The organism is Pseudomonas sp. NPDC087690 (assembly GCF_044743175.1).
GTDB lineage: Bacteria > Pseudomonadota > Gammaproteobacteria > Pseudomonadales > Pseudomonadaceae > Aquipseudomonas.
This window is the reverse complement of record NZ_JBIUVX010000038.1, coordinates 1,904-46,412: the sequence shown is the minus strand read 5'-3', so window position 1 is coordinate 46,412 and position 44,509 is coordinate 1,904. Positions and strand designations below refer to the sequence as shown.

Genomic DNA, 44,509 nt, shown 5'->3' with positions numbered 1-44,509 from the left:
GGTATCTGACGCCGGATCCCATCAAGTTGGCCGGTGGGTTGAATCAGTACCAGTACGTGCCGAATCCGACGGGGTGGGTGGATCCGTTGGGGTTGGCTTGTAATCCATGTCCGGGAGCAATACAAGCTGATGGGCCCTATAGTGAGATAGTGCCGGGGGGTGGACTGAGGGCAAATGATTCTCGGGGCGGGCATGTTTACAAAAAACATGTTGAACGCTCTGAGGCGCAGTTAAGAGATAGGTTAAAAGCAGAGCCAAACATACCCATTGCCTCCACATTTCTCACTAGGACCGAAGCCGAATCCGCCATATCACGCGTGATCAAAAACAATCAGAACAAGATAGATAGCTTTCTCAAAGGTAAAGGAAAAAAGTTTGTTATCAATGAACCTACAACTGCCCCGGCAGGCGTAGGTGTTATTCGGCAGAGCGGAAAATTGGAACCGCTATTCAGCATTAGATTGATAATCCAGCGTGAAGAAAAAACACCACTCGGCTATTTTATTTTGACAGGATTCGTAAATGACAAATGATGACCTCCCTGAGCTTTTCCAATTCCTCGGCGCATATTTTCATGAAGATTGGATGTGTGAGTCCGCACTGGCAGACGATATTATCAAGTCGTTCATAGCAGATTCCGAGAAGGCGACACTACTCAATGTAGTAAAAGAAATTGAAGCATTATTGGCATTAAACCTTACGGAAAATGACTTACGAAACTTTCTACTGAAAGAAATAGGGTGTTGTTATTGCTACTGGCACGAATGGCCAAATGGGAACGAATGGCTGGAGCACGTTAAGTTTTTACTGGAAAAACAGGAGTAACCGGTTGATCGTTAGCTTCTGTAGGTCCATTCCGACTAAACAACTTTCGAATCACCACTAATTTCTCAAGGGCCTGAAAAACACAGGCCCAGTAGTGGTCGGTTCAGGTCATCAACAGACGTGACCTGAAAGGCATCTGTTCACTGCTCATCCTCATCCTCTTCATACTCCATATCCGCCTCATCCGAATCATTCAACGGCACCGTCGCATCATCCATCAACGACCCCGGATCCTCATTCCCCGGATCATTGATAAACGGCAGCCCACTCGGGCCTTTTTCTTCCTTGCCTTCGGTTTCGGGAGTCATGGCATACCTCATCATTTCGGGGGAGTGTATGAAGTTCGAAAAGTCCTACGGCCAATCGTTCCTGAGTCTGACCGGCAAAAACGAAAAACCCGGCACGAGGCCGGGTTTCTGCTGAACCGCTTATCAATGATGGCGGTTCTTGTGTTTGTTCTTGTGCTTGTGGCCGCCCGAATGAGATCCGCCATCGTCACCCAGGTTATTGCCGACCGCACCACCCGCCGCGCCGCCCAATCCTGCACCGACCGCCGAACCGGTTGATCCGCCCAAGCTATTGCCGACCACTGAGCCACCTGCGGCGCCGAGGCCACCGCCAATGGCGGCTTCGGTGCGATTATGTTTATTCGCCCCGACCGCACTGCCAGCCGCGCCACCCACCCCGGCACCGACCGCCGCGCCGGTGCTACCGCCCAACTGTCCGCCGACCACGTTGCCCAGCACGCCGCCGAGTCCACCTCCGACGGCTGCCGAGCCATCTCCGGCAGCCATTGCGCCTTGCGCCACCAGCAATCCGAAAAACAGTGCAGATAATGACAATCGCATATGAACCTCACAGTTCCCGAATCGGGACAGTCCGCCCAAACAAGGGCCTATGTGAGATTGGAGGCACCTTTGGGAAAAACGTTCAGCAACGAAAAAGCCCGGCATCGAGCCGGGCTGTTTCTGCGAGACGATCAGTCTCAGTGACGCTTGTGGCCTTTGGACAGGTTGCTGCCGACTGCGCCGCCGGCTGCACCGCCGAGGCCAGCACCAATGGTCGCGCCGGTCTTGCCGCCGAGGCTGTTGCCAATCACCGAACCGCCCGCCGCACCGACACCACCGCCGATGGCCGCTTTGGTACGGCTTCCCTTGCGCGCCGCCAGTGCGCTGCCCGCCGCGCCCGCGACGCCGGCACCCACTGCGGCACCGGTGCTGCCGCCCATTTTCTGACCGAGCACATTACCCAACGCGCCACCCAGGCCACCGCCCAGCGCAGCCGTGCCATCGCCGGCAGCCAATGCACCTTGAGCAACCAGAAGCCCTAGAACCAGAGCAGGCAGAGTTAAACGCATGACAAAAACCTCAAAAAATGGGATGACAAAATGGGCCGGGATTTAATGCGCTCGGCGCACAAAAGTCCAGACGCAAGCACAGGCTCGCGCGCACTCGGCGCCGATTGGACAGCGATTCTGCGAAAGGTTTTATGACAGGCAAAAAAAAGCCCGCTGGGGAGACGGGCTGGAGACTTGCTTTCTAACGGATGGCTTCACCCTACTTTGCCCGACGTGAAAAGTTTGTGAAAAAAACCCAGCAACAACTCGATCACCTGTAGGACGCTTCCCAATCCATTCGTCAGACACAAAAAACCCCGCTCAAAGACGGGGTTGTTCGCAAAATGCTTACTTTCTGGCTCTCACGGTAACCTTGGGCAGAAATTTCGCTTTCGGTCCCTTCGGTGGCGTCGATTTGATCTTGCCGGTCAGCACTGGATCCTCGCCAAAGCCTGCCTGGTATTCGGTCTGGCCGCACCGCACGCAATTGTTGAAGGAAAATTCAGCGCCATCGTCTTCGATATACGGATCAGTCATACCTTCGCCTCTTCGCCACAGGTCGACACCGGCAAAACCTTTCTGCCTGAAAAATATCGACCTCCCAGGCTTTTGAGACTAGTCGGTCATTCCTGGACTTGTTATTCAGATCCGCTGATGCCCGACGAATGGCCTAGGAAAATTAAACACGGACATGGGCCATTGATCCCACAGGGCTAAAGAATTCCACCGACAGGCCGTTGCCCTTTTTCACACAAATGAATCTCAAGGAGAGAACATGCAAATCAACGGATTTTCAAACCTGCCCGTCGTAAAGCTCACGGACGAACAAATCGCAGCCGGCAAAGCCGGGGCGGAAAAACTCAAGGACAAGATTGCTTCCGGTGAAATAACCATCAAACAACCAGGTCCGGATACGCCGGTTCTACAGCCTGGCGTCATTTACCATCCGAGCCAGCCGGTGCAGCCGGTGCAGCCGGGTCAACCCTCCGACACGCCTGCGCTTGTCGCTATCGACACACCGCTGACCTATGACAATAAAGGGCTGGTGATCCTCAAGCCGCAGGGCTGAGCGCCAACCAAAACAGCCCATTCGATTCTGAATGGGCTCACAGGCCTGATAGCAAATTAGCGCAACTTCACCGCCGTGCCGGTCGCAAATACCACAACCATTCCGCCTTTGCCGCCAGGCATGCTGATCTCGAAATCCACCCCGACCACCGCATCTGCCTGCAGAGCCTGGGCTCGCTCGCGGAGTTCTTCCGTCGCCTGAACGCGAGCTTCCTTTAAAGCCCGCTCCAGGGTCTGCGAACGGCCACCGAAAAAGTCGCGCATACCGGCGAACATATCGCGAATCACATTGACGCCCTGCACCGATTCCGCGCTGACGATGTCCAGGTACGCAGTGATCTGACGGCCTTCAATCGCGTGAGTGGTGGAAATGATCATGGCATGTCGTCCCTTTACTGAAAAATAAGCCCGCGATTGTAATCGGTCACAGCAGACATCACTGCGCAGCCAATAAAATCCAGACGCCAGAAACCACAAAACCCCTGACTTCTTTCGAAATCAGGGGTTTTGTGTACTGAATGTGGCGGTGAAGGAGAGATTCGAACTCTCGATACAGTTTCCTGTATACACACTTTCCAGGCGTGCTCCTTAAGCCACTCGGACACTTCACCGCATCTCTTCAAACATGTTCTGTCTGTCGAGGCGCGCTAATGTAGTCGAAAGCTTTTCCGATGGCAAACTTTTTTTCAGAATTTTCATGCGGTTAAGCGAAAAAGTGGTTTTGGCCGCGGACGGGCCATGGCAAACCGGCCAATCTTTGGTAATGGCGCCTCTTCTATATAGAAGGAGAATGGCGTGCTGCGCCGGGCGGGGCTGAAAACGGTGACTGGCGGGTCAGTCACGGCGCTTTACCTGGCTGGCGTCGGTGGGTAACGTCTGCCCATCTTTCTTACAAGGAATAGCGTCATGAGTGAGTTGATTTCCTACCACCTCGAAGACGGTATCGCGACCCTGACCCTGAGCAATGGCAAGGTCAATGCCATTTCCCCGGACGTGATTGCGGCGTTTAACGCGGCGCTGGATCAGGCGGTGACTGATCGTGCCATCGTGATCATTACCGGTCAGCCGGGAATTCTGTCCGGCGGCTATGACCTGAAAGTGATGACCGCCGGCCCTAAAGAAGCGGTGGCGCTGGTGACTGCCGGTTCGACTCTGGCGCGTCGCCTGCTCTCTCACCCGTTCCCGGTAATTGTCGCTTGCCCGGGCCATGCCGTGGCCAAAGGCGCTTTCATCCTGCTGTCCGCCGATTACCGCATCGGCGTCGATGGCCCGTTCAGCATCGGTCTGAACGAAGTGCAGATCGGCATGACCATGCACCACGCCGGTATTGAGCTGGCCCGTGATCGTCTGCGTCGTTCGGCGTTTCACCGCTCGGTGATCAACGGCGAGATGTTCGATCCGCAAAGCGCCGTGGATGCCGGCTTCCTTGACAAGGTGGTTTCCGCCGAGGAGTTGCAAGGCGCCGCTCTGGCTGCCGCACGTCAGCTGAAGAAGATCAACATGCTCGCGCACAAGAACACCAAGCTGAAGGTGCGCAAAGCGCTGCTGGAAACCCTGGACAATGCGATCGTTCAGGATCAGGAGCATCTGGGTTAATCCCCAAAACTCTGCGGCGAAGAACAGCCCGACCATCGTGTCGGGCTTTTTCTTGCACGCTCGATTGAAAATCGCTGTAGCGGCTCTAGGACGGCACTGACGAGCCGCTTGGAAACATGCGCTTAAACATCGCCTATCTCCGCACTCTATAGCGGCAATTGCCGAAAACAGTGCACATCCGTACACTGCGCCACCTTTTGTCCCGGTGGGGCCTGAAAATGCTGTTCGTGTTTCGTATGTTATTGATGGGCCTGCACTTTATTCTGGCAGGCGTACTCGGGGTGATCCTCGGGATCTGCCGCCCGTTCAATCCGGACAACAGCCGTTTGTGCGCCCGCCTCTACGCATTGCCAGCCATGTGCATTTTGCGCCTGCGGGTGAAAACGGATGTCAGCGGCCTGATGAACAAGCCTGACAGCTGCGTGATCATCGCCAACCATCAGTCCAACTACGATCTGTTCGTGTTCGGCAACGTCGTGCCCCGTCGTACTGTGTGTATCGGCAAGAAGAGCCTGAAGTGGGTGCCTCTGTTCGGCCAACTGTTCTGGCTGGCGGGCAATGTGTTGATCGACCGGGGTAATGCGCAAAAGGCACGGCAGTCCATGCTCACGACAACCAACACTCTGCAGAACGAAGACACCTCGATCTGGGTGTTCCCCGAAGGCACACGCAATCTCGGCGAAGAGCTGTTGCCGTTCAAGAAAGGCGCGTTCCAGATGGCGATTGCCGCTGGCGTGCCGATCGTTCCGGTATGTGTCAGCAGCTACATCAAACATATGCACTTGAATCGCTGGCGCAGTGGGAAAATCCTCATACGCTCGCTGCCGGCCATTCCTACCGCCGGATTGACGATGGACGACATGCCCATGCTCATCGATCAGTGCCGCGAGCAGATGCGCGAGTGCATCGAATCGATGGATCGGCAGTTGCAAGCTGCCTGAAAATGAAACCCGCCCTGTGCGGGTTTTCTTTTGCCCGCTGAACTGTGCAGATTTCACTGACTCTCAAGCAGCGACACGGCTAAGCTGAAGCCTTGCATTCCCTGCCATCTGCCAAGAAGAAGTGAATCACCACCATGGGTCGAGTTGTTGCTGCTGCGGTGTACAGCGAAGGTAAGAAAGTCACCAATATTTCCCTTGATGAAGGCGCGGCCTGGGCCGCAAAAACCGGCCACTTTGTCTGGATCGGCCTGGAAGAGCCCGACGCGCGCGAGCTGTCCAACCTGCAACGTCAGTTCAACTTGCACGAACTGGCCATCGAGGATGCGCTGGAAAAACACAGTCGGCCAAAGCTGGAAACCTTTGGCGACGCTTTGTTTATCGTCACCTACTCGCCCATCCGTGAAAACGGCGTCCTGCAGTTCATTGAAACGCACATCTTCGCTGGCAAGGGCTACATCATTACGGCGCGCAATGGCCACTCGGCGTCCTACGCCCATGTCCGCCAACGGTGTGAGGCGCGTCCGCTGTTGCTGGAGCATGGGGAAGATTTCGTACTGTATGCGCTGCTGGATTTCGTTATCGAGAATTATCAGCCGGTCGGTGAAGCGATCCATGCCGAGATTGATGAGCTGGAGCGTAACGTGCTGTGTAGCGCATTAAACGAGCGTGACATTCAGAAGCTGCACGGTTTGCGCCGCGACGTTGTGCGCCTGCGCCGGTACGCGGCACCGATGGTGGAGATTGGCGAGGAATTGCAGAAGCTGAGCTTCCCGTTTATCGACAAGAACATGCGCCCGTACTTTCGCGACGTGCAGATCCACGTGACACGGCAGATGGAAGACCTGAGCACCTTGGCCGACATTGCCAGCCAGACCATCGAAATTGGTGTGCTGCTTGAGGCGTCACGCCAGAGCGTGGTGCAGCGCAAGTTCGCTGCCTGGGCGGCGATTCTGGCGTTTCCGACGGCGGTGGCGGGGATTTACGGGATGAACTTCCAGAACATGCCGGAGCTGAGTTGGCATTACGGCTATTTCGGTGTGCTGGGGTTTATTACGGTGGGGTGTGTGAGTTTGTGGGCGAGTTTCAAGAAGTCGGGGTGGTTGTAGAAAAGCAAAAAGATCGCAGCCTTCGGCAGCTCCTACAGGGTTTCGGTGTAGGAGCTGCCGAAGGCTGCGATCTTTTGATCTGCTATTAAGCGACCTCAGGCTTATGCGCCACAAAGCGCATCATCCACTCTGCAACCGTGGCGCCGTGATGCTCCTGCTCCAGGCTCGCGACACCTTTGCTGTAAATCTGCGAACCCAGCGCTTCCTGACGCAAATCCAGCAAGGCCCGGGAGTAATCGTGGATGAATTCCGGGTGCCCCTGAAAGCACAGCACCTGATCGTTGATGTGATACGCCGCAAACGGGCAGAAATCGCTCGAAGCAATGACCGTAGCGTTTTCCGGCAGCGCAGTGACCTGATCCTGATGGCTGATCAACAGCGTCAGTTCTTCACGCACCGGGTTCATCCACGGCGCCTTGGCAGCCAGTTTGTAATTGTGAGTGCCGACGCCCCAGCCCTGAGTCGCACGCTCGCTCTTGCCACCCAGCAGCAATGCCAGCAATTGATGACCGAAGCACACGCCGAGCAGCTTGTCGCCGCGCTCGTAACGGTTCAGCAGGTATTCCTTGAGGGTCTGGATCCACGGATCGGTGCCAAACGAATCGGCCTTGCTGCCGGTGACCAGGTACGCATCGAAGGTTTGATCGTCGCTCGGGTATTCGCCTTGCATCACGTTGTAGACAGTGAACTCGGAGGCGATCGGCTGCTGCGAGAACAGGCGCTGAAACATCTGCCCGTAACCCTGATATTGATCGACCAGTTCCGGACGCAGGATGTCGGTTTCCAGAATGCAGATGCGTAGCGACATAAAAAATACCTGACACGTGATGGGAATAATGAACACCCCAGAGCCTGCCTTGAAACACCCTGGCAAGGCAAGCCCCGAAGTGCTCGCTCCCCGCTCCCCTTAGAACATTTCACCTTTTGCGGCTTTATCCAGCAGCAGCGCCGGCGGTGTGAAGCGCTCGCCATACTGCTCGGCCAGATACTGCGCCCGGGCGACGAAATCCTTCACCCCATACTGATTGATGAATTGCAGCGCACCGCCAGTCCACGCGGCGAAACCGATACCGAAGATTGAGCCGACGTTGGCGTCCGCCGTCGAGGTCAACACGCCCTCCTCCACGCAGCGCACGGTTTCGATGGCTTGTATAAACAGCAAACGATCACGCACATCCTTCGGCGAGATTTGCCCGTCGGCCCTCTCGAAACGCGCCCTCAGTTCCGGCCACAAATGCTTCTGGCCTCCCGCCGGATAATCGTAGAAACCGCCACCCGCGGCCTTGCCCGGACGCTTGTATTCGTTGAGCAGCAAGTCAATCACGGCGAAAGCCGGGTGCTCAATCAGCGGTTTCCCTTCCGCTTGTAGGTCCTTGGCCGTTTGCTTGCGGATATGGCTCATCAGACTGAGGGAAACTTCGTCAGAGATCGCCAGAGGCCCGACCGGCATCCCGGCCTTGCGCGCTTCGGTCTCGATCATCGGCGCGCTCACGCCTTCGCCAAGCATCGCGATGCCTTCATTGGTGAAAGTGCCGAATACGCGTGAGGTAAAGAAACCGCGACTGTCGTTGACCACGATCGGGGTCTTTTTGATTTGCAGGACGAAATCGAAGCCGCGCGCGAGGGTTTCATCGCTGGTCTGCGCGCCTTTGATGATTTCCACCAGGGGCATTTTTTCCACTGGGCTGAAGAAGTGCAGACCGATGAATTTGCTTTGATCCGGCACAGCAGTCGCCAATCCAGTGATCGGCAGTGTCGAGGTGTTTGAAGCGATGACCGCTTGCGCGCCGACAACCTGCTGGGCAGCAGAAGAAACCTTGGCCTTGAGTTCGCGATCCTCAAACACCGCTTCGATGATCAGATCGCATCCAGCCAGATCCGCATCGTTCTCGCAGGGTTTGATCCGTGCCAGCACAGTCTCACGCTGTGAGACTGTCATCTGGCCGCGAGCGACTTTCTTGTCCAGCAACGCCGCCGAATGGGCTTTGCCTTTCTCGGCCGCCGCCAGGTTGATGTCCTTGAGCACCACATCTATACCGGCCGAAGCACTGACGAAAGCGATCCCGGCCCCCATCATCCCGGCACCGAGCACGCCGACCTTCTGCGTTTTATACGGCGCAAAACCCTGTGGCCGCGAGCCACCGGCGTTGATCTCGTTGAGCTGAAACCAGAACGTGCCAATCAGGTTTTTTGAAATCTGCCCGGTGGTCAGTTCGGTGAAATAACGGGTTTCGATCAAGTGCGCGGTGTCGAAATCGACCTGAGCGCCCTCAACCGCCGCACACAGAATCTTCTCCGGCGCGGGCATCGTGCCTTGGGTCTTGCTACGCAGGATCGACGGCGCAATCGCCAGCATTTGCGCGACTTTCGGGTTCGACGGCGTGCCGCCAGGAAGCTGATAGCCCTTCACATCCCAACGTTGTACCGCTGCCGGATTGGCAACAATCCAGGCGCGAGCCTTGGCCAGCAGTTCATCGCGATCCGCCGCCAGCTCATCGATCAAACCAGCCTGCATCGCCTGCTGCGGACGGACTTTCTTGCCTTCGAGCAGATATGGCAGCGCTTTCTCGATGCCGAGCATGCGCACCATGCGCACCACCCCGCCGCCGCCCGGCAACAAGCCAAGGGTCACTTCCGGCAGACCGAGCTGCACCGCTGCATCATCCAAAGCCACGCGGTGATGACAGGCGAGACAGATTTCCCACCCGCCACCCAGTGCTGCGCCGTTGATCGCCGCGACCACCGGTTTGCCGAGGGTTTCCAGAGTGCGCAACTGACCTTTCAGGGTCAGTACCATGTCGTAGAAGGCTTTGGCTTGCGGCTTGCCGACCTTGATCAGTTCATTGAGGTCGCCGCCGGCAAAGAAGGTTTTTTTCGCTGACGTAATGATCACACCAGCAATAGTGTCTTTTTCGGCGACCAGCCGGGCGACACACCCGGCCATGGCCTCGCGGTACACGGCGTTCATGGTGTTGGCGCTCTGGCCCGGCATGTCGATGGTCAGCACGACGATAGCGTCCTGGCCTTTTTCGTAACGAATGGCTTCGCTCATAACAAGGTTCCTTGAATACGGGGCTCAGAGGCGTTCGATGATGGTGGCAATGCCCATGCCGCCGCCGACGCACAGCGTCGCCAGGCCATAGCGCAGGCGCCGCGCGTCCAGTTCATCGAGCAAGGTGCCGAGGATCGCGCAACCGGTGGCGCCCAGCGGGTGGCCCATGGCGATGGAGCCGCCGTTGACGTTGACCTTCTGCGGGTCAACGGCCATGTCCTTGATGAACTTCAACACCACCGAGGCAAACGCTTCGTTGACTTCGAACAGGTCGATGTCTTCCACGCGCAGGCCAGCCTTGGCCAGCGCTTTGCGCGTGGCAGGCGCAGGGCCGGTGAGCATGATGGTCGGATCGGTGCTGGTGACTGCCGTGGCGACAATTCGCGCCCGAGGTTGCAGGCCCAGCGCGCGGCCCTTGGCTTCGGAACCGATCAGCATCAGCGCCGCACCGTCGACAATCCCGGAACTGTTGCCCGGCGTATGCACGTGATTGATCCGTTCGACGTGGCTGTAGACCCGCAGCGCGGTTGCGTCGAAGCCCATCTGGCCGATCATTTCAAAACTCGGCTTGAGCTTGCCCAAGCCCTCAAGCGTCGATTCGGCACGAATGAACTCATCGTGATCGAGCAGAATGATGCCGTTCTGATCCTGCACTGGCACCAGGGATTTGTTGAACGAACCATCGGCCCGCGCCCGTGCGGCTTTCTGTTGCGAATGCAGCGCGTAGGCATCGACATCCTCGCGGCTGAAGCCTTCGAGTGTAGCGATCAAATCCGCACCGACACCCTGCGGGGTGAAGTGGCTGTGCAGGTTGGTCTGCGGATCCAGCGCCCAGGCGCCGCCATCGCTGCCCATCGGTACCCGCGACATCGACTCGACGCCGCCAACCACCACCAGGTCTTCGAAACCGGAGCGCACTTTCATCGCGCCGAGGTTCACCGCTTCCAGCCCCGAGGCGCAGAAGCGGTTGATTTGTACGCCGGCCACGCTGACGTCCCAGTCGGCCACTTGCACGGCGGTTTTCGCGATATCGGAGCCCTGATCGCCAATCGGCGTGACGCAACCAAGGACCACGTCATCGACCTGACTGGTGTCCAGCGCGGTGCGCGTTTGCAGTGCGGTCAGTAAACCGGCAACCAGGTTCACCGGTTTGACACTGTGCAGGGCACCATCGGCCTTGCCTTTGCCGCGCGGCGTGCGTAACGCATCGAATATCAAAGCTTGGGTCATGACGTCCTCGAACCAGTGCGGGGTGAGTGATTTCCTGAGGCTCCACTCTTGCCCCGAGCAGCCATTGATTCAATGACCACAGCGCTCAATGCGCTTGACCCGCACGCTCAGACGGACGGTCATCATGCCTTGGGTGAACCGGTTCAGGTCGGCGAGTTGTCTAGCAAGCGGGCGGCAAAGAAGCTGGCAATACGCCTCATGCCTTTTTAATCGCAAATGACAACGGCTCCATATGAAATGGATCTAAGCCAAGCGTGACGCGGGCCCTAAGGTAGTACTTGTACGTCAGAGTCGTCGGGTTTTGCCGAGGCCGGCGTCCTTCAACAGGAAGTGCAGCGCTTGCCGTCATGGATATGCAGGCAGGCATCAGGAAATAACAATAAAGGCGGTCAAGCCATGTTCAAACAACCGAAAGTTCGTCAAGCAGGGCTCATTCTTTTCGCCACGACGCTGTTGCTGATTTTGCCGAATTTGACCAAGGTAATCGGCTGAATCGAGCGGCAGGTGCTATCTATCGCCACTGAAAATATGACTGGCCCGCTACCCGGGCCAGCGTGGCTGTGCCAACCTTTGCGCACTCCCACGACATGGACGGCGATCATTTGAAAGCGCTCATTGTGTTCGCGGCCATGCTGCTGAGCATGCCCTTGTCTGCCGCCCAGCTGCAATTGCAGTTGGGCGCAAACAGCCGCACCTGGCAGACCGAGGAATTGCTCAAGCATCCTCAGGTGCAAACCCTCACGATTAAAAACGATGTGTCCTACAAGAAGGACATGACCTATCGCGCCGTGCCCATGGCCGCGCTGCTCACCGGAATCAGACCCGACGATCACCTGCAAGCGGTGGCGCTGGACGGCTTCGCCGCAGAACTGGCCGCTGCGCCGCTACTCAACAGCCAAGGCTCGCGAGCCTGGCTGGCAATCGAAGACCCAGCCCAGCCGTGGCCGCCGTTGTCCGAAGGCAAGCACAGCGCCGGGCCGTTCTATCTGGTGTGGACTGACCCGCAAGCCGGCAATATCAGCCCCGAGCAATGGCCGTTCGAAGTGGCGAGCATCAAGCGCATGGCGCCGGTGGCTGAGCGCTTCCCTGCCCTGTTGCCGGATCCTGCGCTGAAGGCGGATGATCCGGTAAATCTAGGGTTTGCGCTGTTTCAGAAGAATTGTCTGGCGTGTCACCGTTTGAACGGTGCGGGGGATGCCCAGTTCGGGCCGGATTTGAATATTCCGTATAGCCCGACTGAGTATTTCGGGGTGGATTTCTTGAAGCGCTACATTCGTGATCCGCAGAGTTTGCGTCAGTGGCCGCAGGCGAAGATGCCGGGGTTTTCGGTAGAGGTGTTGCCGGAGGGGGATTTGCAGATGTTGATCGGGTATTTGCAGCATATGGCCGGGCGCAAGGTTAAGCCCTGAGCACATTTCCTTGTAGGAGTGAGCCTGCTCGCGATAGCGGAGCGTCAGACACTGATAATTCAACTGTCAGACCGCTATCGCGAGCAGGCTCACTCCTACAAAGGTTTTGTGTGAACCCGTTACTGTTGTTGGACGGAGATGATCGGGGTCGGCGAGACGAACACTTTCGCGTGCATCTGCTCACACCCACCGCCCCGGCGCATGCCGCGCACCGGGCAGGCATCCAGATAATCCAGACCTACCGCCAGCTTCAGATGCCGTTCCGGCCGCGCCAGTTCGTTGGTCACATCAAAGCTGTACCAGGCGTCATCCAGCCAGGCTTCCGCCCAGGCATGGCTGGCCAGATGCTCGCAATCCTCGCTGTACAAGTATCCCGACACGTAACGCGACGGAATCCCGAGGCTGCGTGCGCACGCCAGAAACGCGTGAGCGTGATCCTGACAAACACCCGCACGCCCGGCGAAGGCCTCAGCGGCGCTGGTATCGACCTCGGTTGACCCCGGCGTGTAAGTCATGTGCTGATTCAAGCCGTGCATCAAATCAATCAGCGCCGTGCGATCCCGTCGCTGCTTGCAGGATCTCTCGGCGAACGTGCGCAATGCCTCGTCGGCCTCGGTCAAGCGGGTAAAGCGCAGGAACGGCAGCGCCGACTGGCTCTCATGCTCGGCCTCACGCAATTCGTCGATATCGACCTGACCGCGCGCGCCAATGATGATCGCTTCATGGGGCTCGTCCATGGTCAGCACGTGCAGGATGTTGCCGAAAGGGTCGAGCTGCGCGCGCACCGGACGCGGCAGGTCGAGCTGCCAGCTCAGCACGTGTTGACGCTCGCTGTCGTGGGGTGTCAGCCGCAGGTACTGGATGCTCGCCCGCACCTGATCTTCGTAGTGATAGGTGGTCTCGTGGCTTATGGAAAGTCTCATGCAGCCTCCAGGTAGGAACTGTGAATGGCGTTGCCCAATTGGCGCACCAGCGGGATGAATTCAGTCAGCCAGGCGTGCAGGCCTTCTTCGAGGATTTCGTTGATGCCGGTGTAGCGCAGACGTGCGTCCATTTCTGCCGCCAGACGCTGCGCGGGGCGACCGTTGGCGCCGGGCAACTGCGCGAGGATCTGGTCGATCTCTTCGGTGCAGGCCCTCAGCGAACGCGGAACATCGGCACGTAACAGCAGCAACTCGGCGACGTGACGGGCGCCTGGCGCATCACGGTAGATTTCGGTGTAAGCCTCGAATGACGACAGTGCACGTAACAGCGCACTCCACTGGTAATACGCGTGGGCCGTGCCATCGCTGACCGCTTCGGCTTGATCGCCGGCCATTTCATAACGTGCATCGAGCAGTCGCAGCGTGTTGTCCGCGCGCTCGATAAACGTACCGAGGCGGATGAAGCGAAACGCATCGTTACGCATGATCGTGCCGTAGGACGCACCACGGAACAGGTGCGAACGCTCCTTGATCCACTCGCAGAAACGGCTCATGCCGTAGCGACTCAGGCCCTGCTCGGCGATCCCGCGAATCTCCAGCCACGTCGCGTTGATGTTCTCCCACATGTCCGCGGTGATGCGCCCACGCACTGCATGCGCACTGGCCCGCGCGGCGCCGAGGCAGCTGTAGATGCTCGCCGGATTGGCCGCGTCGAGGGCAAAAAAGTGCAACAGGCGCTCGGCATGCAACGCGCCGTGACGCTCCAGATAATCATCCAGGGTGCCGGTGATCAGCAGCGGCATGGCCAGTTCGTGCAGACCGTCGCCGCGACCGTCCTGCGGCATCAGCGACAGCGAATAACTGATGTCGAGCATCCGCGCGAGGTTTTCCGCCCGCTCCAGGTAACGCGACATCCAATACAGATCCGAGGCAGTTCTACTTAACATGGCAAGCTTCCTTCAATCCTCGACCACCCAGGTGTCCTTGGTTCCGCCGCCCTGTGATGAGTTCACCACCAGAGAGCCCTCACGCAGCGCCACACGGGTCAAACCACCAGGCACCACACGGGTTTCGCGCCCGGACAAGACAAACGGGCGCAGGTCGATATGGCGCGGCGCGATGCCGTTTTCGACAAAGGTCGGACAGGTCGACAGTGACAGCGTCGGTTGCGCGATGTACGCGTGCGGCTTGGCCTTGATGCGCTCGCGGAAGGCGTCGATTTCCGCCTTCGTCGACGCCGGCCCCACCAGCATTCCGTAACCGCCGGAACCCTGGGTTTCCTTGACCACCAGATCTGGAAGATTGGCGAGCACGTGGGAAAGTTCAGACGGGTTGCGGCATTGCCAGGTCGGCACGTTTTTCAGAATCGGTTCTTCGTCGAGATAAAACCGGATCATGTCGGTGACAAACGGATAGACCGACTTGTCGTCCGCCACGCCGGTGCCGATGGCATTGGCCAGTACCACATTGCCGGAGCGATAGGACGACAACAGCCCCGGCACGCCGAGCATCGAGTCCGGGTTGAACGCCAGCGGGTCGAGGAATGCGTCGTCGAGCCGGCGGTAGATCACGTCCACCGCTTTCGGCCCGTCGGTGGTGCGCATGAAGACTTTGTCGTCACGCACGAACAGATCCGCGCCTTCGACCAGTTCCACGCCCATTTCCCGGGCAAGAAACGCGTGTTCGAAAAACGCACTGTTGAAGCGCCCGGGCGTCAGTACCACCACGCTCGGGTCATCTATCGGGCTGGAGCTTTTCAGGGTGTCGAGCAGCAGGTTGGGGTAGTGATCGATCGGCGCGATACGCTGGGCGGCGAACAGCTCCGGGAACAGGCGCATCATCATCTTGCGGTCTTCGAGCATGTAGCTGACGCCGCTCGGCGTACGCAGGTTGTCTTCGAGCACGTAGTAGGTGCCGTCGCCATCGCGCACCAGATCGACGCCAGAGATGTGCGAATAGATATCACGGTGCAGATCCAGGCCTTGCATCGCCAACTGATATTGCTCGTTGGCCAGCACCTGTTCGGCAGGAATGATCCCGGCCTTGATGATGCGCTGCTCGTGATAGAGGTCGGCGAGGAACATGTTCAACGCCTTGACCCGCTGGATGCAGCCGCGCTCGACGATCCGCCACTCGCTGGCGGGAATGCTGCGCGGAATGGTGTCGAAAGGAATCAGGCGCTCGGTGCCCTGCTCGTCGCCATAGAGCGTGAAAGTGATCCCGGCGCGATGGAACAGCAAGTCAGCCTCGCGTCGCCGTTGGGCCAGCAGCTCGTCAGGCGTGTCGGCCAGCCAGCGGGCGAACTCCCGATAATGCGGGCGAACCTGGCCGCCGGCATCGTACATCTCATCAAAATAGGTGCGGATCATGCCGTACTCCTTGTCACCCGGACATACAGGCCTTCGCAAGGCCCGTGCCATCGGCATAAACGCTTTGATTTCAATCGGTTGGATATTCAATTCGCAGGCACCGCACCATTCCTGTGCGGCAAATGCCCCAACCGGATTGCCCCCGCTTCATTGCGACGCACTGCATCGCCTATCACCAGCATAGTCAGAGTTGATTTCACTGCCCGGCACTGCCTGCGGATAATCCGCGCATTCGCTGCAAAACTTCGCCGCGCTCAGCGCCTCGAAGTCGCCAGCTCAACTGATCTGGACTGCCCTCGCAGCCCGCCCCGCTGTAACCCTGACCGGTTTCCTCTCCTTATCGGTCTTCCCTTTTAGCCACCCTCTCCGGTGGCTTTTTTTTGCCTTTTGGAAATGTTTTGAAAGCAAAAGCAAAAGATCGCAGCCCCCGACAGCGCCTACACCGATCACCTGTAGGAGCTGCCGAAGGCTGCGATCTTTTGATCTTCTATCTGTAAAAATTCAATTCAACCGGTGGCGGCTACGCACCTCCTGTTTCACCCCCCACCCCTCGATTATCCCGCCCAAGGGCTCGACCACTGCCGAAAAGCCCTGCTCGAAATCGCCAATATCGTCATACGTCGCGTACATCACTTTGCTCAATTCCAGCGCCCACGCACCGTCATCACGCACGCTGACCTGGGCATTGATGGATTCACCGCGAAATTTGCCTGCCGCCCTGCGCGCCCGCTCCTCGTCCGGGAAAATGGCGTAGAACTCGATGGGATGGAACCGGGAAAAATCGAAACCGCCTTCTTTCATGCGGCGCAGAACATTGCTGCTGATGTCTTCTTGATAGGCTGTGCTCATGAATCGTCCCCCTCGCATAGATGGATAGACTTTCCGTATTCCCGCCCCGGGCCTTTGGCCTAAGTACTACGGCAACGTGGTTGCACGCGGGAAACAAGCATGTAGCTGACAAGACCAGACCTTAGCGATCCGTTCGCTGATCTCGCTTGCAGAGTAGCCCCAAGTTAGAGCCGCTGCCAAGGTCTGGTGTGAAAGGTGACAGGAAGAATGTCAGACGGGAGTGATGCTGCGGATTTCGATGCTGTTCTGGGTTTTCAGGCTTTTCACGCCAGCATCGGCGGTGCGCCCTTCCAGATCGTTCAGGTCCAGTTCGGCGGCAACGGGCAAAAGCCGTGCCTTGATCAATCGAGCGGCCTCATCGTCGCTGGGGCATTCCGCGCGCTCGAACACCTCATCGACAATTTCACCATGATCGTCCACGAAAGTGACTTTCCACTTTTGCATCGGTGCCTCCTCGATCAAACCCGCAAATGGGCTTACACCTATCTCGACTTATACGCCGGGGGTTGGTTCAAAAGGATTACAGCGGACGGAGATGAAAAGAACGACATCTGTCACTGTAGGAGCTGCCGCAGGCTGCGATCTTTTGGGACGCAGAGCGTCCCCGGCTGCATTCCCACGCAGAGCGTGGAAACGATCAACAGTCCGATTTCGCGAGCAGGCTCGCTCCCACAGGGGTATTGCGGTGTTTTTTTAATCGTTGCTTGGCTTGTTGATCGCCTGCAGCACGTACTGTGGCAAGGCGAACGCGCCGATGTGGATTTCCGGGTTGTAGTAACGGGTGACGATGCCGCTGCCGATGAAGCGCTGTTGCAGGGTTTCACGGCTGAGCTTGCGGTAGGCCGGGTTGGTCGAGCCCCAGGCGAAAGTCATCGAACCGCCGATGTAGGTCGGCACGGCTGCCTGGTAGAAGTGCCAGTCCGGGAACAGGCTATTGAGGCGACCAGCGGTGGTTTTCACTTCGTCGATCTGCATGAACGGCGTGCCGTTCTGGGTCACGAGGATGCCGCCTTCATTCAGGCAGCGATGGCACGCCTGATAGAAGTTCTCCGAGAACAGCACTTCGCCCGGGCCGATCGGGTCGGTGGAGTCAGAAATGATCACGTCGAATTTTTCGGTGGTGGTGGCAACGAAACGCATGCCGTCGTCGATCACCAGATTCAGACGTGGATCGTCGTAGGCGCCGCTGGAGTGGTTCGGCAAAAATTCTTTGCACATGTCGACCACGGTGCCGTCGATCTCGACCATGGTGATGTGCTCGACACCAGCATGCTTGGTCACTTCACGGAGCATGCCGCCGTCACCGCCGCCGATGATCAGCACGCGCTTGGCGCTGCCGTGGGCGAGGATCGGCACGTGGGTGAGCATTTCGTGGTAGATGAATTCGTCGGCTTCGGTGGTCTGGATCACGCCGTCCAGCGCCATGACACGGCCCATGCGCGGGTTCTGGAAGATCACCAGATGCTGGTGTTCGGTGCGCACTTCGTGCAGCAGTTTTTCCATGCGAAAACGCTGGCCGTAGCCTTCGTAGAGGGTTTCCAGGTACTCGCTGGTCTTGGTGACGGTCATGGTGAAGTGCTCCGATGAATGCGCGGGCGTCAATCGTGGGGACGATTGCCCGGGAAAGGCGCGCATTCTACGTTGCCGAAGATGACAGGTCGAACCTCACTTCATCGGCAAACCACAATCCTTGTAGGAGCTGCCGAAGGCTGCGATCTTTTGACGTTGATTTTTAAAAGCAAGATCAAAAGATCGCAGCCTTCGGCAGCTCCTACAGGGGTATTGCGGTGTTAGCTGATTCAGATCCGCACGTTGCCCCGCGGCCCGGCAATCGCCCAGATGATCAGGCCCAGTACCGGCAGGAGGATGATCAGCAGCACCCAGACGATTTTCATCCCGGTGGTGGCGCCGCTTTTCAGCACATTGATGATGGCCCAGATGTCGAGGGCGAGGATGATCAGGCCGATCAGACCGTTGAACGTGGAACCCATGGTGTCGCTCCAGAATAGTGGCATGCACTTTTAGGATAGACGGTCGGGCGCAGGGTTCCCTTTTATTGCGTTCAGACGTGAACGGCGATCTTCAAGGCTTCCAGCGATGGCGCGGCGGCGATGCCGACTTCGGCGCACAGTTCCAGCACGCGTGGCACGTCGTTGCCGTAAACCAGCACCATTTGCAGTTCGTCGTCGAGCAACTGGCTGAAGTTCATCAGCGTGTAGCCGCCGTTTTCCTTGTTCATGCTGCTCATCTGCACCTGGATGCGGTTGAGGGCGGTCAGCGCTTCGGTCTTGGCCAGTTGCTTGGGCTTGAGGTTGAAATCCACGCCAGGGCCGAACGAGGCAACGATCTGTGCAAACAGATCAACGTAGGTGTCGGCCTGGAACAGCACGGTTTCCGGCAAGCTGCCAACCACCACCCACTCGCCCAACGGGATCGGGAAGCTGTCGTCGTAGTTGATGTCCGGATTGGCGGTCAGAAAGGCGTCGGTATCGGCGTAGGCCTGCGCCGCTTCGTCGGCCACGTTCAGGATCTCGTCCTCGCCCATGCAGCCGGAGCTGATTTTGCTGATGAGTTCGACGAGTGCGGCTTTCATGAGGGCAGATCCTGTGGATTTGAATTTTGAGGGCGCGGAGGATAGCGCACAAAGCAAAAGATCGCAGCCTGCGGCAGCTCCTACAAGGGATCAGTGCAGGAGCTGCCGCAGGCTGCGATCTTTTGACCTTATCAGGCCTGGAGTTTTTCCAGTTGAGCGGTGGTATCGACGGCACCCATGGTGCGCGCCGCATCCAGTGCGGTCACGCCATTGGCGTCCTTGGCCTGCGCATTAGCACCCTTGCTGATCAGGTAATCAACGATTTCAACACGGTTGAACATCGCCGCCATCATCAGCGCAGTCCGGCCATCGAAAGACGAGCCTTCAATCTCGGCGCCCGCCTCGACCAGCGCCTTGACCACCGCCAGATCGCCTTTGAACGCCGCACCGGCAATCGGGCTCTGGCCGTTGCCATTGCGCATTTCCGGGTCAGCGTTGTGCTTGAGCAGTACCTGCACCGCATCGACATGGCCATAGTAGCTGGCGAGCATCAGCAGCGTGTCGCCTTTGCTGTTCTTCAAGTTCACCGGCAAACCGGCCGTGACCAGGCGATCGAGCATCTCGGCATCACCGTCACGCGCCTTGTTGAAAACCTGCTCGGTGAATTCAGCAGCTTCCTCAGGGGTCATCTGGCGGCTTTGGTCGGACATGGGGCAACTCCACTTTCGGTCAATCGGAAAGCCGACAGTTTCCCGAGCGCGACGGACGCTGTCACCCCCTTTCTCTCAAGTCCAGCCATAGCCAGAATCAATAACGGTATTTGCCTTGATGAATGTCGGCCAACACTTCATCGGTGACCTGCACGTAGGTTTCGCTGCCCGGCAGCCAGGCGAAGATCGGATCATCCCCCGTCTGGCCGGGGTCGAAACCTTCGTTTTTCAGGCGGGTTTTCTGATACTTGAAGGTGCCGGTGGTTTCCATCTTCACCTTGACCCGCAGAAACAACGGCACCGCGTAAGCCGGCATACGCTGGCGCGCAAAACTCAACAATTCGGCAAAATCCAGGGTGGCCAGAGATTCCGCCGGCGTGATCGCGGCCATGCCTGCGCGCCCGTTGGTATTGTGCACTTCCACGCCGTAAGCCACGGCCTCGGAAATGAGCGGGTGTTGCAGCAGCAGGTTTTCCACTTCCGTGGTGGAGACGTTCTCGCCTTTCCAGCGGTAGGTATCGCCAAGGCGATCAACAAATTGCGCATGACCGAAACCAATGTTGCGCAACAGATCGCCGGTGTTGAAGAAACGGTCGCCTTTGCTAAACACGTCGTGAAGGACAACCTTGGCGGTTTTCTGTGGATCGGTGTAGCCATCCAGCGGCGCTTTCTCATCGATCCGCGCCAGCAACAGGCCCTGTTCGCCCTTGCCGACCTTGCGCATGAAGCCGTCCTCGCTGCGCAGCGGCTCGCCGCTGTCGTGATCGTAAGCCACCAGCTCCCAGGCCATCAGCGAGAAACCGATGGTGTTGTCGAAGTTGAGGATGTTGGTGAAACCGATGTTGCCGTCGCTCGCCGCGTACAGCTCACAGATGTGATCCACCGCGAAGCGCGTCTTGAACTGCGCCCACGCACCGGGGCGCAAGCCGTTGCCGATCATCTTGCGCACGTCGTGGCGGTTGTCGTCGGCACTGGCCGGTTGATCGACCAGATACCGGCACAACTCGCCGACGTAGCCGATGGTCGTCGCGCGATAGCGGCGCACGTCGTTCCAGAACTGGCTGGCGCTGAACTTGCGGCGGATCGCGAAGCCCGAAGCGCCGTTAACCGCCGAGCCCCAACACACGCACAGACCGGTGGCGTGATACAGCGGCAAGGTGCAGTAGACGACGTCTTCGGGTCCCATATTGAGGGCGATCATGCCGAAACTGGCGGAACTGCGCATCCAGCGCCCGTGCTTGAATACCCCGGCCTTGGGCAGGCCGGTGGTGCCGGAGGTGTAAATGTAGAAACACGGATCGTCGAAGAAGATCTGCTGGCTGCTCGACGGATTCTCACTGGATGCGTCGGCGCTGACGCTGATCAGATTGACGTAGCCTTCGGGCGCAATGCCCGGATGACTGTAGGTGTCCTGATCGGCGACAAACCAGGTGCGCGCTGCCGTGATCGCCACTTGATCGCGAATTGCCGCATAAGCCGGAACCAATTCTTCGCCAACGACAATCGCTACCGGCGCCACCAGATTCACACTGTGGATCAATGTGTCGCGGGTTTGTGAGGTATTGAGTAGCGCGCTGACCGCACCGACCTTGGCCAGCGCCAGGATGGTCACCAGCAATTCCGGGCGGTTTTCGATGAACACCGCGACCACATCGCCCTTGCCGATGCCCTGCCCGTTCAGATAGTGGGCAATGCGGTTCGCCCATTGGTTGACCTGCGAATAGGTCAGCGCGACGTCACCGTGCAATAACGCCGGCCCGTCGGGATTGCGCAGCGTCGCTTGCTCGAATGTAAAGCCAAGGCCACAGCTTTGGGTCGGATCCGTGACGTTGGCCACCTTCATGCCCTTGACCACCCGCGGGATGGCTTTGGCAATCATCGGCAGTTTGCGGAGCATCATGCTCCAGGTAATCGTGTCGCTTGGCGCGTGACGCATGGAAGCTCCCCGTTCGACCTTGGCGTGCAGGCCGATGTTTTTATTTTTCGGGCTTTGGCTTGAAGCAACCGACGCATCCGAGCGCAGGTCGAGATCGAAAATACGTCAGCGCTTCTCGGGCTGTACACGCGGTTTTTGCAATGTTTTGTATCCGCCGACCTGCCGGGACTCGCAGTGATCCTCAACAGAACGATTGGTTCCGCAGGATCGACCACAATCCCTCAAAATGCAGGATGCACGATGGCCATTCATGCAGATTGCACGACACCCTGAATTTTAATAGTTTTTAAACCATTGATTTATAACGATATTTTTATTTTCAAATGCTGGCACAATCGCTGCAACCTCCTCTGCATGCTTGCCATTCAAGTGCATACGGAGCTGAAAGACATGAGCCTGATCCAAGAAAAATTTACCTCGCTGTTCTCCAACTTCGACGTCACCACTGCGCCACGTCCCGATGGCGGGATTCTGCTGACTCTGCGCAGCAGCGACGGCAAAGTGTTCAAGCGCGCACTGACTTATCAACAACTGCATGCCGGCGACCAACTGTCGTGGGCGATCAGTGCAATTCGCCGTGACCTGGCTGAACAAGCCAGTGAACTGCCGCAAATTGCCATGCTGCAGAGCCAGCAGCGTTTTGCGCTGCCGACTTATCACTCGCTGTAACGCTTAAACCGCTTTAAACGAAACAGGCCGTGGAGCTCTCGCTTCACGGCCTGTTTTTTTGTGCGCGATTTCTATCGTGATCGCGAACTCTTTGTAGGAGCTGCGGAACGCTGCGATCTTTTGATCTTGTTTTTGAAGATCAGGATCAAAAGATCGCAGCGTTCCGCAGCTCCTACCGGGATTGTGTGGGTTAGAAGGCTTCGGGTTCTATGCCGGTGAAGGTGTCGACGGTGATGTGGCTGCCCAGTTCGCCGCCTTCACGGGCGAGGCCGCAGGTTTGCAGGCCGGCTGCTTGCGCGGCGTCGAGTTCTTCGACGATATCCGAGAGGAACAGGATTTCTTCGGGTTCGACGCCAATGGCTTTCTGGATATTGGTGTACGACTGCGCCTCACGCTTGGGCCCCGACGTGGTGTCGAAGTAACCGTTGAACAGCGGCGTCAGATCCCCCGCCTCGGAGCAGCCGAAAATCAGCTTCTGCGCCTGAATAGATCCCGACGAATACACAAACAATTGATAACCGGCAGCATGCCAGCGTCGCAGCGCTTCCACGGCATCCGGGTAAACATGCCCTTTCAACTGCCCGGCGTGATAACCCTGGGCCCAGACCATGCCTTGCAAGGCCTTGAGCGGCGTGGCTTTGCGATCTTCCTCGATCCAGCTCAAGAGAATCTCGACGACCCGCTCAACATCGGCCTGCGGCGCATTGCTGTCACGGCGTACGGCGTCGAGTTGCTCGGCAACATCGGTGCGTTCGGCGTTCTGCCGAACGAAATCCGGCAAATGTTTGGCCGCGTACGGAAACAGCACGTCGAAGACGAAGCTCACCGCGCTGGTGGTGCCTTCGATGTCAGTGACAATGGCTTTGATCGACATCGAATCAGTCCTCCAGACGCGGGAAACGACCGGCGATGTCTTCGCCGGTGAAATTGGCAACCCAGCCTTCAGGGTTGTTGAACAGGCGGATCGCAACGAAGTGCGGATGCTCGCCCATGTCGAACCAGTGTTTGGTGCCGGCCGGTACCGAGATCAAATCGTTCTTCTCGCACAGTACGGCGTAGACGTAATCGTCGATGTGCAGGGTAAACAAGCCACGGCCGGCGACGAAAAAGCGTACCTCGTCTTCGCCATGCCGATGTTCTTCGAGGAACTTGGCGCGCAGTTCGGCTTTTTGCGGGTGGTCGCTGTTCAGGCTGATGACGTCGACGGTGATGTAACCGCGTTCGGTCATCAGTTGGTCGATCTGTTCTTTATAAGCGCTGATCACTTCTTCCTGGGTAGCACCGGGCTGGATCTTTGCGGCGGCTTGCCAGCGGTCGAAGCGCACGCCCTGCTCGGCCAGGGTCGAGGCGATGTCTTCAAAGTGGGTCAGCACCTTGTTGGGAATATCGGGGCTGGAAACGTGATAGACGGACAGGCTGCTCATTGGGGCAATTCCTCGGTATCGGCCTTGCCGTCCGGTTCTTGCAGACCGGTCGGGCACAGCATTTCATCAGGCAAATGGGCTACTTCTGGTGAAGTCAGCCTTGGCGGTTCATGACGCTGCGGGTTTTCAACTCGCATTCAAACAGAAATTCAAAGGCCTCGATCTGCCGCAGCGCGTCATTCATCTGCGCGCCCCAGGTGTAGAGGCCGTGGCCGCGAATCAGATAACCGACGCAATCGGGGTGGGCGTCGAGCCAAGGCTGCACCTTGGCGGCGAGGCGTGCAATGTCCTGATCGTTGTCGAAAATCGGCACGCGCACTCGCGATTCGTGGGTGGAGATGCCGCTGAAGGCTTTCTGCAGTTCGTAATCTTCGAACTCGATAAAGTCTTCCGGGGTCAGGCGCGACAGCACCGTGGCGTTGACCGAATGGGTGTGCAGCACCGCGCCGATCTCCGGCCGCCAGCTATACAGCTGAGTGTGCAGCAGGGTTTCGGCGGACGGTTTTTTGCCCGGTTCCAGGCTGTTGCCCGACAGATCGGTGGCGAGCACATCGTCCAGGCCCAATTGGCCCTTGTGCTTGCCCGATACGGTCAGCAGCGCTTCGCTCGGCGACAGGCGTGTCGAGTAATTGCTGCTGGTGGCCGGCGACCAGCCGCGACCATAAAGAAAGCGCCCGGCATCGACGATTTGCTGGGCGAGTTGTTCACGCGTAAGGCTCATGGCCTGTCCTCTTGCATACGTGTGGCAATGATAACGGCAGCAGCGAGCGCCGCGAGACTGGCAATACTAAAGGTCAATGTCGCGCCGAGGGCATTCCAGCTGTAACCGGAATACAACGCGCCGAGCGCACCGCCGGTGCCTGCCAACGCCGCGTACAGCGCCTGGCCCTGCCCTTGCTGGCGCGCGCCGAAGCTACGTTGCACGAAGGCGATGGCAGCGGCATGAAAACTGCCGAAGGTCGCCGCATGCAGAATCTGCGCGAACAGCAACACCCAAAGAAACTCGGCGAACGAACCTAGCAGCAACCAGCGCAGCGCCGCCAGCAGAAAACTCGCCATCAACACCCGGCGCAGGGAAAACCGCGCAAGAATCCGGCTCATCGCCATGAACATCAGCACTTCGGCGACGACACCCACGGCCCAGAGCATGCCGATGGTGCCGCGTGTGTAGCCAAGTCGTTCCAGGTGCAAGGTCAGAAAGGTGTAATACGGGCCGTGGCTCATTTGCATCAGCGCGACGCAGCCGTAAAACGCCAGCACCCCGGGATTGCGCAGTTGCTTGAGAAAGCCATCGCCGCTCGGTCGATTGCCTTGCGGCGGTTGCGCGTTCGGCACCCACAGACTGCTGAGAACGATGCCGGCCATGATCAACACCAGCGCCGCCGGGTAGATGTCGAGGCTGAGCCATTCGAACAGACGACCGAGCGCGACCACGGTGATGATGAAACCGATCGAGCCCCACAAACGAATCTGGCTGTAACGCGAGGTCTGCCCTTGCAAATGCGCCAGCGTAATCACTTCAAATTGCGGCAATACCGCGTGCCAGAAAAACGCGTGCAGCGCCATGACCATCGCCAGCCAGGCATAGGTCTTGCTGACGAAAATCAACGAGAAGGTCAGCAGCGTGCACACCGCGCCGAAGCGCACGATGGCCAGGCGTTTGCCGGTGTAATCACCGAGCCAGCCCCAGATGTTCGGCGCCACGCAGCGCATCAGCATCGGGATCGCGACCAGTTCACCGATCCGCGCCGGAGTGAAGCCGAGATGATCGAAGTACAGCGCCAGAAACGGCGCTGTCGAACCGAGCAAGGCGAAATAGAACAGATAGAAACTGGACAGCCGCCAGTAAGGGAGCGCCGCCACGGTTATGCCGCGACGGCTTCAGGGCCCGCCATCAAAGCTGACCCAGCACCGGGGTGCTCACGCGCACATCGGCGTTCTGGCCACGGTGACGCAGCAGGTGATCCATCAACACGATGGCCATCATCGCTTCGGCAATCGGCGTGGCGCGGATGCCGACGCACGGGTCGTGACGGCCCTTGGTGATGACGTCCACAGGGTTGCCGTGGATGTCGATCGAACGGCCCGGCGTGGTGATGCTCGACGTTGGCTTCAGGGCCAGATGGGCAACGATTGGCTGACCGGACGAGATGCCGCCGAGGATGCCGCCGGCGTTATTGCTGAGGAAACCTTGCGGGGTCATTTCATCGCGGTGTTCGGTGCCGCGCTGGGCAACCGAGGCGAATCCGGCACCGATTTCCACGCCTTTGACCGCGTTGATGCTCATCAGCGCATGGGCCAGTTCGGCGTCGAGGCGGTCAAAAATCGGCTCGCCGAGACCTGGCATCACGCCTTCGGCAACCACGGTGATTTTTGCGCCGACCGAATCTTGGTCGCGACGCAATTGGTCCATGTAGGCTTCCAGCTCAGGGACTTTGTCCGGATCCGGGCTGAAGAAAGCGTTCTCTTCCACCGAGTCCCAGGTCTTGAACGGAATTTCGATCGGGCCGAGCTGGCTCATGTAGCCACGAATGACGATGCCTTGGCTGGCCAGGTATTTCTTGGCGATTGCACCGGCGGCCACGCGCATCGCAGTTTCGCGCGCCGAGCTGCGGCCACCACCACGGTAGTCGCGCTCACCGTATTTGTGGTGGTAGGTGTAGTCGGCGTGGGCCGGGCGGAACAGATCCTTGATCGCCGAGTAGTCCTTGGACTTCTGGTCGGTGTTGCGGATCAGCAGGCCGATCGAGCAACCGGTGGTGCGCCCTTCGAACACGCCGGAGAGGATTTCGACTTCGTCGGCTTCCTGACGCTGGGTGGTGTGGCGGCTGGTGCCGGGCTTGCGGCGATCGAGGTCGCGCTGCAGGTCTTCGAGGGAAATCTCCAGGCCCGGCGGGCAGCCGTCGACAATGGCGACCAACGCCGGACCATGGCTTTCGCCCGCGGTGGTGACAGTGAACAACTTGCCGTAGGTATTGCCGGACATGCAGGACGCTCCGTGAAATCAAACCCAAATTCGTGATGCGCGCCAGTATACGCAGGCTAACCGAGTAGTTCATCCTCGAACCTTAGCGGTGTTGGCGAGTCCAACCGGCACCTTGACCAATGATGGCGTGATGATGCTGCGAGTTTTGCTCTTGAGTCTTACCCTCTTTACGGGCTTTGCCCAAGCGACGGTCCTACAACGCCCGGTAACTTTGGATACCGGCACCGGCGAGCTTTTCGGCTCGCTGTTGCTGCCAAAGTCCGACAACCCGGTGCCGGTTGTCCTGATCATTTCTGGCTCGGGTCCTACGGATCGTGACGGAAACAACCCCGACGGTGGGCGCAACGACAGCCTCAAGCGCCTGGCGTGGGTCTTGGCCAAACACAATATCGCCAGCGTGCGCTACGACAAGCGCGGCGTGGCCGCGAGCCTGGCGGCGACGCCGGATGAGCGCAATTTGTCGGTCGAAGCCTATGTCGCCGATGCGCAGGCCTGGGCGCGCAAGCTCAAGGCTGATCCGCGTTTCGGCAAGTTGATTCTGCTGGGCCACAGCGAAGGCGCGATGATTGCCACGCTGGCGGCACCGACGGCAGATGCGGCAGCAGTGATTTCCCTCTCTGGCAGCGCCCGTCCCGTCGATCAGGTGATCCGCGAACAACTGGCCCGCAGCCTGCCGCCACCCTTGATGCTGCGCAGCAACGAACTGCTCGACAGCCTCAAGGCCGGCCACACCGATGACAATGTGCCGCAACCATTGCAGGTGATTTTCCGCCCGAGTGTGCAGCCGTATCTGATTTCGCTGTTCCGTCAGGATCCGGCCAAGGCTTTCGCGCAACTGAAGATGCCAGCGCTGATTGTTCAAGGCAGTAACGACATTCAGGTCGGCGTGGATGACGCGAAGCTGCTCAAGGCTGCCAAACCGGACGCCGAACTGGTGGTGATCGAAGGCATGAACCATGTCATGCGCATTGTGCACAACGACATGAAGCGGCAACTGGCCTCCTACAAGGATCCGAATTTGCCACTGGCTGCAGAGCTCGGCGCGAAGATCATCGAGTTTATTGACGGACTTCGCACCTGATAAGCGCCGTTTACCCTCTAGTCCTGAAAGAAACGGCCGATAAGCCTTTGTCGCCAGCGCAATGGCTAGCGACAAGCAGGGCTTGGACAGGATCTCGCCGTTATGACTGATACCCAGACTTCACCCGACACCACCGCGGAAAAAGACGCACCGCCAGCGGTCGAGCTGCCGTGGGCGGATGTCCACGTCGAGCACCACAAGATGCTCCGCCTGGCCCCGCTGCAGACCGATCGCAACACGGGCGGGAGGCCGTTGCGCTTCGTCGAATTCGGTTACGCCGAGCGCAACAGCAAAGAAAAAAGCCTGATGCGCATGGCGATCAAACTGCCGGGCCAGCGCGTACGCAAAGAGCAGAATCAATTGGACGTGTGGGTGGATCACACAACCAAGCGTGTTCACTTCGGCCCCGACAGCGGCTTGCAGATCGAACCGATGAACCGTGGCATCGGCCGCTACATGGCCGCCCAAGGCGTCAATTGGGTGAAAAAGCGTTGGCCGACCTACACCGTCGACGGCATGGACCTGAACAACAAGGACGCGCTGAACGAAGACACCCGTCTGCGTCGCGATCATTTCCTGCGTGTGCATGGTTTTGATGTGGTCTATGCCGATGCCCAGCATTTGAAGGGCAGCGTCAAGGAAGTGCAGGTTGGCGATTTGCTCGGCGACTGGAACAGCGAAAAGCTGCAGATCGTCGAGATTCTTGAAGCGGCGCAAATGCTTCAACAGGCCGAGCAGAATCTGGCCGAGCAGGAAGTGAAGCTGAAGAAGCAGGAAGACAAGGTCAGCAAGTTCAAGCGTGAAGACGCTGGCTTGCGTTTCACCATTACCTGTCTGGTGGCGTTTGCGGTGTTTCAGGCGGGGTTGTTGATCTGGATTGCCACGCACCGCTGATGGCTGATCGTTCCCACGCTCCGCGTGGGAATGCAGCCCCGGACGCTCCGCGTCCCAACAGCGGACGCAGAGCGTCCATTGAGGCATTCCCACGCAGAGCGTGGGAATGATCAGTCTTGATTAGACGCGGGAAGCGAACAAGGCCTGATGATCGCGGCACTGCTCCGCTGTCAACATGAACACACCATGCCCGCCGCGCTCGAAGTCGAGCCAGGCAAAATCGACTTCCGGGTACAGCGCTTCAACGTGCACCTGGCTGTTGCCCACCTCAACGATCAACAACCCCTTCTCGGTCAAGTGATCCGCCGCTTCGGCAAGCATGCGTCGAACCAGATTCAAACCATCATCGCCACACGCCAGGCCCAGCTCGGGCTCGTGCTGATATTCGTCGGGCATGTCGGCGAAATCTTCCGCATCCACATAAGGCGGGTTCGACACGATCAAATCGAAACGCTGACCCGGCAAGCCATCGAAACCATCGCCCTGCACGGTGTACACGCGCTCATCGACGCCATGACGCTCGATGTTCTGGTTGGCCACTTCCAGCGCCTCGAACGACAGATCCGCCAGCACCACTTCGGCGTTCTGGAACTCGTAGGCGCAGGCGATGCCGATGCAACCGGAACCGGTGCACAGGTCGAGAATCCGCGCCGGTTCGGTGCCGATCCACGGCGCAAAATGGTTTTCGATCAGTTCGCCGATAGGTGAACGCGGAATCAACACGCGCTCATCGACGATGAACGACATGCCGCAGAACCACGCCTCGCCCAACAGGTAAGCGGTCGGAATGCGTTCCTCGATACGACGCTTGAGCAGGCGTTGCAGATTGACCAACTCATCGTCTTCCAGCGCGCAGTCGAGGTAGCTGTCGGCGATTTCCCATGGCAGGTGCAACGCTCCCAGCACGAGCTGCCGGGCTTCGTCCCAGGCGTTGTCGGTGCCATGGCCGAAAAACAGATCCTCCCCATGGAAGCGGCTGACGGCCCAACGGATGTGGTCGCGCAGGGTACGAAGTCGGGAAGTGATCACGGGCAAAACTCCTGAAAAAACGACTGGCGATTCTACCAGCCAAAACGCATGACGACGACGCAGGAAAATCATCCGGGCGACGGTAGGAGTTTTCTGTTTTTTGCACCAGCCGTTGAACAGAACGTGTAACTTGACAACGCTGCAGGCCAATAACGACGGCGCCTACGATGGTAGCGATTCACAGAACCGCTCAGCCAGAGGACAATGTCGCAAAAGCCCCACCCCAAGGAGCCCCAGAATGTCCGTTCCAAAAACGATGTTTCAACTCAGCGGTCGCGGTTACGCAGCGGCCACACTGAGCCATGCCACCGTGGTCATCATCGATGCCCAGAAAGAATATCTCAGTGGCCCGCTGGCACTGAGCGGCATGGACGCGGCCGTCGCGAACATCAAACAAGTGGTTGCCGCAGCCCGTGCAGCCGGTCGGCCGATCGTGCACGTGCGTCATCTCGGCACCGTCGGTGGCCTGTTCGACCCGCAGGGCGAACGCGGCGAATTCATCCCGGGCCTGGAGCCACAAGGTGATGAAACCATTATCGGCAAACTGCTGCCGAGCGCCTTCCATGGCACCGAATTGCTCGATCGTCTGCAAAACCTTGGCTCGCTGGACCTGATCGTCTGCGGTTTCATGAGCCATTCCAGCGTCAGCACCACCGTGCGTGCGGCGAAGAACCTGGGTTTCCGCTGCACCCTGGTGGAAGACGCCTGCGCCACCCGTGATCTGCCATTCAAGGGCCGCGTGCTCAGCGCCGCCGTGGTGCAGGAAGCCGAAATGGCGATCATGGCGGACAACTTCGCCACCCTCGCGCTGACTCAAGACCTGATCTGATCTGCTTTGATGAGCGGCTCACGGCGCCGCTCATCCGCAAAACCCTCTCATTTGCCGCAAATGCCATAGCCTCAGGAACAACCCGGTCAACTCCCGGTCGAAGGGCCGATACCCATTGAGGAAGGTCGGAATGAAGTTATCCGATGGATTTGACGCACGCCGCTTGCGGCCCAAAGGCCAAAGCAACTGGCGTTTTCGATTCGGCGCAGCGATCGCCGCCATTCTGGCGACGTTCGGTGTGCTGCTGGCGATGGCCGGGGCGGCCAGCCTGCTCGGGCGCCCACCGGCACTCGGTGACTTGAACGCCACGCCGATGGGCTCGGCGATCATTCTGGCGGTCGGTTTGCTGTTTCTGTATTTCGGTGTTGCCCTGTGGCGCCGCTGCCGCCGTCGCGCACGGCAATCGCGGGAACTGAACATGTCCCCGCACCTGATGAAAAAACACGACTGACTCACCGGCCTGGCTTTTTGCCGGGCCGTTTTGTTTCGACTTGGGTAAACTGGCCGCCCTTCGCGGAGGCTGACATGCAAGACGACGATTTTTCCCTGTTCAAAAACGAGTTGCGCGGCGTCAAGCCGATCAAACACGACCGCGCCGACACCGGCAAACCCAAGGCTGACCGCGCGCAGATCGCCAAGCTGCGCCAGTCCGCCACCGTGCGCACTGACACCGCTACCGTTGATGGTCTGTCCGATCAGTTCGTGATCGACGTCGGCCCGGAAGACGAGTTGATGTGGGCGCGTGACGGCGTGCAGGAAAGTCAGATGCGCAAGCTCAAGGTCGGCCAGATCCCGTTCGAAGGCAGCCTCGACCTGCATGGCATGAGCGTCGAGAAAGCCCGCGAAACCCTCTGGGCCTTTCTCGCTGAAGCGACCCGATTCGAAATCCGCTGCGTGCGCGTCACCCACGGCAAGGCTGTGCGCCTGGACGGCAAGCGGCCGATGATCAAAAGCCACGTCAACACCTGGCTGCGTCAACATGCGCAGGTACTCGGGTTCTGCTCGTGCCAGGCCAAACACGGCGGGGCCGGTGCGGTTTACGTGATGCTTAAACGCACCATGATGGAAGGTCGCGACGAATAATCCCGTTTCACCGAACTCGGGAGTTGCGAAAAACTTTCACAGATAGTTCGATAAATCTGGAAAATAATCATACCCCGGCTCTAGAAGCGAAGGCAAATAGTAAAAAGCCCGCATATCTGCGGGCCCGGCTAAAAAAGCACTAACTATTTATTTTCTGCAATATCTTTCATTATCAACGGAACCAACGTCGTCTGCGCAGTATAAATAGAGGCGACTGGGGATAGATGGCTATTATCAAACGTAGTCATTCCAGTTTTTCGATCAGAACCTAGATAAGTTCTGCATCCTTTATCAGTACACAGCAGGTCAATCATCGAAACATACTGAAATCCGCCCTGCCCATCGCCATACTTGCTTTTGAGCAAAGCTTCGGAATCAAGAACATGCTGGACGACACCATCTTTTAAGTAGGTCGGCATGGACTCCCAATGTCTCTGTAATAGAATCTGATTAAGCCTCCCGTCCCACAGCGGAACTGGGCCCATAACAATTACATGTTTGACGCCATAGGAGGTCAATGCATTCGCGAGTTGAGGGAGACTGGCGGAGACATCGTGCCACAGTACCTGACCTATAATTACCACATCAGGCCTTTGATCCTTTATCGTCTGAATTGCAAATTTATTGGATTTTTTGCAATATTCAGTAGTTGAAGCATCGACTTCCGGAAGATTAGGCAAACAACCGGAAGTCGCCACACTGAGAATTCCGATATCTTTAGGCAACTCATGCGTCACGCCGTAAATATATTGTTGCGCGTGTGAATCCCCCCAAAAAACAACCTTCTTGGACTTGTTTGACTTGAAACATTTCTCCGCAATATTGGAAACTGGAACGTTTGTGGCTGAACCTTTGAGAAAAGCATCCATATTGTACCAGTCACAATCGTACCTGAACTTACCAGGAATGTCCTCCTTCATAAAATATTGCCAATCAGGTTTTACATTAGCAAAGTACTCTGCAAATTCCTCTCTTTCGTCTTGACGAGATGGAAACCCATTCTTAAAGATGGTCGCCGCGCTAATGCTTATAAACACCAGAGCCACGCAGATCAAAAATCTGAACGCTGTGCGACCGGATACTTTTTGGCGCATAGGTATTTCGATAAACCTATAGGTCAACCATGCGAGAACTACAGATAAAACTACCATAGCACTGCGCAATGAGACGTCGGGTGTGCCTGAGAAAAAAATGTAAGTAAAAGAGAATATCGGCCAATGCCACAAGTAGAGCGGATAGCTGATCAAGCCAATAAAGACCAACAAACGTGACGACAATACTTTTTTATTAATCCAAGCGTCAGGCCCTGAAAACACTAACAGTGTTGAGCCTATGACGGGAAGCAGTGCCCAACCCCCAGGGAATTGTTTATTTTTATCAATAATAGATACTGCTGTAACGAGTAAGGCTATACCCACAAATGAGGCCGCATTACGAAGAGCCGGAGATCGATTTTTACACAAATGGGGCGATCCGAATACCGCAACGTAAGCTAACAAACTACCAAACAGTAACTCCCAAACCCGGTATTGAGGTAGAAAAAACACGCCTGCTGGTGTGTCGGAGATATAAAGCAAGCCGAATCCAAATGAACAGAGGCCAACGAATGTTATTGCTATTGCATAAGCCAACCTAGATCCGACTTTTGAAAGAACGATTATAGAGATTGGGAAAAACAGATAGAATTGCTCTTCGACGCCCAATGACCACAAATGCATGAGAGGTTTAGTTTCAACGGTTGCGTCAAAATAACCCGACTCGGAATACATCATGAAATTCTGAACAAAACTTAAACCAGCGATCATATGCTTGGAGAGGATTTTAAACTCCACCCCCATCATGATCAACCAGCCTGCGATAAACGACGAAAGCAGCACTATCAGGAGCGCTGGGAATATACGCCTCACACGCCGCACATAGAAATCATAGACACTGAAGCTATTTGTCGATACACCCTTGAATATAATATTGGATATCAGATACCCTGAAATCACAAAAAATATATCGACACCTACAAACCCACCCGTGATCACGGTAGGGAACGCGTGATATATAACTACAGCAAGAATTGCGAGCGCTCGTAGTCCATCGATATCGGGACGATAACTTAAAGATCGAACATGAAACTCATTCTCCCTCTCCGACAAAGCCTCCTCTGAAATCAAATTTTGCGCAGCACTGGAACCCATTAAATTATTTCCTTGTCAAATAATTTGCAGCACATCGCGCTGCAAAACGAAGGCTAAAAAATTCGCGCATTGTACTTTCCGCACAAAATAAATTCCAATAAAATTCAAGATAAACCCATTCCGAACGTCGTCCAATCGCCCTGCACATGATTGCACATGCTGAAGGACTAACTTCCAACAACCGTGTGAGCTTCACTTTGCATTTGATAGTTGGCCGATTATCAGATACCTATCCATCGATCACCTCGCATCTGCGGCGAAATATGATCGCAGGAGCGGCTTTGCACGAGCAAAATTCATAGCGCTGTTCCTTTACCTACTGAACGCGCTCGGTTTCGGGCACAGACCTGCGGACATTTCAGGTCCCCGACCTTGCCTTCTTTGGATGCGCTGATCTATTTTGACAAGATTGAGGACAGACCACCAACTCTACTCGCAGCCAGTTTTTGGCCACCTGCATCGGGCCTAGCGTACGGAGAGAAACATTTCATGCATTGCTAAGCGACGATTCGTCCTCCCTCAGAAAGAAAAGTTTCAGGCAAAACTTATGGCAGGTCGATAAATCCGAAATTTATGCTGTAGAATTTACCAGCACTTGCCCAACACCTAAAGGCTCGAGCACGTTACAGAGTTTAAAATTAAAACATCCGGAAATTAAGAATGGACACTGACAAATACAAGACACCACATACTTCAAAAATAAAAAGCATGCTTCAAGCCTTCAAAAACCATGAAAAGCTTTCTGCATTCTTTTTGACTTTGCTTATTATTTTCATCACCCAATTCGGCATAGGCGCTATTAAATTCGTTGGCGATGCTAACGCCTACTGGCATTACAGCTCTTTCATTCTAGACTTGGATTTTCCAAAAACTATGCGAGGATACTTTTATCCTCTAGTGCTCGCCCTTCCAAGATTTATAGCAAATTTGTGGCCCTCGTCTGGCTACACTGGATTTTACATCGTACAAGCGGTACTATTCTCCTACACTCTTTCCATCTTGTTACCCTATGTGTTCACAGGACTTATCGGAGGAAAGATCTCGATCTCCCGCCGAATAATTCCACCACTTCTCATTGCGATATTTTTTCCGGGCCTAATGGCATATCCATTAAGTGATCTCCCGGCACTATGCATGATCGTGGCAAGCCTTTACTTAGCCTTAAAAGCGTCCAAGCAGAACAGCCTTGCCTCATCATTCCTATTCTTGTTTTTAGCAGGCATCACCGCTTATGGCGCTTACAACACTAGAACTATATACTTTTTCACATTAGTAATTTTAATTCCGATCATCCCGATTTTATTACTCCAGAAAAACAGCCATATTGAAAAACTTCTGCTAACAGCTGCTTTTATTGCAGGAGCTACTTTTGCTTCGTTGCCACAGATAATGATCAACATTAAACACCTGAACTCACCATCACCATTTGTCATAACGGACCACAAAAACACTTCACTGTACGCCAATCAGTTAAAGTGGGGAGTTACCATACAAAGGTATGAGACTGGATACAACTCAGAAACCGGGGGTATATATCCGATTTATTACATAGATCCTTTGGGCGAGCGTTTATTTGAAGACGCCAATCTTGGCGAAGGCGTTATTACTGTCCCAAAAATCCTTACTGCCATTATCAATCACCCGCTTTCGTTTTTGCGAATTTACACTAAGCATTTCATTAATGGTATGGATGTTAGAGATCCGGATCCGTACACATCAACATCATCCAAGGATAGAAATTTCCGTTCTTTTACGAGTTTGTCAGTGTGTGTACTAGGTGCATTTTTCTTAGCACTCTTGGCTGCCAGATCTGAAACGGGCCGAAATCATTGGCCTCAAATACTTTTTAAAGTTACTTGGCTAGCTTTATTGATACTGCCTGTTTTGGCTATCACCCCAGGTGCGATAGAAACCAGATTTTTCCTACCACTGCACTTGATAGGCTATTGCGCCATTTCTTACGGCTTCTCAAAAAATTTGAAGAATGAATTTAGCGCTAAGAAAGCATTGCTCACTGTAGTAATATATCTGACATTAATCTTGTCTTTTTATAACAGCGCTAGAGAGTCAGTGCAACATCCGTCTTCAGCTATCAAAAAGGAATATTTTGAATAACGTATTTCTTTAGCTTCCATATTCAATTGAAGCGCCGGTCACGTTAGTTGGCTGATTACGTTAAAGGAAAGCAGGGGGAACTGAACATCGAGCCGGGCTCACGCTCGCGAACCCGGTACTTTTACCGAGAGCGGCAATCCCGTCATAAGATTTGACTCTCAAGAGGGCTGCCTCAATGATTGTCAGCGGAACGCGGCACGGTACTAGACAAGGCCAACCTTTATTCAGGGGCTTAGCTTCGTCAAAATTCATCAATAGTATCGCTTCGAATACTTAAAGGTGACACTCACGAATCGGCTAAAGCTCCGCAGGGTTTGCAGTTTCGACCAAGGGCGCAACGCAATGCGCCCTTGGCAGACCTGGTGCCCCCCCCTATGTGCAACAGCCACCTTTTCCACGAGGAGTCGCGGGAACCTCACACGGATGTGCGGCCTTGGCATCTTGCGGATTGCGCTGTTCCAGTCAGGTGCATGACGACACGCTTCTCTGACAAGCCGATTGTGGTCATTGAGGCGCAAATCTCCAATGACCTCGCCCTTAAGCGCTGAGTGATTACCGTGTTTGGGCTGCCAATCAAGATTTTTAAGTTTGTCTAGCACGCAAGAATGACTGGCAACAGAGGCCAAGCGGTCCTTGCTGCACTCAATATCAGCGCCAGCCGGCAATACAACTACGTGCATACTTACGCTACCATAAGCCCCATGACATGCATGAACCTCGATTTTATCCCGAATCAGTTTGGCCGTAGCGTGCAAATGCCGCTTTCGACTTATGCCCGTTGGATCAATCACATTCATGACTGAAGCGAAGCCGGGACGCTTGACCAAATCCTGATTGGTACTGACAGGAACCGTCCCCCCCCTCTAGAACCCATACGGAATAAAGCTCTGTGACACTGGAACAGAATTACACCGCGATTCTCGGCCAATTGGGCGAGGACGTGTCCCGCGAGGGCCTGCTCGACACGCCAAAGCGTGCCGCCAAAGCCATGCAGTACCTCTGCCGCGGTTATGAACAGACGCTCGAAGAGGTCACCAACGGTGCCCTGTTCAGCTCCGACAACAGCGAAATGGTGCTGGTCAAGGACATCGAGTTGTACTCGTTGTGCGAACACCACCTGCTGCCGTTTATCGGCAAGGCGCACGTTGCTTACATCCCGAGCGGCAAAGTGCTGGGCCTGTCCAAGGTCGCGCGGATCGTCGACATGTACGCCCGTCGCCTGCAGATTCAGGAAAACCTCAGCCGTCAGATCGCCGACGCTGTGCAACAAGTTACCGGCGCGCTGGGCGTGGCGGTGGTGATCGAGGCCAAGCACATGTGCATGATGATGCGCGGTGTCGAGAAACAGAATTCGTCGATGATCACTTCGGTGATGCTCGGTGAGTTCCGCGAAAATGCCGCGACTCGCAGCGAGTTTCTCAGCCTGATCAAGTAATTTGCTGTACGAAGAAAACCGGCATTCATCGCCGGTTTTTTTCGTCCGTGAAAAATCGGGTAAGCTGCGCGCCTTTCTTTATTTGCACCGTGAGGCTTTCAACGTGTTCGTCAAAGCGCTTCGTGTCGGCCTCGGCCAACTGGTTATCTTCATCGACTTCATCACCCGTCCGGGCAAGAAAAAACGCTCCGCCGCTGCTCAGGCTCAGGTGGATGCCGCTGCAAAAGACCTGACCTTGTATCAGTTCCACGCCTGCCCGTTCTGCGTGAAAACCCGCCGTACCTTGCGTCGCTTGAGTGTGCCGGTGGCGCTGAAGGATGCGAAGAATAACGAGCAGGATCGTCAGGCCCTGCTGGAACAGGGTGGTCGAATCAAGGTGCCTTGCTTGCGCATTGACGAGAATGGCCAGACCACCTGGATGTATGAGTCCAAGGTGATTATTGATTATCTGGATAAGCGCTTCGCGGCGGTCTGATGATTCTGTATTGGGGCTGATGGCCCCTTCGCGAGCAGGCTTACTCCTACAGGGGAACGCATTCCAATTGTAGGAGTGAGCCTGCTCGCGATGAGGCCATTCCAGGCACCAAAAATCCCAGACAAAAATAAACCGGCCCATGAGCCGGTTTATTTGTTTTCAGGCCGCTTTATCGATCTGCGCCTGGCGCACCACCGCCGCCAATCGCTTGAGCCCTTCATCCAGCCGCGCCGGATCGATATGGCTGAAATTCAAGCGCAAATGCCCATGATGATTATCCGGCTCGGGAAAAAACGGCTCCCCCGGCATAAACGCCACATCATTGGCCAACGCTCCATTGAGTAATGTCCGCGTATCCAGCGGTTGCTTCAACGTCAGCCAGAAAAACAGCCCACCCTGTGGCATGTTCCAGTCGGCCAGATCAGCAAAATGCGTTTCCAGCGCCGCTTGAAACGCATCGCGCCGCTGCCGATAGAAGCCACGCAATTCGCTCAAGTGCTGCTGATATTTCTCAGTGCCGATCCACTGCAACGCCTGCCACTGACCGATGCGGTTGGTGTGCAGATCCGCTGATTGCTTGAGTTTGAGCAAATGCGGAAACAGGTCCGGGCTGGCGATAAGGTAGCCGACGCGCAAACCCGGCAGCAAGGTTTTCGACACCGTGCCGGTGTAGATCCAGCTGGATTTCTGCAGGCGTCCGGCAATCGGTTTGGCGCTGCCGCCATCGAAAGTCAGTTCGCGGTAAGGCTCGTCTTCGATCAGGGTGACGCCGAATTCATCGAGCAATGCCGCAACGGCGGCGCGCTTGGCTTCGCTGTAGCGCACGGCTGACGGGTTCTGGAACGTCGGGATCAGATAGATAAACGCCGGACGATGCTGCTCCAGACGACTGCGCAACTGTACCAGGTTCGGACCATCGGACTCTTGCGGAACGGTCAGGCAATCGGCGCCGAACAATTGGAAAATTTGCAGGGCGGCGAGATAGGTCGGCGCTTCGAGCAGGATTTCCGTGCCCTTGTCGATGTACAGCTTGGCCGCCAGATCGAGGGTTTGCTGGGAGCCGCTGACCACCAGCACCTGACTCGCCTGACATTCCAGCCCCAGTGCCCTCGCCTCCGCCGCCAGAGCCTCGCGCAATGCCGGCTCGCCTTCGCTCATGCCGTATTGACCGAGCGACAGCGGCATGTCGGCCCACTCAACCTTGGGCAACATGGCTTCAGCAGGCAAGCCGCCAGCGAACGACATCACCTCCGGGCGCTGGGCGGCGGCAAGGATTTCACGGATCAAAGAACTTTTAAGGCGCGAGACACGTTCGGAAAAAGCCATGGGGGTCACCGGTAGCGAGGCGGACGAAAAATGAGTCAAACTAGTTGACTGAAATTACGACAGCTTGAGCGAGTACGTCAACATGCTTGACCTTAAAAACCCTGCAAGCCAACAACAGGCGATGGAAGCGTTTTTCTTTGGCTATCAGGCGTTCACCGCCAAGGCTGACGAAATGCTCGAACGCCGCGGCCTCTCGCGGGTGCATCAGCGCATTGTGTTTTTCATCGCGCGGTATCCGAATTTGAGTGTGAAGGAATTGCTCGGCTTGCTCGGTGTGAGCAAGCAGGCGCTGAACATGCCATTGCGGCAGTTGCAGGAAATGCACCTGGTCGACAGCGTCGCGTCTGAAACGGACAAGCGAAAGCGGCTGCTGGCGTTGACGGCCGAAGGCGCGAAGTTCGAGCAGGCGTTGCGGCGTGAGCAGGTGAAGTTGCTGGAGCGGGTGTTTGCCGAGGCTGGGGAGGCGGCGGTGAATGGCTGGTTGGCGGTGAATCTGGCGTTGGGGAAAAGTCAGACGGCACTCGATTGAATGGGACTGCCTCTTCGCGAGCAAGCTCACTCCCACTGGGGATCGCATTTCAAATGTGGGAGCGAGCCTGCTCGCGAAGGGGCCAGTGCAGGCGATATATCGCTATCGACGGAACTTTCGTAAACAAAACCAAAAACAATATTTGCTTTATTTGTACACAAAAGCATAATCCACAGCGTGCGAGTTCCTGACCGCATGGTCAACAAATTCGCAAGTGCCTCAAAGGGCCGCTGCCACCCCTCATGGGTCCGGCCCTGGAAATAACAATAAAACTCTTGAGGAGTACTCGCTGTGGAAAGCCGCAAATCCGAAGCATCGCCGCTGGATCTCTCGCCACCGTTACGCAGTGGCTTGCTGGAACGTCTGTTCAAACTCAGCTTGCATGGCACCACGGTGAAGACCGAGCTGATTGCCGGTCTGACAACCTTCATCACCATGGCTTACATCATCTTCGTCAACCCGAACATCATGGCCGATGCCGGGATCGATCACGGTGCAGCCTTCGTCGCCACCTGTATCGCCGCTGCGCTGGGCTGCCTGTTGATGGGTCTGTACGCCAACTGGCCGGTGGGTCTGGCGCCGGGCATGGGCCTCAATGCGTTCTTCACCTACACCGTGGTCGGCACCATGGGCTACAACTGGGAAACCGCGCTCGGTGCGGTGTTTGTGTCCGGTGTGTTGTTCATGATCCTGACCTTCTCGCGGATTCGCGAGTGGCTGCTCAACAGTATTCCCGTCAGCCTGCGTTTTGCGATGGGTGCCGGTGTCGGCCTGTTCCTTGGTCTGATCGGTCTGAAAACTGCGGGCATCGTCGTCGATAGCCCGGCAACCCTGATCAAACTCGGCTCTCTGCGAGAACCCGGCCCGCTGCTCGCCGCCATCTGCTTCCTGATGATTGCGATCCTCAGCTACCACCGCGTGTTCGGCGCGATCCTGATCAGCATCATCACCGTGACGCTGGCGGGTTGGGGCCTCGGCCTCGTTCACTACGAAGGCATCATGTCCGCGCCGCCAAGCCTGGCACCGACCTGGATGGCGATGAACGTGGCCGGCGTATTCAACGTCAGCATGATCAGCGTGGTCCTGGCGTTCCTCTTTGTGCACATGTTCGACACCGCCGGCACCCTGATGGGCGTTGCCCAGCGCGCCAATCTGGTCAACGCTGACGGTCGTATCGAAAACCTTTCCCGCGCGATGAAAGCCGACAGTGCGTCCAGCGTTTTCGGTGCTGTGGTCGGTGTTCCACCTGTCACCAGCTATGTAGAAAGTGCCGCCGGTGTGGCCGCTGGTGGTCGGACTGGTCTTACCGCAGTGACCGTAGGTGTGCTATTTATAGCGGCAATGTTTTTCGCACCGCTGGCCGGCATGATTCCGGCTTACGCCACCGCCGGTGCACTGATCTACGTAGCGATGCTGATGATGGGCGGCATGGCCCACATCGAGTGGGACGAAGCCACTGATGCCATCCCGGCAATCGTCACCGCCATCATGATGCCGCTGACCTTCTCGGTCGCCGACGGTATCGCACTGGGCTTCATCACCTACGTGGCGCTGAAGGCCGGTACGGGCAAGTACAAGGAAATCTCCGTGAGCCTGTGGGTGCTCTGCGCGATCTTCATCGCCAAGTTCATCTTCCTGTAAGCGCTACGCGGTTCAGGCTTCAAAACGGCCTCACCCTCACGGGTGGGGCTTTTGTGCATTTTTCAGTACAACAAAAAGGAGGAAAATGATGAGTCTGGAAACCTGGTTGCTGTTCAGCGGCGCTGCATTGGTGGTGATCCTCATTCCGGGGCCACTGTCGTTGCTGATGATCAGCAACAGTCTGAACTTCGGTCTGCGCCGGTCGTACCCGGCGTTTCTCGGTGGCGTGATTGCGTCGATCTGTTTGCTCAGTGCGTCGGCATTGGGGCTTGGCGCCCTGCTACTGGCATCTGAGCAGCTGTTCAGCGCGCTGAAAATCGTTGGTGCGCTGTATCTGTTCTATCTCGCCTGGCAGAGCTGGCAGCAATCGCGTCAGCCGTCGGTGGGCGCAGAAGTGCCTCAGGCTGCACCGACACCGCGCTTTCGTACGCTGTTCGGGCGCGCGTTTGTGTTGGGCGCGAGCAATCCGAAAGACATCCTCTTCTTTGCTGCGTTTCTGCCGCAGTTTCTCAGCGCGCAGCAGCCGTTCCTGCCGCAGTTGTTGATCATGATTGCGACGTGGGTGGTGCTCGATCTGTGCTGCAAACTGGCTTACGGGCTGGGTGCGCATGGCGCGGCGCGGTATTTGCGCAGTGGTAAAGGTCAGAGTTGGTTCAACCGGGTAAGTGCCGGATTGTTCAGTGGCGCGGGCGCCGCGTCCCTGTTGAGCCGTTAAGAGCAAAAGATCGCAGCCTGCGGCAAGCTCCTACATGGGATTGCACGTCAATCTGTAGGAGCTGCCGCAGGCTGCGATCTTTTGACTTTAAGACAGGCAAAAAAAAGCCCGCAGTGTGAGCGGGCGAAAGACCAAAGAAGCTATATGCGCAGTCGCTTCCCGGTGGGGGCAGCTGCTTGGGGGTCAACTGCCCCGGTACGTGGAGTAGCTGTAAGGCGAAATCAGCAAAGGCACGTGGTAGTGATCCTGTTCGGCAGAGATGCCGAAACGCAGCACAACCACGTCCAGAAATGCCGGTTCCGGCAACTGCACGCCACGGGCGCGGTAGTAATCGCCCGCGTGGAACTGAACCTGATAAACGCCGGTTCGATAGTCATCGCCTTGCAGCAGCGGTGCATCGACCCGGCCATCGCTGTTGGTGACGGCACTGGCGACCAATTCCAGTTGCGAACCTTCAACGCGGTACAGCTCGACCTTGATCGAACTGCCCGGGCAACCGTGTGCAGCGTCCAAAACGTGTGTTGTCAAACGTCCCATTGATTCTGCGCGCCTGCCTGCGTGGAAGCAGTCAGACCTCGCGCCTCCCGAAGTCAGTTGAAAAGGAGACCGCACCGATTCGGAACACGAAAAGCTGCGGCGAGCGATTGATTAAGACACTTTTCAAAAAAATTGTACACAATAAAAACGACATTTTTTCCTGTACCCCCGCTACCCGGGCCTTTACCCCCGATCTGCCAGCACAGTGCCTGAACATTGAACTTTCAATCCATTAGCTGACTGATCAGGCAGGTTTCTTGCAGGCTCACGCCATTAACAGCAAAAGATGACAGTCGGTGAAAAATGCGAAAATTCAGGCTTACAAATTGCGATTAAAGTTGTATACAATCAGCCCATCGCTGTGACGCAAGCCTGCCAGGCCGCCACACCCATCTGTCAACGAACAAGAAGGAAGACTGCAGTGAGCGCTGACTACCCACGCGACCTGATCGGTTACGGCAGTAACCCTCCTCACCCACACTGGCCGGGCAATGCCCGCATCGCGCTGTCCTTCGTGCTCAATTACGAAGAAGGCGGCGAGCGCAACATTCTGCACGGCGACAAAGAATCCGAAGCGTTCCTGTCTGAAATGGTTGCTGCTCAGCCGCTGCAAGGCGCGCGCAACATGAGCATGGAATCGCTTTACGAGTATGGCAGCCGTGCCGGCGTCTGGCGGATCCTGAAACTGTTCAAGGAATTCGACATCCCGTTGACCATCTTCGCCGTCGCCATGGCCGCTCAGCGCCACCCGGATGTGATCCGTGCGATGGTCGATGCCGGCCACGAGATCTGCAGCCACGGTTACCGTTGGATCGACTACCAGTACATGGACGAAGCGCAGGAACGCGAGCACATGCTCGAAGCGATCCGCATCCTCACCGAAATCACCGGCGAGCGCCCACTGGGCTGGTATACCGGCCGCACCGGGCCGAACACCCGTCGCCTGGTCATGGAAGAAGGTGGTTTCCTCTACGACTGCGACACCTACGACGACGACCTGCCCTACTGGGAACCGAACAACCCGACCGGCAAGCCGCATCTGGTGATCCCGTACACCCTCGACACCAACGACATGCGCTTCACCCAAGTGCAAGGTTTCAACAAGGGTGACGACTTCTTCGAATACCTCAAAGACGCGTTCGACGTGCTCTACGCCGAAGGCGCTGACGCACCGAAAATGCTCTCGATCGGTCTGCACTGCCGCCTGATCGGCCGTCCGGGTCGCATCGCCTCGCTCAAACGCTTTATCGAATACGCCAAAAGTCATGAACAGGTGTGGTTCAGCCGTCGCGTCGACATCGCGCGTCACTGGCACGAAACCCAGCCGTACCAAGGGGCCGCCCAATGAGCCGCTTTCAAACCCTGCAACCGTCGACCCTGAGCCGCGACGCTTTCGTCAACGCTTTCGCCGACATCTACGAACATTCGCCATGGGTAGCCGAGAAGGCCTACGACCTGGGCGCGGACGCTTCGATCGACGAGATCGAAACCCTGCACCAGCGCATGAGCGACATCCTGTTGAGCGCCGATCACGCCAGTCAACTGGCACTGATCAACGCTCACCCGGACCTGGCCGGCAAAGCTGCCGTCCAGGGCCAACTGACCGAAGCCAGCACCAATGAACAAGCTGGCGCCGGTATTCACCACTGCACGGCCGAAGAGTTCCAGC

General features: G+C 56.8%; 47 protein-coding genes, 1 tRNA gene and 1 pseudogene. 21 read left to right on the top strand and 28 right to left on the bottom strand.

What is annotated here, in order from left to right:
- Both ACIPIZ_RS24525 and ACIPIZ_RS24520 read left to right on the top strand, forming a co-directional pair.
- Positions 1-533, top strand: a 533-nt coding sequence (locus ACIPIZ_RS24525; protein WP_401167937.1) for an RNase A-like domain-containing protein, incomplete at its 5' end; no start/stop codon positions are given.
- Positions 523-825, top strand: a complete 303-nt coding sequence (locus tag ACIPIZ_RS24520; protein ID WP_105709312.1) for a contact-dependent growth inhibition system immunity protein — start codon at positions 523-525, stop codon at positions 823-825. The genes ACIPIZ_RS24525 and ACIPIZ_RS24520, both read left to right, overlap by 11 nt.
- 140 nt (positions 826-965) lie before the next feature.
- On the opposite strand, the gene ACIPIZ_RS24515 is transcribed toward ACIPIZ_RS24520, so the two are convergent.
- The 4 genes from ACIPIZ_RS24515 to ACIPIZ_RS24500 all read right to left on the bottom strand — a co-directional run bounded on the left by ACIPIZ_RS24515 (position 966) and on the right by ACIPIZ_RS24500 (position 2,698).
- Positions 966-1,133, bottom strand: coding sequence for a hypothetical protein (locus ACIPIZ_RS24515; RefSeq protein WP_163005296.1), 168 nt, complete (start codon positions 1,131-1,133; stop codon positions 966-968).
- A 123-nt stretch (positions 1,134-1,256) separates the two neighbouring features.
- Positions 1,257-1,673 carry a YMGG-like glycine zipper-containing protein gene (locus tag ACIPIZ_RS24510; protein WP_064391240.1) on the bottom strand — a complete coding sequence of 139 codons (417 nt, stop codon included), beginning with the start codon at positions 1,671-1,673 and terminating at the stop codon, positions 1,257-1,259.
- Between the two features lie 137 nt (positions 1,674-1,810).
- Positions 1,811-2,182 carry a glycine zipper domain-containing protein gene (locus ACIPIZ_RS24505; protein ID WP_064391239.1) on the bottom strand — a complete coding sequence of 124 codons (372 nt, stop codon included), beginning with the start codon at positions 2,180-2,182 and terminating at the stop codon, positions 1,811-1,813.
- 327 nt (positions 2,183-2,509) lie between these two features.
- On the bottom strand, positions 2,510-2,698 hold the full coding sequence (locus ACIPIZ_RS24500) for a hypothetical protein (RefSeq protein ID WP_064391238.1): 189 nt from the start codon (positions 2,696-2,698) through the stop codon (positions 2,510-2,512).
- Positions 2,699-2,936: 238 nt separating this feature from the next.
- Here ACIPIZ_RS24500 and ACIPIZ_RS24495 point away from each other — a divergent pair, with 238 nt between their 5' ends.
- The gene (locus ACIPIZ_RS24495; RefSeq protein ID WP_150647131.1) at positions 2,937-3,230 is read left to right on the top strand and encodes a hypothetical protein; all 294 of its coding nucleotides are present in this window, start codon (positions 2,937-2,939) and stop codon (positions 3,228-3,230) included.
- A 56-nt stretch (positions 3,231-3,286) separates the two neighbouring features.
- Here the strand turns inward: ACIPIZ_RS24495 and ACIPIZ_RS24490 are convergent, their stop codons facing one another.
- A complete protein-coding gene (locus ACIPIZ_RS24490; protein WP_064391236.1) occupies positions 3,287-3,607 on the bottom strand; it encodes a YbjQ family protein in 321 nt (106 codons plus the stop codon).
- A 143-nt stretch (positions 3,608-3,750) separates the two neighbouring features.
- A tRNA-Ser gene (locus tag ACIPIZ_RS24485) sits at positions 3,751-3,840 on the bottom strand.
- Between the two features lie 295 nt (positions 3,841-4,135).
- On the opposite strand from ACIPIZ_RS24485, the gene ACIPIZ_RS24480 reads away from it, so the two are divergent.
- The 3 genes from ACIPIZ_RS24480 (at position 4,136) to ACIPIZ_RS24470 (ending at position 6,872) form a co-directional block, all read left to right on the top strand.
- Positions 4,136-4,825 (top strand): crotonase/enoyl-CoA hydratase family protein, encoded by a 690-nt coding sequence (locus ACIPIZ_RS24480; RefSeq protein ID WP_064391219.1) that lies wholly within the window; start codon positions 4,136-4,138, stop codon positions 4,823-4,825.
- Between the two features lie 218 nt (positions 4,826-5,043).
- Entirely contained in the window at positions 5,044-5,766 is a 723-nt protein-coding gene (locus tag ACIPIZ_RS24475) for a 1-acyl-sn-glycerol-3-phosphate acyltransferase (RefSeq protein ID WP_064391218.1), read from the top strand.
- A gap of 134 nt (positions 5,767-5,900) precedes the next feature.
- A complete protein-coding gene (locus tag ACIPIZ_RS24470; protein ID WP_064391217.1) occupies positions 5,901-6,872 on the top strand; it encodes a magnesium and cobalt transport protein CorA in 972 nt (323 codons plus the stop codon).
- Between the two features lie 85 nt (positions 6,873-6,957).
- Here the strand turns inward: ACIPIZ_RS24470 and ACIPIZ_RS24465 are convergent, their stop codons facing one another.
- The 3 genes from ACIPIZ_RS24465 to ACIPIZ_RS24455 form a co-directional block, all read right to left on the bottom strand.
- Positions 6,958-7,680 (bottom strand): amidotransferase, encoded by a 723-nt coding sequence (locus ACIPIZ_RS24465; RefSeq protein WP_401167928.1) that lies wholly within the window; start codon positions 7,678-7,680, stop codon positions 6,958-6,960.
- Positions 7,681-7,779: 99 nt separating this feature from the next.
- Positions 7,780-9,924, bottom strand: a complete 2,145-nt coding sequence (locus ACIPIZ_RS24460) for a 3-hydroxyacyl-CoA dehydrogenase NAD-binding domain-containing protein (RefSeq protein WP_401167926.1) — start codon at positions 9,922-9,924, stop codon at positions 7,780-7,782.
- A 24-nt stretch (positions 9,925-9,948) separates the two neighbouring features.
- Positions 9,949-11,154, bottom strand: coding sequence for an acetyl-CoA C-acetyltransferase (locus ACIPIZ_RS24455; protein ID WP_401167923.1), 1,206 nt, complete (start codon positions 11,152-11,154; stop codon positions 9,949-9,951).
- 587 nt (positions 11,155-11,741) lie between these two features.
- Here ACIPIZ_RS24455 and ACIPIZ_RS24450 point away from each other — a divergent pair.
- Complete coding sequence (locus tag ACIPIZ_RS24450) at positions 11,742-12,563, top strand: cytochrome c (protein ID WP_064391213.1); 822 nt, start codon at positions 11,742-11,744, stop codon at positions 12,561-12,563.
- A gap of 119 nt (positions 12,564-12,682) precedes the next feature.
- On the opposite strand, the gene ACIPIZ_RS24445 is transcribed toward ACIPIZ_RS24450, so the two are convergent.
- From ACIPIZ_RS24445 to ACIPIZ_RS24400, 10 genes are all read right to left on the bottom strand, one after another.
- A complete protein-coding gene (locus ACIPIZ_RS24445) occupies positions 12,683-13,486 on the bottom strand; it encodes a transglutaminase family protein (RefSeq protein WP_122853692.1) in 804 nt (267 codons plus the stop codon).
- Entirely contained in the window at positions 13,483-14,433 is a 951-nt protein-coding gene (locus tag ACIPIZ_RS24440) for an alpha-E domain-containing protein (protein WP_007914063.1), read from the bottom strand. Before ACIPIZ_RS24440 ends, ACIPIZ_RS24445 begins: the two co-directional genes overlap by 4 nt.
- Before the next feature lie 12 nt (positions 14,434-14,445).
- The gene (locus ACIPIZ_RS24435; protein WP_007914061.1) at positions 14,446-15,855 is read right to left on the bottom strand and encodes a circularly permuted type 2 ATP-grasp protein; all 1,410 of its coding nucleotides are present in this window, start codon (positions 15,853-15,855) and stop codon (positions 14,446-14,448) included.
- Between the two features lie 501 nt (positions 15,856-16,356).
- Positions 16,357-16,704: a ribonuclease E inhibitor RraB gene (locus tag ACIPIZ_RS24430; RefSeq protein ID WP_008080948.1), complete on the bottom strand. Its 348-nt coding sequence runs from the start codon at positions 16,702-16,704 to the stop codon at positions 16,357-16,359.
- Positions 16,705-16,914: 210 nt separating this feature from the next.
- Positions 16,915-17,148, bottom strand: coding sequence for a hypothetical protein (locus tag ACIPIZ_RS24425; protein ID WP_064391211.1), 234 nt, complete (start codon positions 17,146-17,148; stop codon positions 16,915-16,917).
- 249 nt (positions 17,149-17,397) lie between these two features.
- A complete protein-coding gene (gene speE / locus ACIPIZ_RS24420; RefSeq protein WP_016982904.1) occupies positions 17,398-18,273 on the bottom strand; it encodes a polyamine aminopropyltransferase in 876 nt (291 codons plus the stop codon).
- Between the two features lie 230 nt (positions 18,274-18,503).
- Entirely contained in the window at positions 18,504-18,695 is a 192-nt protein-coding gene (locus ACIPIZ_RS24415; RefSeq protein WP_007914053.1) for a PLDc N-terminal domain-containing protein, read from the bottom strand.
- A gap of 71 nt (positions 18,696-18,766) precedes the next feature.
- Positions 18,767-19,297, bottom strand: a complete 531-nt coding sequence (locus ACIPIZ_RS24410; RefSeq protein WP_105709317.1) for a hypothetical protein — start codon at positions 19,295-19,297, stop codon at positions 18,767-18,769.
- A gap of 131 nt (positions 19,298-19,428) precedes the next feature.
- On the bottom strand, positions 19,429-19,947 hold the full coding sequence (locus ACIPIZ_RS24405) for an ankyrin repeat domain-containing protein (RefSeq protein WP_064391209.1): 519 nt from the start codon (positions 19,945-19,947) through the stop codon (positions 19,429-19,431).
- Between the two features lie 97 nt (positions 19,948-20,044).
- Positions 20,045-21,883, bottom strand: a complete 1,839-nt coding sequence (locus tag ACIPIZ_RS24400) for a long-chain-acyl-CoA synthetase (protein WP_401167915.1) — start codon at positions 21,881-21,883, stop codon at positions 20,045-20,047.
- Between the two features lie 390 nt (positions 21,884-22,273).
- Here ACIPIZ_RS24400 and ACIPIZ_RS24395 point away from each other — a divergent pair, with 390 nt between their 5' ends.
- The gene (locus tag ACIPIZ_RS24395) at positions 22,274-22,552 is read left to right on the top strand and encodes a DUF3509 domain-containing protein (protein ID WP_008080936.1); all 279 of its coding nucleotides are present in this window, start codon (positions 22,274-22,276) and stop codon (positions 22,550-22,552) included.
- Positions 22,553-22,742: 190 nt separating this feature from the next.
- Here the strand turns inward: ACIPIZ_RS24395 and mtnC are convergent, their stop codons facing one another.
- The 5 genes from mtnC to aroC form a co-directional block, all read right to left on the bottom strand.
- Positions 22,743-23,426: an acireductone synthase gene (gene mtnC, locus ACIPIZ_RS24390; protein WP_236430130.1), complete on the bottom strand. Its 684-nt coding sequence runs from the start codon at positions 23,424-23,426 to the stop codon at positions 22,743-22,745.
- A gap of 4 nt (positions 23,427-23,430) precedes the next feature.
- A complete protein-coding gene (locus ACIPIZ_RS24385; RefSeq protein WP_102901171.1) occupies positions 23,431-23,976 on the bottom strand; it encodes an acireductone dioxygenase in 546 nt (181 codons plus the stop codon).
- A gap of 94 nt (positions 23,977-24,070) precedes the next feature.
- Positions 24,071-24,697, bottom strand: a complete 627-nt coding sequence (locus ACIPIZ_RS24380) for a methylthioribulose 1-phosphate dehydratase (RefSeq protein ID WP_034151739.1) — start codon at positions 24,695-24,697, stop codon at positions 24,071-24,073.
- Positions 24,694-25,839: an MFS transporter gene (locus ACIPIZ_RS24375; RefSeq protein WP_401167911.1), complete on the bottom strand. Its 1,146-nt coding sequence runs from the start codon at positions 25,837-25,839 to the stop codon at positions 24,694-24,696. The genes ACIPIZ_RS24380 and ACIPIZ_RS24375 overlap by 4 nt, the downstream gene beginning before the upstream one ends.
- Before the next feature lie 31 nt (positions 25,840-25,870).
- Entirely contained in the window at positions 25,871-26,962 is a 1,092-nt protein-coding gene (gene aroC, locus ACIPIZ_RS24370; RefSeq protein ID WP_008080929.1) for a chorismate synthase, read from the bottom strand.
- Positions 26,963-27,092: 130 nt separating this feature from the next.
- On the opposite strand from aroC, the gene ACIPIZ_RS24365 reads away from it, so the two are divergent.
- The gene (locus ACIPIZ_RS24365; RefSeq protein WP_105709338.1) at positions 27,093-28,043 is read left to right on the top strand and encodes an alpha/beta hydrolase; all 951 of its coding nucleotides are present in this window, start codon (positions 27,093-27,095) and stop codon (positions 28,041-28,043) included.
- Positions 28,044-28,145: 102 nt separating this feature from the next.
- Entirely contained in the window at positions 28,146-28,937 is a 792-nt protein-coding gene (locus ACIPIZ_RS24360) for a hypothetical protein (protein ID WP_105709322.1), read from the top strand.
- 120 nt (positions 28,938-29,057) lie between these two features.
- Here ACIPIZ_RS24360 and prmB read toward each other — a convergent pair whose 3' ends face one another.
- Positions 29,058-29,966 (bottom strand): 50S ribosomal protein L3 N(5)-glutamine methyltransferase, encoded by a 909-nt coding sequence (prmB, locus tag ACIPIZ_RS24355; RefSeq protein ID WP_064391203.1) that lies wholly within the window; start codon positions 29,964-29,966, stop codon positions 29,058-29,060.
- A gap of 238 nt (positions 29,967-30,204) precedes the next feature.
- Here prmB and ACIPIZ_RS24350 point away from each other — a divergent pair, with 238 nt between their 5' ends.
- From ACIPIZ_RS24350 to ACIPIZ_RS24340, 3 genes are all read left to right on the top strand, one after another.
- Positions 30,205-30,795: a cysteine hydrolase family protein gene (locus tag ACIPIZ_RS24350; protein ID WP_007914026.1), complete on the top strand. Its 591-nt coding sequence runs from the start codon at positions 30,205-30,207 to the stop codon at positions 30,793-30,795.
- Between the two features lie 130 nt (positions 30,796-30,925).
- Complete coding sequence (locus ACIPIZ_RS24345) at positions 30,926-31,246, top strand: hypothetical protein (RefSeq protein ID WP_007914024.1); 321 nt, start codon at positions 30,926-30,928, stop codon at positions 31,244-31,246.
- A 74-nt stretch (positions 31,247-31,320) separates the two neighbouring features.
- Positions 31,321-31,878, top strand: a complete 558-nt coding sequence (locus tag ACIPIZ_RS24340; RefSeq protein WP_064391202.1) for a Smr/MutS family protein — start codon at positions 31,321-31,323, stop codon at positions 31,876-31,878.
- A gap of 143 nt (positions 31,879-32,021) precedes the next feature.
- Here the strand turns inward: ACIPIZ_RS24340 and ACIPIZ_RS24335 are convergent, their stop codons facing one another.
- Positions 32,022-34,067, bottom strand: coding sequence for an acyltransferase family protein (locus ACIPIZ_RS24335; RefSeq protein WP_401167908.1), 2,046 nt, complete (start codon positions 34,065-34,067; stop codon positions 32,022-32,024).
- Positions 34,068-34,727: 660 nt separating this feature from the next.
- On the opposite strand from ACIPIZ_RS24335, the gene ACIPIZ_RS24330 reads away from it, so the two are divergent.
- The 3 genes from ACIPIZ_RS24330 (at position 34,728) to ACIPIZ_RS24320 (ending at position 38,092) form a co-directional block, all read left to right on the top strand.
- Positions 34,728-36,182 carry a hypothetical protein gene (locus ACIPIZ_RS24330; protein ID WP_401167907.1) on the top strand — a complete coding sequence of 485 codons (1,455 nt, stop codon included), beginning with the start codon at positions 34,728-34,730 and terminating at the stop codon, positions 36,180-36,182.
- 889 nt (positions 36,183-37,071) lie between these two features.
- The gene (gene folE / locus ACIPIZ_RS24325; RefSeq protein ID WP_010456659.1) at positions 37,072-37,617 is read left to right on the top strand and encodes a GTP cyclohydrolase I FolE; all 546 of its coding nucleotides are present in this window, start codon (positions 37,072-37,074) and stop codon (positions 37,615-37,617) included.
- Between the two features lie 103 nt (positions 37,618-37,720).
- Positions 37,721-38,092 carry a glutaredoxin family protein gene (locus ACIPIZ_RS24320; protein ID WP_401167905.1) on the top strand — a complete coding sequence of 124 codons (372 nt, stop codon included), beginning with the start codon at positions 37,721-37,723 and terminating at the stop codon, positions 38,090-38,092.
- A gap of 159 nt (positions 38,093-38,251) precedes the next feature.
- Here ACIPIZ_RS24320 and ACIPIZ_RS24315 read toward each other — a convergent pair whose 3' ends face one another.
- Positions 38,252-39,418, bottom strand: coding sequence for a PLP-dependent aminotransferase family protein (locus tag ACIPIZ_RS24315; RefSeq protein ID WP_122662528.1), 1,167 nt, complete (start codon positions 39,416-39,418; stop codon positions 38,252-38,254).
- A gap of 82 nt (positions 39,419-39,500) precedes the next feature.
- Between ACIPIZ_RS24315 and ACIPIZ_RS24310 the strand changes: the two genes are divergently transcribed.
- The 3 genes from ACIPIZ_RS24310 to ACIPIZ_RS24300 all read left to right on the top strand — a co-directional run bounded on the left by ACIPIZ_RS24310 (position 39,501) and on the right by ACIPIZ_RS24300 (position 42,303).
- A complete protein-coding gene (locus ACIPIZ_RS24310; RefSeq protein ID WP_401167901.1) occupies positions 39,501-39,947 on the top strand; it encodes a MarR family winged helix-turn-helix transcriptional regulator in 447 nt (148 codons plus the stop codon).
- Between the two features lie 291 nt (positions 39,948-40,238).
- Positions 40,239-41,588, top strand: coding sequence for an NCS2 family permease (locus tag ACIPIZ_RS24305; RefSeq protein WP_064391199.1), 1,350 nt, complete (start codon positions 40,239-40,241; stop codon positions 41,586-41,588).
- Between the two features lie 88 nt (positions 41,589-41,676).
- Positions 41,677-42,303: a LysE family translocator gene (locus ACIPIZ_RS24300; RefSeq protein ID WP_064391198.1), complete on the top strand. Its 627-nt coding sequence runs from the start codon at positions 41,677-41,679 to the stop codon at positions 42,301-42,303.
- A 183-nt stretch (positions 42,304-42,486) separates the two neighbouring features.
- On the opposite strand, the gene uraH is transcribed toward ACIPIZ_RS24300, so the two are convergent.
- On the bottom strand, positions 42,487-42,840 hold the full coding sequence (gene uraH / locus ACIPIZ_RS24295) for a hydroxyisourate hydrolase (RefSeq protein ID WP_008080901.1): 354 nt from the start codon (positions 42,838-42,840) through the stop codon (positions 42,487-42,489).
- Positions 42,841-43,261: 421 nt separating this feature from the next.
- Between uraH and puuE the strand changes: the two genes are divergently transcribed.
- Together puuE and uraD are read left to right on the top strand one after the other, a co-directional pair.
- Positions 43,262-44,188: an allantoinase PuuE gene (puuE, locus tag ACIPIZ_RS24290; protein ID WP_064391196.1), complete on the top strand. Its 927-nt coding sequence runs from the start codon at positions 43,262-43,264 to the stop codon at positions 44,186-44,188.
- Positions 44,185-44,509, top strand: a pseudogene (gene uraD / locus ACIPIZ_RS24285) (2-oxo-4-hydroxy-4-carboxy-5-ureidoimidazoline decarboxylase); the annotation flags it as partial. The gene puuE and the pseudogene uraD, both read left to right, overlap by 4 nt.

What these genes read in the sequence shown, in the direction of transcription:
- ACIPIZ_RS24520 (WP_105709312.1), top strand. Translation starts at nt 523, where the DNA reads ATGACAAATGATGACCTCCCTGAGCTTTTCCAATTCCTCGGCGCATAT.
- ACIPIZ_RS24515 (WP_163005296.1), bottom strand. Translation starts at nt 1,133, where the DNA reads ATGACTCCCGAAACCGAAGGCAAGGAAGAAAAAGGCCCGAGTGGGCTG.
- ACIPIZ_RS24510 (WP_064391240.1), bottom strand. Translation starts at nt 1,673, where the DNA reads ATGCGATTGTCATTATCTGCACTGTTTTTCGGATTGCTGGTGGCGCAA.
- ACIPIZ_RS24505 (WP_064391239.1), bottom strand. Translation starts at nt 2,182, where the DNA reads ATGCGTTTAACTCTGCCTGCTCTGGTTCTAGGGCTTCTGGTTGCTCAA.
- ACIPIZ_RS24500 (WP_064391238.1), bottom strand. Translation starts at nt 2,698, where the DNA reads ATGACTGATCCGTATATCGAAGACGATGGCGCTGAATTTTCCTTCAAC.
- ACIPIZ_RS24495 (WP_150647131.1), top strand. Translation starts at nt 2,937, where the DNA reads ATGCAAATCAACGGATTTTCAAACCTGCCCGTCGTAAAGCTCACGGAC.
- ACIPIZ_RS24490 (WP_064391236.1), bottom strand. Translation starts at nt 3,607, where the DNA reads ATGATCATTTCCACCACTCACGCGATTGAAGGCCGTCAGATCACTGCG.
- ACIPIZ_RS24480 (WP_064391219.1), top strand. Translation starts at nt 4,136, where the DNA reads ATGAGTGAGTTGATTTCCTACCACCTCGAAGACGGTATCGCGACCCTG.
- ACIPIZ_RS24475 (WP_064391218.1), top strand. Translation starts at nt 5,044, where the DNA reads ATGCTGTTCGTGTTTCGTATGTTATTGATGGGCCTGCACTTTATTCTG.
- ACIPIZ_RS24470 (WP_064391217.1), top strand. Translation starts at nt 5,901, where the DNA reads ATGGGTCGAGTTGTTGCTGCTGCGGTGTACAGCGAAGGTAAGAAAGTC.
- ACIPIZ_RS24465 (WP_401167928.1), bottom strand. Translation starts at nt 7,680, where the DNA reads ATGTCGCTACGCATCTGCATTCTGGAAACCGACATCCTGCGTCCGGAA.
- ACIPIZ_RS24460 (WP_401167926.1), bottom strand. Translation starts at nt 9,924, where the DNA reads ATGAGCGAAGCCATTCGTTACGAAAAAGGCCAGGACGCTATCGTCGTG.
- ACIPIZ_RS24455 (WP_401167923.1), bottom strand. Translation starts at nt 11,154, where the DNA reads ATGACCCAAGCTTTGATATTCGATGCGTTACGCACGCCGCGCGGCAAA.
- ACIPIZ_RS24450 (WP_064391213.1), top strand. Translation starts at nt 11,742, where the DNA reads ATGGACGGCGATCATTTGAAAGCGCTCATTGTGTTCGCGGCCATGCTG.
- ACIPIZ_RS24445 (WP_122853692.1), bottom strand. Translation starts at nt 13,486, where the DNA reads ATGAGACTTTCCATAAGCCACGAGACCACCTATCACTACGAAGATCAG.
- ACIPIZ_RS24440 (WP_007914063.1), bottom strand. Translation starts at nt 14,433, where the DNA reads ATGTTAAGTAGAACTGCCTCGGATCTGTATTGGATGTCGCGTTACCTG.
- ACIPIZ_RS24435 (WP_007914061.1), bottom strand. Translation starts at nt 15,855, where the DNA reads ATGATCCGCACCTATTTTGATGAGATGTACGATGCCGGCGGCCAGGTT.
- ACIPIZ_RS24430 (WP_008080948.1), bottom strand. Translation starts at nt 16,704, where the DNA reads ATGAGCACAGCCTATCAAGAAGACATCAGCAGCAATGTTCTGCGCCGC.
- ACIPIZ_RS24425 (WP_064391211.1), bottom strand. Translation starts at nt 17,148, where the DNA reads ATGCAAAAGTGGAAAGTCACTTTCGTGGACGATCATGGTGAAATTGTC.
- speE (WP_016982904.1), bottom strand. Translation starts at nt 18,273, where the DNA reads ATGACCGTCACCAAGACCAGCGAGTACCTGGAAACCCTCTACGAAGGC.
- ACIPIZ_RS24415 (WP_007914053.1), bottom strand. Translation starts at nt 18,695, where the DNA reads ATGGGTTCCACGTTCAACGGTCTGATCGGCCTGATCATCCTCGCCCTC.
- ACIPIZ_RS24410 (WP_105709317.1), bottom strand. Translation starts at nt 19,297, where the DNA reads ATGAAAGCCGCACTCGTCGAACTCATCAGCAAAATCAGCTCCGGCTGC.
- ACIPIZ_RS24405 (WP_064391209.1), bottom strand. Translation starts at nt 19,947, where the DNA reads ATGTCCGACCAAAGCCGCCAGATGACCCCTGAGGAAGCTGCTGAATTC.
- ACIPIZ_RS24400 (WP_401167915.1), bottom strand. Translation starts at nt 21,883, where the DNA reads ATGCGTCACGCGCCAAGCGACACGATTACCTGGAGCATGATGCTCCGC.
- ACIPIZ_RS24395 (WP_008080936.1), top strand. Translation starts at nt 22,274, where the DNA reads ATGAGCCTGATCCAAGAAAAATTTACCTCGCTGTTCTCCAACTTCGAC.
- mtnC (WP_236430130.1), bottom strand. Translation starts at nt 23,426, where the DNA reads ATGTCGATCAAAGCCATTGTCACTGACATCGAAGGCACCACCAGCGCG.
- ACIPIZ_RS24385 (WP_102901171.1), bottom strand. Translation starts at nt 23,976, where the DNA reads ATGAGCAGCCTGTCCGTCTATCACGTTTCCAGCCCCGATATTCCCAAC.
- ACIPIZ_RS24380 (WP_034151739.1), bottom strand. Translation starts at nt 24,697, where the DNA reads ATGAGCCTTACGCGTGAACAACTCGCCCAGCAAATCGTCGATGCCGGG.
- aroC (WP_008080929.1), bottom strand. Translation starts at nt 26,962, where the DNA reads ATGTCCGGCAATACCTACGGCAAGTTGTTCACTGTCACCACCGCGGGC.
- ACIPIZ_RS24365 (WP_105709338.1), top strand. Translation starts at nt 27,093, where the DNA reads ATGATGCTGCGAGTTTTGCTCTTGAGTCTTACCCTCTTTACGGGCTTT.
- ACIPIZ_RS24360 (WP_105709322.1), top strand. Translation starts at nt 28,146, where the DNA reads ATGACTGATACCCAGACTTCACCCGACACCACCGCGGAAAAAGACGCA.
- ACIPIZ_RS24350 (WP_007914026.1), top strand. Translation starts at nt 30,205, where the DNA reads ATGTCCGTTCCAAAAACGATGTTTCAACTCAGCGGTCGCGGTTACGCA.
- ACIPIZ_RS24345 (WP_007914024.1), top strand. Translation starts at nt 30,926, where the DNA reads ATGAAGTTATCCGATGGATTTGACGCACGCCGCTTGCGGCCCAAAGGC.
- ACIPIZ_RS24340 (WP_064391202.1), top strand. Translation starts at nt 31,321, where the DNA reads ATGCAAGACGACGATTTTTCCCTGTTCAAAAACGAGTTGCGCGGCGTC.
- ACIPIZ_RS24335 (WP_401167908.1), bottom strand. Translation starts at nt 34,067, where the DNA reads ATGGGTTCCAGTGCTGCGCAAAATTTGATTTCAGAGGAGGCTTTGTCG.
- ACIPIZ_RS24330 (WP_401167907.1), top strand. Translation starts at nt 34,728, where the DNA reads ATGGACACTGACAAATACAAGACACCACATACTTCAAAAATAAAAAGC.
- ACIPIZ_RS24315 (WP_122662528.1), bottom strand. Translation starts at nt 39,418, where the DNA reads ATGGCTTTTTCCGAACGTGTCTCGCGCCTTAAAAGTTCTTTGATCCGT.
- ACIPIZ_RS24310 (WP_401167901.1), top strand. Translation starts at nt 39,501, where the DNA reads ATGCTTGACCTTAAAAACCCTGCAAGCCAACAACAGGCGATGGAAGCG.
- ACIPIZ_RS24300 (WP_064391198.1), top strand. Translation starts at nt 41,677, where the DNA reads ATGAGTCTGGAAACCTGGTTGCTGTTCAGCGGCGCTGCATTGGTGGTG.
- uraH (WP_008080901.1), bottom strand. Translation starts at nt 42,840, where the DNA reads ATGGGACGTTTGACAACACACGTTTTGGACGCTGCACACGGTTGCCCG.